The 57,671-nt window shown below is 75.1% G+C and carries 34 protein-coding genes (2 of these 34 cut by a window edge); 18 read left to right on the forward strand and 16 right to left on the reverse strand.

The window, feature by feature from the left end; genetic code table 11:
- From KPL57_RS46275 to KPL57_RS46305, 7 genes are all read left to right on the forward strand, one after another.
- Positions 1-554 carry the 3' portion of a non-ribosomal peptide synthetase gene (locus KPL57_RS46275; protein WP_226356810.1) on the forward strand. It extends 2,902 nt beyond the left edge of the window, so 554 of the gene's 3,456 nt are visible here — the last part of the coding sequence; the start codon falls outside the window, past its left edge; it ends in the stop codon at positions 552-554.
- Between the two features lie 87 nt (positions 555-641).
- Entirely contained in the window at positions 642-14,870 is a 14,229-nt protein-coding gene (locus KPL57_RS46280) for a non-ribosomal peptide synthetase (RefSeq protein ID WP_226356811.1), read from the forward strand.
- On the forward strand, positions 14,870-16,228 hold the full coding sequence (locus tag KPL57_RS46285) for an MFS transporter (RefSeq protein WP_226356812.1): 1,359 nt from the start codon (positions 14,870-14,872) through the stop codon (positions 16,226-16,228). The genes KPL57_RS46280 and KPL57_RS46285 overlap by 1 nt, the downstream gene beginning before the upstream one ends.
- Positions 16,225-16,908 (forward strand): formyltransferase family protein, encoded by a 684-nt coding sequence (locus KPL57_RS46290; protein WP_226356813.1) that lies wholly within the window; start codon positions 16,225-16,227, stop codon positions 16,906-16,908. Before KPL57_RS46285 ends, KPL57_RS46290 begins: the two co-directional genes overlap by 4 nt.
- Positions 16,909-16,995: 87 nt before the next feature.
- Positions 16,996-18,354: a salicylate synthase gene (locus tag KPL57_RS46295; protein WP_226356814.1), complete on the forward strand. Its 1,359-nt coding sequence runs from the start codon at positions 16,996-16,998 to the stop codon at positions 18,352-18,354.
- Positions 18,351-19,991 (forward strand): AMP-binding protein, encoded by a 1,641-nt coding sequence (locus KPL57_RS46300; protein ID WP_308253109.1) that lies wholly within the window; start codon positions 18,351-18,353, stop codon positions 19,989-19,991. Before KPL57_RS46295 ends, KPL57_RS46300 begins: the two co-directional genes overlap by 4 nt.
- Positions 19,988-20,800, forward strand: a complete 813-nt coding sequence (locus KPL57_RS46305) for an alpha/beta fold hydrolase (protein WP_226356815.1) — start codon at positions 19,988-19,990, stop codon at positions 20,798-20,800. The genes KPL57_RS46300 and KPL57_RS46305 overlap by 4 nt, the downstream gene beginning before the upstream one ends.
- Here the strand turns inward: KPL57_RS46305 and KPL57_RS46310 are convergent.
- The gene (locus KPL57_RS46310) at positions 20,787-21,809 is read right to left on the reverse strand and encodes an ABC transporter substrate-binding protein (protein ID WP_226356816.1); all 1,023 of its coding nucleotides are present in this window, start codon (positions 21,807-21,809) and stop codon (positions 20,787-20,789) included. The two genes, KPL57_RS46305 and KPL57_RS46310, sit on opposite strands and share 14 nt — an antisense overlap.
- Before the next feature lie 223 nt (positions 21,810-22,032).
- Between KPL57_RS46310 and KPL57_RS46315 the strand changes: the two genes are divergently transcribed.
- Entirely contained in the window at positions 22,033-23,547 is a 1,515-nt protein-coding gene (locus tag KPL57_RS46315; RefSeq protein WP_226356817.1) for a class I adenylate-forming enzyme family protein, read from the forward strand.
- Positions 23,548-23,571: 24 nt separating this feature from the next.
- On the opposite strand, the gene KPL57_RS46320 is transcribed toward KPL57_RS46315, so the two are convergent.
- Genes KPL57_RS46320 through KPL57_RS46340 form a run of 5 tightly spaced genes read right to left on the reverse strand, consistent with a single transcriptional unit; the run spans position 23,572 to position 30,530 of the window.
- Complete coding sequence (locus KPL57_RS46320) at positions 23,572-25,332, reverse strand: acyclic terpene utilization AtuA family protein (RefSeq protein WP_226356818.1); 1,761 nt, start codon at positions 25,330-25,332, stop codon at positions 23,572-23,574.
- Positions 25,329-26,165, reverse strand: a complete 837-nt coding sequence (locus tag KPL57_RS46325) for a TIGR03084 family metal-binding protein (RefSeq protein ID WP_226357479.1) — start codon at positions 26,163-26,165, stop codon at positions 25,329-25,331. Before KPL57_RS46325 ends, KPL57_RS46320 begins: the two co-directional genes overlap by 4 nt.
- A 2-nt stretch (positions 26,166-26,167) precedes the next feature.
- Entirely contained in the window at positions 26,168-26,929 is a 762-nt protein-coding gene (locus KPL57_RS46330) for an enoyl-CoA hydratase/isomerase family protein (protein ID WP_226356819.1), read from the reverse strand.
- A gap of 1 nt (position 26,930) precedes the next feature.
- Positions 26,931-28,919 (reverse strand): biotin carboxylase N-terminal domain-containing protein, encoded by a 1,989-nt coding sequence (locus KPL57_RS46335; protein WP_226356820.1) that lies wholly within the window; start codon positions 28,917-28,919, stop codon positions 26,931-26,933.
- A gap of 9 nt (positions 28,920-28,928) precedes the next feature.
- Positions 28,929-30,530 carry a carboxyl transferase domain-containing protein gene (locus KPL57_RS46340; RefSeq protein ID WP_226356821.1) on the reverse strand — a complete coding sequence of 534 codons (1,602 nt, stop codon included), beginning with the start codon at positions 30,528-30,530 and terminating at the stop codon, positions 28,929-28,931.
- Positions 30,531-30,834: 304 nt separating this feature from the next.
- On the opposite strand from KPL57_RS46340, the gene KPL57_RS46345 reads away from it, so the two are divergent.
- Entirely contained in the window at positions 30,835-32,553 is a 1,719-nt protein-coding gene (locus tag KPL57_RS46345) for an AMP-binding protein (protein WP_226356822.1), read from the forward strand.
- A 78-nt stretch (positions 32,554-32,631) separates the two neighbouring features.
- Here KPL57_RS46345 and KPL57_RS46350 read toward each other — a convergent pair whose 3' ends face one another.
- Together KPL57_RS46350 and KPL57_RS46355 are read right to left on the reverse strand one after the other, a co-directional pair.
- On the reverse strand, positions 32,632-33,555 hold the full coding sequence (locus KPL57_RS46350; protein WP_226356823.1) for a DUF5996 family protein: 924 nt from the start codon (positions 33,553-33,555) through the stop codon (positions 32,632-32,634).
- Between the two features lie 32 nt (positions 33,556-33,587).
- Positions 33,588-34,334 carry a flavodoxin family protein gene (locus KPL57_RS46355; RefSeq protein ID WP_226356824.1) on the reverse strand — a complete coding sequence of 249 codons (747 nt, stop codon included), beginning with the start codon at positions 34,332-34,334 and terminating at the stop codon, positions 33,588-33,590.
- Between the two features lie 81 nt (positions 34,335-34,415).
- Here KPL57_RS46355 and KPL57_RS46360 point away from each other — a divergent pair, with 81 nt between their 5' ends.
- Complete coding sequence (locus tag KPL57_RS46360; protein ID WP_226356825.1) at positions 34,416-37,211, forward strand: LuxR family transcriptional regulator; 2,796 nt, start codon at positions 34,416-34,418, stop codon at positions 37,209-37,211.
- Between the two features lie 117 nt (positions 37,212-37,328).
- Here KPL57_RS46360 and KPL57_RS46365 read toward each other — a convergent pair whose 3' ends face one another.
- Positions 37,329-37,949 (reverse strand): TetR/AcrR family transcriptional regulator, encoded by a 621-nt coding sequence (locus KPL57_RS46365; RefSeq protein ID WP_226356826.1) that lies wholly within the window; start codon positions 37,947-37,949, stop codon positions 37,329-37,331.
- A 154-nt stretch (positions 37,950-38,103) separates the two neighbouring features.
- Here KPL57_RS46365 and KPL57_RS46370 point away from each other — a divergent pair, with 154 nt between their 5' ends.
- Genes KPL57_RS46370 through KPL57_RS70785 form a run of 5 tightly spaced genes read left to right on the forward strand, consistent with a single transcriptional unit; the run spans position 38,104 to position 44,443 of the window.
- Positions 38,104-39,414 (forward strand): MFS transporter, encoded by a 1,311-nt coding sequence (locus KPL57_RS46370; RefSeq protein ID WP_226356827.1) that lies wholly within the window; start codon positions 38,104-38,106, stop codon positions 39,412-39,414.
- Between the two features lie 53 nt (positions 39,415-39,467).
- Positions 39,468-40,400 (forward strand): sugar phosphate isomerase/epimerase, encoded by a 933-nt coding sequence (locus KPL57_RS46375; protein WP_226356828.1) that lies wholly within the window; start codon positions 39,468-39,470, stop codon positions 40,398-40,400.
- Positions 40,401-40,426: 26 nt separating this feature from the next.
- A complete protein-coding gene (locus KPL57_RS46380; protein ID WP_226356829.1) occupies positions 40,427-41,998 on the forward strand; it encodes a GMC oxidoreductase in 1,572 nt (523 codons plus the stop codon).
- Between the two features lie 34 nt (positions 41,999-42,032).
- Positions 42,033-43,325 carry a Gfo/Idh/MocA family protein gene (locus tag KPL57_RS46385; protein WP_226356830.1) on the forward strand — a complete coding sequence of 431 codons (1,293 nt, stop codon included), beginning with the start codon at positions 42,033-42,035 and terminating at the stop codon, positions 43,323-43,325.
- A complete protein-coding gene (locus KPL57_RS70785) occupies positions 43,322-44,443 on the forward strand; it encodes a GDSL-type esterase/lipase family protein (protein WP_226356831.1) in 1,122 nt (373 codons plus the stop codon). The genes KPL57_RS46385 and KPL57_RS70785 overlap by 4 nt, the downstream gene beginning before the upstream one ends.
- Before the next feature lie 84 nt (positions 44,444-44,527).
- Here KPL57_RS70785 and araA read toward each other — a convergent pair whose 3' ends face one another.
- The 3 genes from araA to araB are packed head-to-tail and all read right to left on the reverse strand — an operon-like array spanning position 44,528 to position 48,457.
- On the reverse strand, positions 44,528-46,039 hold the full coding sequence (gene araA / locus KPL57_RS46395) for an L-arabinose isomerase (protein ID WP_226356832.1): 1,512 nt from the start codon (positions 46,037-46,039) through the stop codon (positions 44,528-44,530).
- Positions 46,040-46,070: 31 nt separating this feature from the next.
- On the reverse strand, positions 46,071-46,757 hold the full coding sequence (locus tag KPL57_RS46400; protein WP_226356833.1) for an L-ribulose-5-phosphate 4-epimerase: 687 nt from the start codon (positions 46,755-46,757) through the stop codon (positions 46,071-46,073).
- Positions 46,754-48,457, reverse strand: a complete 1,704-nt coding sequence (gene araB, locus KPL57_RS46405; protein ID WP_226356834.1) for a ribulokinase — start codon at positions 48,455-48,457, stop codon at positions 46,754-46,756. Before araB ends, KPL57_RS46400 begins: the two co-directional genes overlap by 4 nt.
- Positions 48,458-49,016: 559 nt before the next feature.
- Here araB and chvE point away from each other — a divergent pair.
- The 3 genes from chvE to mmsB all read left to right on the forward strand — a co-directional run bounded on the left by chvE (position 49,017) and on the right by mmsB (position 53,001).
- Positions 49,017-50,147: a multiple monosaccharide ABC transporter substrate-binding protein gene (gene chvE, locus KPL57_RS46410; protein WP_255655606.1), complete on the forward strand. Its 1,131-nt coding sequence runs from the start codon at positions 49,017-49,019 to the stop codon at positions 50,145-50,147.
- Between the two features lie 89 nt (positions 50,148-50,236).
- Positions 50,237-51,754, forward strand: a complete 1,518-nt coding sequence (locus tag KPL57_RS46415; RefSeq protein ID WP_226357480.1) for a sugar ABC transporter ATP-binding protein — start codon at positions 50,237-50,239, stop codon at positions 51,752-51,754.
- Positions 51,751-53,001 carry a multiple monosaccharide ABC transporter permease gene (gene mmsB, locus KPL57_RS46420; protein WP_226356836.1) on the forward strand — a complete coding sequence of 417 codons (1,251 nt, stop codon included), beginning with the start codon at positions 51,751-51,753 and terminating at the stop codon, positions 52,999-53,001. Before KPL57_RS46415 ends, mmsB begins: the two co-directional genes overlap by 4 nt.
- 80 nt (positions 53,002-53,081) lie before the next feature.
- On the opposite strand, the gene KPL57_RS46425 is transcribed toward mmsB, so the two are convergent.
- The 4 genes in view from KPL57_RS46425 to KPL57_RS46440 are tightly spaced (each overlapping or abutting the next) and all read right to left on the reverse strand, a layout consistent with a single transcriptional unit that may run on beyond the window.
- Positions 53,082-54,089 (reverse strand): aldose epimerase family protein, encoded by a 1,008-nt coding sequence (locus tag KPL57_RS46425; protein WP_226356837.1) that lies wholly within the window; start codon positions 54,087-54,089, stop codon positions 53,082-53,084.
- The gene (yjfF, locus tag KPL57_RS46430; protein ID WP_226356838.1) at positions 54,086-55,111 is read right to left on the reverse strand and encodes a galactofuranose ABC transporter, permease protein YjfF; all 1,026 of its coding nucleotides are present in this window, start codon (positions 55,109-55,111) and stop codon (positions 54,086-54,088) included. Before yjfF ends, KPL57_RS46425 begins: the two co-directional genes overlap by 4 nt.
- Positions 55,108-56,289 (reverse strand): ABC transporter permease, encoded by a 1,182-nt coding sequence (locus KPL57_RS46435; RefSeq protein WP_374203876.1) that lies wholly within the window; start codon positions 56,287-56,289, stop codon positions 55,108-55,110. Before KPL57_RS46435 ends, yjfF begins: the two co-directional genes overlap by 4 nt.
- Positions 56,270-57,671, reverse strand: the 3' portion of a protein-coding gene (locus tag KPL57_RS46440; protein WP_226356839.1) for a sugar ABC transporter ATP-binding protein. Its footprint extends 173 nt past the window's final position; 1,402 of the gene's 1,575 nt are visible here — the last part of the coding sequence; its start codon lies beyond the right edge, outside the window; the stop codon is at positions 56,270-56,272. The genes KPL57_RS46435 and KPL57_RS46440 overlap by 20 nt, the downstream gene beginning before the upstream one ends.

Raw genomic sequence — 57,671 nt, forward strand, 5'->3', positions numbered from 1 at the left:
CCCGCGCGGTCGCCGTCGTCGTCGGCGACGCGGTGCTCGCGGTCGCCGTGCACGGCACCGCCGACCCCGACGCCGTCGCGGCCGCGCTCCCGGACGCGCTGCCGCCGCACATGGTCCCGCGGGCCGTCGTCGCGCTGGACCGGGTGCCGCTGACCACGAACGGGAAGATCGACCGCCGGGCCGTGCGGGCCGCCGTCGCCGAGCGGGTGGCGGCCGGCGCGGACCGGGTCGAGCCCGGCTCCGCGCTGGAGCGGGTGGTGGCCCGGGTGTGGGCCGAGGTGCTCGACCACGACGGTCCGGTCGGCGTCGAGACGCCGCTGTTCGCCCTCGGCGGGGACTCGGTGCTGGTCACGGTGATCGTCTCGCAGCTGCGGGAGCTGCTCGACACCGACGCCGTCTCCGCGCGCACGGTGTTCGCCCACCCGACGGTGCGGGAGCTGTGCCGGGCCCTGCGCGCGCAGGAGCCCGAGCGTGTCGACGCCGTCGCCGAGGTCGTCGACGAGATCGAGTCGCTCGCCGAGGACGACGTCGACCGGGCGCTGGCCGACCGGTGAGCCACCGCCCGCGCGGCTGAGCCCCGCCGCCCCGTACCCGCACGACCGCACCCATCCGTCCCGCCCGGGACACCGGAGGCCACCACCATGACCAGTCTCGACGAGCGCAAGCGCGCCCTGATCGCCCGGCGCCTGGCCGAGGCCGGCCTGCGCCGCAGCGACCCCGCCGCCGCGCCGCGCCGGGCCGGTCGGACCGAGTTCCCGCTGTCGTTCGCGCAGCGGCGGATGTGGCTGCACCACCAGATCGTGCCGGGCAGCACCGCGTTCAACCTGTGCATCGAGCTGACCGTCGACGGCGACCTCGACGAGCGGGCCCTGCGGGCGGCCTTCGACGCGCTGGTGGCCCGGCACGAGGTGCTGCGCACGACCTACCACGCCGGCGACGACGGCGACCCGTTCCAGCGGGTGCACGACACTCTCGGCCTCGTCTGGGAGGTCCTCGACGCGCCCGGGACCGACGCCGCCGCGCGTCGCGCGTGGGTCCGCGAGCTGGCCCGCGAGCGGGCGTCGCGGCCCTACGACCTCGCCGTGGACTCCGCGCTGCGGGTGGCGGTGGTCCGGGAGGGCCCGGCGCGCACGACGGTGCTGCTGCAGGTCCACCACATCGCCTGGGACGGCCTCACCTTCGCCGTGATCTCCCGCGACCTGGAGCGCGCCTACCGGCAGGCGCAGGCCGGGGACGTGACCACGACCCCGCCGCCGCGTCAGGTCGCGGACTTCGCCGACGCCGAGCAGCGGGCGTGGGCCGGCGGCGACGGGGGCGCCGGGGCCGACGCGGCGTTCTGGCGGGAGCGGCTCGCCGAGCCGGTGCCCGCGCTGTTCGACCGGTTGCCCGCCGAGGACCCGGCGGCGGGCGTCGAGGCGGGGGGACGGGTGGACCGGCGCTTCTCCCCGGCCGCCGCCCTGGCCGTGCGGGAGCTGTCCGCGCAGCTGGGCACGACGCCGTACACGGTGGTGCTCGCCTGCTACAGCGCCGTGCTGAGCCGGTTCGCCGGGACCGGCGACGTCGCCGTCGGCACCGCCGTGGTCAACCGCGAGGACAGCGGGGTCACCGAGCTCGTCGGCAACTTCGGCAACCTGGTGGTGCTGCGCTCGGCCGTGCGACCCGACGACACCGTCCGGTCGCTCACCGGCCGGGTCGCGGCCGTGGCGGCCGACGGGTTCGGGCACCAGGGCTTCCCCTACGACCGGCTCGTCGAGCTGCTGAACCCGTCGGCGTCCGGACAGGCCCGCTCGCTGTTCGAGGCCCAGCTGCTGTTCCTCACCCAGAAGCTGCACGGCCCGCAGCTGCCCGGCGCCACCACGAGCTGGCTGCGCACCGACAACGGCACCGCCCAGCACCCGCTGGCGCTGGAGGTGTTCCTCACCGACGACGGCTTCGACGTCGAGGCCACCTACGCCGCGGCGCACCTCACCGCGGACGCGGTGTCGACCCTGCTGGCCGACCTGGAGGCGCTGCTCGAGGACGCCGGGGACGACCCTGACCGCCGGCTCGCCGACATCTTCACCACCCGCCCGGTGCACCGGTCGGTCACCGGCACCGACGGCGGGCCCCGCTGGACCCCGGCGGACGCGCTCGGCCCGGACGCCGCCGCCCGCGCCGCCGAGGTGGCCCTGGTCGGCGCGCCCGCCCCCGGCCGTGCGCCGGTGGAGGTCACCGTCGCCGAGCTCGACGACGCCGCCGACCGCGTCGCCGCCACGCTGCGGGCGCGCGGCATCGGCCCGGAGGACCGGGTCGCCGTGCTGCTGCCCCGCACCACCGGCCTGGCCGCCGCGGTGCTCGGTGTGCTGCGCGCCGGCGCCGTCCTCGTGCCGGTGGACCCCGGCTACCCGGCCGCACGGATCCGGCACGTGCTCACCGACTCCGCGCCCGCCCTGGTGATCACCGACAGTGCCGTCACCGCAGCCGCCACCGCAGCCGTCGCCGCGACCGGTGCGGCCACGGCGACCGTCGCGGACCTGTCGGCGGGCCCGGCCCCGGACCGGCCGTTCGACCGGCCGCGTCCCGAGCAGGCCGCCTACCTCGTCTACACCTCCGGCTCGACCGGTGTGCCGAAGGGCGTGCTCGGCACGCACCGCGGCCTGGCCCGGCGGCTGGACTGGGCGGACCGCGCCTGGCCGGTGGAGCCCGGCGACGTCCGGGTCGCCAAGAGCTCGATCGCCTTCATCGACGGGGTCACCGAGCTGCTCGCCGCACTGTCCGGTGGGGCCCGGGTGCTCGTCGCCGACGACGCCACCGCGACCGAGCCGGAGGCGCTGGCCCGGCTGCTGCGCACCGAGCCGGTCGCGCAGGTCACCGCCGTCCCGTCGCTGGTGTCGGTGCTCGCCGAGACCCCCGGCCCGGTCGCGGTGCGCCGCTGGGTCTGCTCCGGCGAGCCCCTGACCGCCACGGCCGTTGCGGCCGCGCGGGCGTGGGCGCCCGGCTCGGCCGTCGTGAACTCCTACGGCTCCTCCGAGGTCGCCGGTGACGTGCTCGCCGGCGAGGTCGACGGCGACGAGCGCGTCACCGCCGGACGCGTGGTGCCCGGCAGCACCGTCGTGCTGCTCGACCGGTTCCTGGCCCCGGTGCCCGACGGCGTCGTCGGCGAGCTCTACGTCGGCGGTGAGCAGGTGGCCCGCGGCTACGCCGGACGGCCCGCCGAGACCGCCGCCCGGTTCGTCGCCGACCCCGCGGTGCCCGGTGCCCGGCTCTACCGCACCGGTGACCTCGCCCGCCGCCTGCCCGACGGCCGGTTCGAGCTGCTCGGCCGCGCCGACGACCAGGTCACCGTGCGCGGCGTGCGCGTCGAACCCGGCGAGGTGGAGGCCGTCCTCGTCGCGCAGCCGGGCGTGCGCTCGGCCGTGGTCGTCGCCCGCACGGTCGGCGACGGACCGTCCCTGGTCGCCTACGTCGTCCCCGCCGACGACGCCGACGAGCCCGTGGGCGAGGACCTGCGCGCTGCCGTGGCGCAGCGGCTGCCGTCGCAGTTCGTGCCGGCCGCGGTCGTCGTGCTCCCGGAGCTGCCGCGCACCCCCGGCGGCAAGATCGACAAGCGGGCGCTGCCGGTGCCCGGCCGCGTCCACGCCGGCTCGCGGCCGCCCGGCGACGACCGCGAACGCGCGCTGTGCGCGCTGTTCTCCGAGCTCCTCGACCGCACCGGCATCGGCGTCGACGACGACTTCTTCGCCCTCGGCGGGCACTCGCTGTCCGCGCTGCGGCTGGCCAACCGGGTGCAGGCCCGGCTCGGCGCCCCGGTCACGGTGCCCGACGTCTTCGCCCACCCGACCGTCGCCGGTCTCGCCGCGCTGGTCGCCGACCTCGACCCCGCCGGGACCGAGGACCGGGACCCGGCGACGGCCGACGGCCCGGTCCGCCGCCCGGACACCGCACCCGCGGTCCTCGCGCCCGCCCAGCATCCGATGTGGACGCTGTACCGGATGCAGGGCCCCGGCGCGGCCTACAACGTCCCCCGCGAGTGGACCGTCGACGGCCCGTTCGACGCCGGGGCGTTCCGCGCGGCGCTGCACGACGTCGTCGCCCGGCACGAGGCGCTGCGCACCACCTACGGCGAGACCGCCGACGGCACGGTGACCGTGCACGTCCACCCGGCCGGTGAGCTGCCGGTGCACGTCGGGACGGGTGCCCGCGACGAGGCGGGCGCCGACGCGACGCTCGCCGCGCTCGTCGGGCACCGCTTCGACCTGGAGCGCGAGGCCCCGGTCCGCGCCGAGGTCGTCCGCACCGCCGCCGACCGCCACCGCATCGGGCTCGTGTGCCACCACATCGCCGTCGACGAGTGGTCCCTGCGGGTCCTGCTCGCCGACCTCGGCACCGCCTACGCCGCCCGCCGCGCCGGGAACACCCCCGCCCTGCCCGCACCGCCGCTGCGCCACGGCGACGTCGCCGCCTGGCAGGCCGGGCTCGTCGGGACCCCGCAGGAGCCGACCGACCGCGCCCGGCGCCAGCTGGAGTTCTGGGCCGACCGGCTGACCGGCGCGCCGCCGGTCACCACGCTCCCCACCGACCGGCCCCGGCCCGAGGCGCCCGGCGGACGCGGCGCCGAGGTCCGCACGGAGTTCGGCCCCGAGCTGGCCGCGGCGCTCGGCGCCGCCGCCCAGCGGCACGGGACCAGCATGTTCATGCTGCTGCACGGCGCGCTGGCCGTGCTCCTCGAGGCGCACGCCGACGCCGACCGCGACCCCGGCGACGACGCCGGTGACGCCGTCGTCGTCGGCACCCCGGTCTCGGCGCGGCGGCACGCGGGCGCCGAGGACGTCGTCGGGTTCGCGCTGACCACCCTCGCGCTGCGGCTGGACCTGCACGGCGACCCGACCCTGGCCGAGGTCCTGGACCGGGCACGCACCGCGGACCTGGCCGCGATGGAGCACACCGACGTCGGTTTCGACAGAGTCGTCGACCGGGTCGCCCCCGAGCGGGGCGCGGCCTCGCCGCTGTTCCAGGTGGAGCTGCTCTACCTGCGCACCGACCCCGACCGCAGCGAGCTCGACCTCGACGGCGCCGTCACCACGGCCCGGCGCACCGGCACCGGCTCGGCGAAGTTCGACGCGACCTTCGCCTTCCACGAGTCCGTCACCGACGCGGGCGACCCGCGGCTCGGCGTGATCGTCGAGTACGCCACCGAGCTGTACGACGCCACGACGATCGAGGCGGTCCTCGCACGGCTGGAGCGTCTGCTGGAGCTGGTCGCCTCGGCCCCCGGGACCCGGCTCTCGCAGCTGCGGCTCGACCCGCCCGCCCCGGCACCCGACCCGGCACCGACCGGTGCCGACGGTCTTCCGCCCACCCTCGCCGCGCTGTTCACCGCGACCGTCGCGGCCCGGCCCGACGCCCCCGCACTCGTCGCGGGGGCGGAGCGGCTGACCTGGGCCGGCCTCGCCGACCGCGCCGGGCGGCTCGCCGCCGTGCTCGTCGCCGACGGGGTCCGCCCGGGGGACCGGGTCGCCGTCGGCGTCCCGCGCGGCGCCGACATGGTCGTCGCGATGCTCGCCGTCGCCCTGGCCGGGGCCACCGCGGTGCCGCTGGACGTCGAGTCCCCGGCGAGCCGCCTCGCGCTGATCGTCGGTGACGCCCGGCCGCACTGCCTGCTGGCCGTCGCCACGACCCCGGAGGGCGTGACCGGACTCGGCCCGCGCGTCGTCGCCGTCGACGCGGTCACCCCGGACCTCGCCCCGCTGCCCGGGCCCGTCACCGTCCCCGCCGCGCAGCCGGCGTACGTCGTCTACACCTCCGGGTCCACCGGGCGCCCCAAGGGCGTCGAGGTCCCGCACCGCGCGGTGCTGTCGCTGCTGGCGGCGACCGTGGCACCCGGCGGCACCATGGACGTCACCGCCGACGACGTGTTCTCCCTGGTCCACTCGATCGCCTTCGACGTCTCGGTGTTCGAGCTGTGGGGCGCGGTCGCCACCGGCGCGACGGTCGTCGTCGTCGACGGCGACACCGCCCGCGACCCGGAACGCCTCTGGGCGCTGATCGCGGCCGAGCGGGTCAGCGTGCTCAGCCAGACGCCCTCGGCGTTCGGGCCCCTGGCCCTCGCCGAGCCCGCCGGCTCCGCCGTCGCCGACAGCCTGCGCTACGTCGTGTTCGCCGGGGAGGCCCTCGAACCGCGGCTGCTGCGGGACTGGTGCGCCCGGCACACCCCCGGCGCCCCGGTGCTGGCCAACCTCTACGGCATCACCGAGACCACCGTGCACACCACGTACCGCGAGATCGGCACCGCGGACCTCGACCGGCCGGTCAGCCCGGTCGGTGGCCCCCTCGCAGGGCTGCAGGTGCGGCTGCTCGACCGGCGGCTGCGGCCGGTCCCGGCGGGTGTCGTCGGCGAGATCCACGTCGCCGGGGCCCAGCTGGCCCAGGGCTACGCCGACCGCCCCGACCTCACCGCCGTCCGGTTCGTCGCCGACCCCGACGGCCCGCCCGGCACCCGGCTCTACCGCTCCGGTGACCTCGCCCGGTTCGACCGGGCCGGTGAGCTGGAGTTCGCCGGCCGCGCCGACGAGCAGGTGAAGATCCGCGGCTACCGGGTCGAGCTCGGTGAGGTCGACACCGGCCTGCTCGCGCTGCCCGGGATCGCGCAGGCGGTCACCCGGGTGCACACCGGCACCGACGCCGCCGACCGGCGGCTCGTCGGCTACGTCGTGCCCGCCCCCGGCGCCGCGGCCGACCCCGCCGCGCTGCGCACCGCCCTGGGCGAGCTCCTGCCCGGCTACATGGTCCCCGCCGCGATCGTCGTCCTGGACCGGCTGCCGCTGACCGTCAACGGCAAGCTCGACCGCCGCGCACTGCCCGCGCCCGACTTCGGCGGCGGTCCCGCCGCCGCGGACCGCGAGCCCGCCGACGACGCCGAGCGGACCCTGTGCGCAGCGTTCGCGCACGTGCTCGGAGCCGGCCGGGTCGGCCCGGACGACGACTTCTTCGCCCTCGGCGGCGACAGCATCCTCGCCACCCGCGTCGTGCGGACCGCGCGCGAGGCCGGGCTCGACGTCCGCACCGCGCACGTGTTCGCCCACCGGACCCCGGCCGGGATGGCCCGCGCCGCGGGCACGGCGCCGCGGGCGGCCCACGCCGACACCCGCCCGCTGCGCGACCTGCTCGGGCTCGGCCCGGCCGACGTCACGGCGCTCGGCGAGCGGGTCGGCGGCACCGCGACCGACGCCTGGCCGCTGTCACCGCTGCAGGAGGGGCTGTACTTCCAGTCCGTCTACGACACCGCCGACACCGCCGGGGCCACGGCGGGCAGCGACGTCTACATCCTGCAGACCGTGTTCACCCTGGACCGGGTCCTGGACCGGGAGCGGCTGGAGGGTGCGCTGGCCCGCCTCGTCGCGGCCACGCCGCTGCTGCGGGTCGGGTTCACCACCGACGACCGGGGCCGCCCGGTCCAGGTCGTCCGCGACCACCTGCCGGCGCTGCCGGTCGGGGAGCGGTCCGCCGGATCCGTGGACGAGGCCCGTGCGCTCGCCGCGGCCGAGCGGGCGCGCTCGATCCCGCTCGACGCGCCGCCGCTGTTCCGCCTGCTCCTCGTGCACCTGCCCGACGGCCGGGACCGGCTGGTGCTGACCAACCACTTCCAGCTGTTCGACGGCGCCTCGGCCATGCGCGTGGCGGACCGCCTGCTCACCCTGCACGACGGCGGCGAGCCCCCGGCGGCGCCCGGCTACGACGCCTACCTGCGCTGGACCGCCGACCAGGACGAGAAGACCTCGCGCGAGGTGTGGGCGCGCGCCTACGCCGACCTCACGGCCCCCACCCTGGTCGCGGGCGAGGAGCAGCGGTCGTTCACCGAGCCGTCGTCGCGGATCGGGACCCGGCTCGGGGTCCCGCTGTCCGACCGGGTCCGGGCCGTCGCCGCCGGGCACGGGGTCACCGTCAACACCGTCCTGATCGCCGCGCTCGGCGTCGTGCTCGGGCACGCCACCGGCGGCGACGACGTCGTGCTCGGCACCCCGATGGCCGTCGCACCGGACGAGATCGCCGGGATGGAGCACGCCGTCGGGCTGTTCCTCAACACGGTCCCGGTCCGGGTCCGGCTCGCCCCCACCGACACCGGCGCCGACGTGCTGCGCCGGCTCGGCGACGAGCGCGCCGGGCTCGTCGCGCACGAGTACCTCGGGCTGGGGCAGATCCAGCAGGCCACCGGCCGGCCGCGGCTGTTCGACACCCTGTTCACGCTGCGCAACGCCTGGGACTCCTTCGCCGAGGCCGCGCAGCGGCACGGGATGGCCGACGTCGAGACCCTCGACGACTCGCACTTCCCGCTGTCGTTCGCGGTGAACCCGTTCGACGACATGGAGCTGACCGTCGACCACCGGCCGGAGGCGGTCGACACCGGCACGGCCCGGCAGCTGATGGACCGCTTCGTCGCCGTGCTCGACGCCCTCACCGCCGCTCCCGGCGCGCCGCTGGCCACGATCGACCCGGGCGTCGCGCCGCACGCCGACGACACCGCCGTCCCGGTCCCGGACGCCACGATCGCCGAGCTGCTCGCCGAGCGCGCGGCGCGGTGCCCGGAGCGCACCGCGCTGGTGGCGGGGGAGTCCCGGCTGAGCTTCGCCGAGCTCGACGCGCAGGTCACCCGCACCGCGCGGGTCCTGCGGTCCCGCGGCGCCGGACCCGAGACCGTCGTGGCGCTGGGGCTGCCACGCTCGACGGCCAACGTCGTGGCGCTGTTCGCGGTGCTGCGGGCCGGGGCGGCGTACGTGCCGCTGGAGCTGGACCACCCCGACGAGCGGCTCGCCGAGATCCTCGCCGCCTCGGGGGCGTCGCTGCTGGTCACCGACTCGACCGTCGCGCCGCGCTTCGACCGGGCCGTCCCGCAGGTGCGCCTGGACGAGCCGGGTCTGTTCGACGGTGTCGCGGACACCCCGCTGACCGACGAGGAGCTGGGCTCGTTCGCGCCCGGCACCCCGGGCCGCCTCGACCACCCCGCGTACGTGATCTTCACGTCGGGGTCGACGGGGAAGCCGAAGGGTGTGGTGACCCCGTTCCGCGGGCTCACGAACATGCAGGTCAACCACCGTCGGGAGATCTTCGCGCCGACGATCGACGCGGCGGGTGGGCGGGTGCTGCGGATCGCGCACACGGTGTCGTTCGCGTTCGACATGTCCTGGGAGGAGCTGCTCTGGCTGGTGGAGGGGCACGAGGTGCACGTGTGCGACGAGCAGCTGCGCCGTGACGCGGAGCGTCTGGTGGCCTACTGCGCCGAGCACGCCGTCGACGTCGTGAACGTGACCCCGACCTACGCCCACCACCTGTTCGCCGCCGGCCTGCTCGACGGCCCGCACGTCCCGCCGCTCGTGCTGCTCGGCGGCGAGTCCGTCCCGGAGTCGGTGTGGACCCGGCTACGCGACACCGACGGCACCTGGGGCTACAACCTGTACGGCCCCACCGAGTACACGATCAACACCCTCGGCGCGGGCACCAGCGACAGCCCGACCTCCACCGTCGGCACCGCGATCACCAACACCACGGCCCACGTCCTCGACGGCTGGCTGCGCCCGGTGCCCGACGGCGTGATCGGCGAGCTCTACATCGCCGGGACCGGCCTGGCCCGCGGCTACCTCGACCGGCCCGGCCTCACCGCGGAGCGGTTCGTCGCCGACCCGTGGACCCCGGGCCGCCGCATGTACCGCACCGGCGACCTGGTGCGCCGCCGTCCCGACGGGAACCTGGACTTCCTGGGCCGCAGCGACGACCAGCTCAAGATCCGCGGCTACCGGGTGGAACCGGCCGAGATCGAGACCGCCCTGAGCGCCGCCGACGGGGTCTCCCAGGCCGCCGTCGTCGCCCGCCCGCACCCCGAGGTCCCCGGCCAGCGGCGCCTCGCGGCCTACCTCGTCGGCACCGCGACACCTGAGGCGGCCCGCGAGGCCGTCGCGCGGACCCTGCCCGACTACATGGTCCCGACCCTCTGGGCCGTGGTCGAGAAGCTCCCGCTGACCGTCAACGGGAAGCTCGACATCGCCGCGCTGCCCGAGCCGGCGGCGATCGCCCCCACCGGCGGCCGCGCACCGCGCACACCCCTGGAGGAGACCCTCTGCTCGATCGTCGCCGAGGTGGTGGGCGTCGACGGGGTCGGCCCCGACGACGACTTCTTCGACCTCGGCGGGGACAGCATCTCCGCGCTCGCCCTGGCGAACCGGGCCCGCAAGGCGGGGATCCGGATCCGGCCCCGGCACGTGTTCGAGGCCCGCACCGTCACCCGGCTCGCCCCCTACGGCAGCCGCACCGCCGCCGCGCGCCCGGCCCTGCAGCCCGTGCACCACGACGGACCCGAGCGGGAGATCTCGGCCGGGCAGCGGCAGATGCTCGCGCTGTCGCGGGTCGGCGGCCCCGGCGCGGTCTACAACGTGCCGGGGGTCCTGCGCCTGCACGGCCCGCTCGACACCGGCGCGCTGAGCGCCGCCTGGCTCGACGTCCTCGGACGCCACGAGGTGCTGCGCACGACCTACCCCGACGGCGCGACCACGGCCCGGGTGCTCGAGCTCGACGCCGTCGGCTCGGCGGTCACCACCGAGCGGATCGACGACGAGACCCTCGACGCGCGGATCGAGGCCGCGGTGCGCACCCCGTTCGACCTCGCCCGCGAGATCCCGGCCCGCGTCACCCTGTTCGAGCTGGGCCCCGACGAGCACGTCCTGGTCGCGGTGCTGCACCACATCGCCGTCGACGAGTGGTCCTGGCGCCCCCTCATCGACGACCTCCAGACCGCCTACCGGGCGCGGCTGCGGTCCGGCCCGGACGCGCCGTCGTCGCTGCCCGCGCCGGCCGTCCGCTACGCCGACTTCGCCGCCTGGCAGCGCGCCTGCCTCGCCGACGGGTCGGACACCTCCGCCGCGGCGCAGCTGGACTTCTGGCGGACCACGCTGACCGGCGCCCCGGTCGAGACCACGCTGCCGGTCGACCGGCCGCGGCCCGCCGCCCCCACCGGAGCCGGCGACGCCGTGCCGGTCGAGGTCGGCCCGGAGCTGACCGCCGAGCTCCACCGGCTCGCCCGCTCGCACGACGTCACCGTGTTCATGCTGCTGCACGCCGCGCTCGCGGTGCTGCTGTCCCGGCACACCGGGTCACCCGACGTCGTCGTCGGCACCCCGATCTCGACCCGCTTCGACCCGGCGCTCGACGACGCGGTGGGCTACTTCCTCAACACCCTCGCGCTGCGCACCGACGTGGCCCCGGACCACACCGTGGCCGACCTGCTGCGCGCGGTCCGCGGCGCCGACCTCGACGCCTACGACCGGGCCGACGTGCCCTTCTCCGACGTCGTGGCGGCCCTGGCCCCGGACCGGGCGCCCGGGCGCAGCCCCCTGTTCCAGGTCATGGTGGTGTGCCTGGGCGGCGACGCGAACGCCCTGACCCCCCGCCTCGACGGCGTGCACGCGAGCGCCGACGTGGTCCGCACGGGCACGGCGAAGTTCGACGCGTCGTTCAACTTCACCGACACCCCCGACCTGCTGTCCGGCGTCGTCGAGTACTCCACGGACCTGTTCGACCGGTCCACGATGGAGCGCGTCGCCGACCGGATGGTCGCGGTGCTGCGGGCCTTCGCCGAGGACCCGGCCCGTCCGGTCGGGTCGATCGACGTCCTCGCCCCGGCCGACCGGGCCGACGCGGTCGCGCGCGCGGCGTCCGCGGTCGTCGACGTCCCGGACGTCACGATCGCGGAGCTGCTCGCCGAACGGGCGGTGACCTGCCCGGACCGCACCGCACTGGTCTCCGGCGACGAGCGCGTCACCTTCGCCGGGTTCGACGCCCGCGTCACCCGGCTGGCCCGCGTCCTGCGCTCCCGTGGGGCCGGCCCGGAGACGGTCGTGGCGCTGGGGCTGCCGCGGTCGGTGGCCAACGTCGTGGCGCTGTTCGCGGTGCTGCGGGCCGGGGCGGCGTACGTGCCGCTGGAGCTGGACCACCCCGACGAGCGGCTGGCCGAGGTCCTCGCCGCCTCGGGGGCGTCGCTGCTGGTGACGGCCGCGGGTGTGGCCGCGCGGTTCGACGGTGCGGTGGAGCAGGTGCGCCTGGACGAGCCCGGTCTGTTCGACGGTGTCCCGGACACCCCGCTGACCGACGAGGAGCTGGGGTCGTTCGCGCCCGGCACCCCGGGCCGGCTGGACCACCCCGCGTACGTGATCTTCACGTCGGGGTCGACGGGGAAGCCGAAGGGTGTGGTGACCCCGTTCCGCGGGCTCACGAACATGCAGGTCAACCACCGTCGGGAGATCTTCGCGCCGACGATCGACGCGGCGGGTGGGCGGGTGCTGCGGATCGCGCACACGGTGTCGTTCGCGTTCGACATGTCCTGGGAGGAGCTGCTCTGGCTGGTGGAGGGGCACGAGGTGCACGTGTGCGACGAGCAGCTGCGCCGTGACGCGGAGCGTCTGGTGGCCTACTGCGCCGAGCACGCCGTCGACGTCGTGAACGTGACCCCGACCTACGCCCACCACCTGTTCGCGGCCGGGTTCCTCGACGGGGCACACGTCCCGCCGCTGGTCCTGCTCGGTGGGGAGGCGGTCCCGGAGTCGGTGTGGTCGCGGCTGCGCGACACCGACGGGACGTGGGGCTACAACCTGTACGGCCCCACCGAGTACACGATCAACACCCTCGGGGCGGGCACCACCGACAGCGCCACGTCGACCGTGGGCACGGCGATCACGAACACCGTCGCGCACGTCCTCGACGGGCGGCTGCGGCCGGTGCCCGACGGCGTCGTCGGGGAGCTGTACATCGCCGGGACCGGCCTGGCCCGGGGCTACCTGGACCGGCCGGGTGCGACCGCGGAGCGGTTCGTCGCCGACCCGTGGACGCCGGGGGAGCGGATGTACCGCACGGGTGACCTGGTGCGTCGCCGTCGCGACGGGAACCTGGACTTCCTGGGGCGCAGCGACGACCAGCTCAAGATCCGCGGCTACCGGGTGGAACCGGCGGAGGTCGAGACCGTGCTGGGCGCGGTGGACGGGGTCTCCCAGGCCGCCGTCGTCACCCGCACGACCGGGACGACGAAGCGGCTCGCGGCCTACCTGGTGGGCGAGCCCGACGTGGAGACGGTCCGCGACGCGGTGGCCCGCGTGCTGCCCGACTACATGGTGCCCACCCTGTGGGCGGTCGTCGACGCGCTGCCGCTGACCGTCAACGGCAAGCTCGACACCGGCGCACTGCCCGAGCCCGCCCCGGTCGCCCGGCGTGCCTCCCGCGCCCCGCGCACCCCGCTCGAGGAACGGCTGTGCGCGATCGTCGCCGACGTCCTCGGGCTCGACACGGTCGGCATCGACGACGACTTCTTCGGCCTCGGAGGGGACAGCCTCGGCGCCATCGACATCGCCACCACCGCCCGGCGCGAGGGCATCGAGCTGCGCGTGCGGGACCTGCTCGTCGCCGGGACGGTCGCCGCGGTCGCGGCGGCGCTCGACGACAGCGGTGACGGCGACGGCGGCGATGGCACCATCGGCACGGCAGGCACGGCAGGCACGGCCGGTGCCGGGCCGTCGGCCACCCCGGCCGCCGGGGAGCCCGGCACCGCGCCGCTCACCCCGGTCCAGTCCTGGCTCGGGTCCCTGGGCGGCCCGGTCGCCGGCCGGGCGCAGGCGGTGCTCGTCACCACCCCCGCCGGGTTCGGCGCCGACGACCTCACCGCGCTGGCCGACGCTCTGCTCACCCGGCACCCGGTCCTGCGCTCGGCCCTGGAGACCGACGCCGGCGGGCGCTGGACGGGCCTGCGGATCCTCCCGCGCCGCGACGCCGACCCGGCCGCGCTGGTCCGGCGGGTCCCCGTCGACCCGGCCGCCGGGGACGACGCGCTCACCCGCGCCGTCACCGCCGCGACCCGCACCGCCCGCGCCGAGCTCGACGCCGGACCCGGCGGGATGCTGCGCCTGCTCTGGTTCGACCGCGGCACCGCACCGGGCAGGCTCGCGGTCGTCGCGCACCACCTCGCGGTGGACGGGACGTCGTGGCGGGTGCTCGCCGAGGACATCGCCACCCACGGCACCGGGGCCGAACCGGCACCCGAGGCCACCGGCGTCGCCGCGTTCGCCGCACGGCTGCACGCGCACGGCGCGGGCCCCGAGGTCCGCGCCGAGGCCGGGTTCTGGCAGGAGGTCCTCGACGCGGCCGCCCCGCTGCCCGTGCGGCGCCCGCGCGACGGGGACACCCGTGCGACGGTCCGCGAGACCACCGCGTCCTGCCCCGGCGACGTCGTCACGGCGCTCGCGCGGCACCACGGCACCGGGACCGAGGCGGTGCTGCTCGCCGCGCTCGGCGAGGCCCTCACCGTCACCGGACCCGACGGGCCCGTGCTGGTCGACCTGGAGCACCACGGCCGCGCCGAGGAGCTCGGACCCGACGTCGACCTCGCCCGCACGGTCGGCTGCCTCACCGTGCTCGCCCCGGTCCCCGTGCACGGCACCCCCGGCCCGGAGGTGCCCGACGCGGCCGCGGCGCTCACCCGGGCCCGCGACGCCGTCGCCGCGCCCCCCGGGCGGGGCCTGGGCTGGGGCCTGCTGCGGTACCCGGCCGACGGCCCGCCACGGGTCACCGGGCCGGGAGCGGAGGTCGCGCTGAACTGGCTCGGTCGCACCACCCGGCCCGCCGGGACCGCGGGCGGCGGCTGGGAGCTCGCCCCCGAGCAGGACGCGGTGCGGGTCGGACCCGCGCCCGGCGTGCGCACCGGGCACTCGCTCGTCGTCGACGTGCTGGTGCGCGACAGCGCCGGGGGCCCCGTGCTGGAGACGACGTTCGGCCACCCCACCGGTGTCCTCGACGCCGCCACGGTCGACCGGGTCGCGGCCCGCTGGGCCGAGGTCCTCACGACCTGGGCGGGGCGTCGCTGATGGCGTCCCTGCTGGTCGACGTCAGCCCGCTGCGCGAGGACCGGACGTTCCGCAACCTGTTCGTCGCCCGGACCGTCCTGCTGTTCGGGGTGGGGATCGTCGCGGTCACCGTGCCGCTGGAGGTGTACGCCCGCACCGGGTCCACCCCGATCGTCGGGATGGTGACCGCGATCGAGTCGGCGGCGTTCGTCGTCGGCTACCTCGGCGGCGGGGTCCTCGCCGACCGGGTCGACCGCTGGCTGCTGGTACGGGTTACCTGGCTGGTCAGCGGGACGACGTTCGCCGGGCTCGCGGTGAACGCCGCCTGGATCGGCTCGACCCCGCTGACCGCCGCGCTCGTCGCCGCGAACGGGCTGTCCGGCGCCACCTGCATCACCGCCATGCTCGCCGTGACCCCGTCCATCGTGGACCGGGCGAAGCTGCACGCGGTCGGCGCGCTGAACACCGTGTCGCTGCGCCTCGGCGCGGTGGTCGCCCCGGCCGTCGGGGGCATCGTGTTCGCGGTCGCCTCGGCCGCGTGGAACTACACCGCGGGCGCCCTCGCCGCCGCGGCGACCTGGGTGCTGCTGATGGTCGCGCCACCGCCCGGCCGGGGACGGACCGTCGCGGCCGGCCCGCCGCCCACCGGGCCCGGGACGGAGGTGCCGCCCGGCACCCCCACCGGCACGGGCACCGACAACGCCGACGCCGGCGGCGACCGGGCCGTCGCCGACGGGCCGCCGGAGCCGGCCGAGAGCCCGCTGGCCGCGCTGCGGTCGGGCGCCCGGTTCGCCGTCCGGGAGCCGGTGGTGTCCGGCGTGATGGTGGCCGGACTGGTCGGGATGATCGGGGGCGGCTCGTTCGTGCTGGTCCCGGCGTTCGTCGAGGCCCGCTTCGGGGGCTCGCCCACCGTCGTCGGCCTCATGTACTCGGCACTCGCCGCCGGGGTCGTGCTCGGCTCGCTGGGCAGCGGCTGGGTCCGGCGCAGCCCGCGGCCCGGTCGTCTCCTGCTGGTGCTGATGGTCGCCTGCTACGCCTGCTACGCGCTGGCGGGAGCGGCCCCGACCGTCGCGCTGGTGCTCGCCGCGCTGGTCGCCGCCGGCGCCACGAACGCGATCGAGGAGGTGCTGCGGTACACGCTGCTGCAGCTCCGCACCCCCGACGCCCTGCTGGGCCGGGTGAACAGCCTGTTCGCCGCCCAGGCCATGACCGGCGCCGCGATCGGCGCCGTCGTCGCCGGGTCCGTCGGCGGCGTCGTCGGCGACGGCGACGCCCTCTGGGTCTACAACACCGTCACCGGCCTGGTCGCCGCGGCGACCGGGCTGCTGCTCGGACCGCTGCGCCGGGTCACCCGCGCATCCATCGAGGAGGAACGATGATCTTCGTCGGCGACGGCGCCCTGCTGTGGCGCGCCGTCCGGCACGCCCGGGCCGACGGCCACCCCGTCGACCTCGTCTGCCACGGTCCCCGCACCACCCCACCGCCCGGGTCCGCCCCCGAGTCGGCCCGCACGGTCCACAGCGGGCACGACCTGGAGGAGCTCGCCGGCGAGCTGGCCGCACGCTGCACCGACGGTCTGCTGTGGTCGATCGACAACCCGTTCCTGTTCCGGGAGAAGGTGCTGGCCTCGGGGCTGCGGCTGCTCAACGTGCACGGGGGGCCGCTGCCGTCCTACCGGGGGCTGCCGCCGGTGACGGCGGCCTACGCCGTCCTGCACGGCGAGACCACCTTCGCCGCGACCCTGCACGAGATCGACGCCGGCATCGACACCGGTCCGGTGCTGGCCGAGGCACGGTTCCCGGTCGACCCCGACGCCGTCCTGGAGGACGTGCTGTCCGACCTCGTCGAGGCCGCGCACCGGGCGTTCACCGACAACCTCGCCGCGGTCGTCGACGGCACCGCCGGACCGGCCCGCACACCCGAGGGCGACCCCGGCTACTACGGGCTCGCCGAGGGACTCGAGCTCGCCGGGATGCGCGACCACCCCCGCTACGACCAGGCCACCGACCTGGGGATGTTCGCCGACTACTACCCCGACGCCGCGGCGGCCTGGGGCTGACCCGGCGACGACGCCACCCACCACGTCCCGGCACCCCCACGACCCCACCCCCGGTGGCGCGAGCGCCGGTCCGAAGGAGATCCGACCATGTCCACGACCACCGAGGCGGCCGGCCCGCCGCGCACCCACCCGGCCCCCACCGAGCGGACCCGGACCGCCGCCGACCGGATCGCCGGCGCCACAGCGATCGCCCGCGCGGTACCCGACGGGGACCCCTACGTGCTCTACGAGCGCGGCGACGACGTCTTCCTGGCCGCGGGCACCGCCGCCGAGCTCGTGCTGGGCCCGGACGGCCTGACGGTCACCTCGCCCGCGGGCACCCGGCACGAACCGCTCGGCACGGACCCGCTCGGCCAGGTCGGCTCCGCCCTCGCCGCGGTCGGCGGCACCGGGTGGCAGGCCTTCGGCTGGGCGTCGTTCGAGCTGGCCCACCTCCTGCACGGCGGGGAGCTGCCCGCGGGCACGGGCACCCTGCTGCACCTGCTGCTTCCCCGCCACCGCGCGCACCTGCACCCCGGCGGCGCGGACGTCGACACCGCCGACGACGCCGTCGCACGGTCCTGGCGCGACGCGATCCTCGGTGCCGGGCCCGCCGGGCCGCGCACCGGTCCGCCGGTGACCGTCGACGAGTCCGCCCGCGCCGAGGCCTACCGCGGCTCGGTCGCCGCGGCCGTCGCCGAGATCGCCGCGGACCGCTTCCGCAAGGTCATCCTGTCCCGCACCGTCCCGGTCACCGAGCCGGTCGACCTGCCCGCCACCTACCGGCACGGCCGGGCGCACAACACCCCGGCCCGCTCGTTCCTGCTGCGGCTCGGCGGGCTGGAGGCGGCCGGGTTCAGCCCGGAGACCGTCGTCGAGGTCGCCGCCGACGGCACCTTCTCGACCCAGCCGCTGGCCGGGACCCGGGCCCGCTCCGGCGAGCCGGGCCGCGACGCCGAGCTGTCCGACGAGCTGCGGCGCGACCCCAAGGAGATCTACGAGCACGCCGTCTCGGTGCAGGTCGCCCAGGACGAGGTGTCCGAGGTGAGCGACCCGGACGCCGTCGTCGTGGAGGAGTTCATGCGGGTGGTCGAGCGCGGCAGCGTCCAGCACCTCGCGTCCCGGGTCCGCGGCAGGCTGCGGCCGGGCGCCACCGCCTGGGACGCGCTGGGACGGCTGTTCCCCGCGGTCACCGCCTCCGGGCTGCCGAAGGCCCCGGCGTGCGCGGCGATCAGCCGCCACGAGGGCGCGCGCGGGCTCTACAGCGGCGCGGTGCTGACCGTCGACCACACCGGGGCGCTCGACGCAGCGCTGGTGCTGCGCGCCATCTACCGCGCGCAGGGCCGGACCTGGCTGCGGGCCGGGGCCGGCATCGTCGGTGCGTCCACACCGGAACGGGAGCTGGAGGAGACCCGGGAGAAGCTGCGCAGCGTCAGCCGGTTCCTGGTCGGGGAGGAGACGACGTGACCGTGCTGATCGACGGGGCGCTCGGCTGGCCCGCCGAGGCCGTGGAACGCTACCGGCGCGAGGGCTACTGGGGCGAGGACACCCTCGGTGACCTGCTGGGGGAGTGGGCCGGCCGGTACGGCGACGCCGTCGCCGTCGTCGCGGGGCCGAGCCGGCAGACCTACGCCGAGCTGGACCGGGCCGCCGACGCCCGCGCCCGCTCGCTGCGGGCGCTCGGCATCGCCGAGGGCGACCGCGTCGTGGTGCACCTGCCCAACGTCGCCGAGTTCACGGTGACGCTGTTCGGGCTGCTGCGGGCCGGTGCGGTGCCGGTGCTGACCCTGCCCGCGCACCGGCAGGCCGAGATCGAGCACCTCGCGGCGCTGTCCGGGGCCGTCGCCTACGTCGGTCCCGACGTGGTCGAGGGCTTCGACCACCGCGGGCTCGCGCTCGCGGTGGCGAAGGCGGTGCCCTCGCTGCGGCACCTGCTCGTCGACGGCGACGCCGTCGCGGGGACGACCGCGCTCGCGGACCTGCCGGCCGGCACCGCCGACCCGCTGCCGCGGCCCGACCCCGGCCAGGTCGCGGTCCTGCTCGTCTCCGGCGGCACCACCGGCAAACCGAAGCTCATCCCGCGCACCCACCGCGACTACGCCTACAACGCCCGGGCCAGCGCCGAGGTCTGCGCGCTGACCGCGGACGACGTCTACCTCGCCTGCCTGCCGCTGGCGCACAACTTCCCGCTGGCCTGCCCGGGCCTGCTGGGCGCGCTCGGGGTGGGGGCCACGGTCGTGCTCGCGCCGGTCCCGAGCCCCGAGGTCACCCTCGGGCTGGTCGCGGCAGAGGGCGTCACGGTCACCGCGATGGTGCCGCCGCTGCTGCGGCTCTGGGCCGACCTCGCCGGCGACGGCCGCGGGTCCTGGGACCTGTCGACGCTGCGCCTGGTCCAGGTCGGCGGGGCCAAGTGCGACGCGACGCTCGCCCGCCGCGTCCGCCCCGAGCTCGGCGCCACGGTCCAGCAGGTCTTCGGGATGGCCGAGGGACTGCTGAACTACACCCGGCTCGACGACCCCGACGACCTCGTCGCGGTCAGCCAGGGGCGACCGCTCAGCCCGGCCGACGAGGTCCGGGTCGTCGACCGCGACGGCGCCGACGTCGCGGAGGGGACGGCGGGGGAGCTGTGGACCCGCGGGCCGTACACGCTGCGCGGCTACTACCGGGCCCGGGAGCACGACGCCACGTCGTTCACCCCGGACGGCTACTACTGCACCGGTGACCTGGTGCGCCGCCTCCCGACCGGGCACCTCGTCGTCGAGGGCCGGATCAAGGACGTCGTGAACCGCGGCGGCGAGAACGTGGCCGCCACCGAGCTGGAGGAGCACCTGCTGGCCCACCCGGACATCGCCGGCGCGGCCGTCGTCGGGATCCCGGACGACGACCTGGGCGAGGCGGTGTGCGCCGTGATCGTCCCGGCGCCCGGCGCGACGCCGCCGAAGCGACGTCACCTGCGTAGCTTCCTCACCGAGCGCGGGCTGGCCCGGTTCATGTCACCGGACCGGGTCGTCGTCCGCGACGACCTGCCGCTCACCGCCGTCGGCAAGATCGACAAGCGGGCGCTGGGTGTGCTGCTCGCCGCCGAGGGGAAGGTTCCCCGATGACCGTGACACACCTCAACGGCATCCGGCTGTCCTGGACCGACCACGGCGGCGACGGCCCGCCCGTCGTCCTCGTGATGGGCACCGGCAGCCCGGGCCGGGTCTGGCAGACCCACCAGGTGCCCGCGCTGCGCGACGCGGGCCACCGGGTCCTCACCCTCGACAACCGGGGCATCCCGCCGAGCGACGAGTGCGCGCACGGGTTCACCGTCGACGACATGGCCGCCGACGTGCTCGCCCTCGTCGCGCACCTCGACGCGGGCCCGGCCGCGCTCGTCGGCACCTCGCTCGGCTCACGCGTCGTGATTGAGGCGGGACTGGCCAGGCCGGACCTGGTCTCCCGGGTCGTCGCGATGGCCGCGCACGCCCGGCTCGGCCCCGTGCAGCGGGCGGTCACCGACGGCGAGATCGCGCTGGCCGACGCCGGGGTCGAGCTGCCCGAGGACTACCACGCCGCGGTGTCCGCGCTGCAGTACCTGTCACCCGCGACCCTGCGCGCCGACCGGGAGGCCCAGGACTGGCTCGACATCCTGGCGTTCGCCGGGGCCGGTGTGTCCAAGGGGCACCGGGCCCAGCTGCAGGTGTCGATGGCGCTGCGCGACCGCACCGAGGCCTACCGCGCGCTCGCCGTGCCACTGCTGGTGCTCGCCTTCGCCGACGACGCCGCCATCCCGCCGCACCTGAGCCGCGAGGTCGCCGACGCCGTGCCCGGCGCCCGCTACGTCGAGATCGCCGACGCCGGGCACTACGGCTACCTCGAACGGCCGGACGAGGTGAACCGGGCGACGGTCGAGTTCCTCAGCGACCGGTAGCGGGCGCGGCCGCCACCCGGGCCAGCGCGGGGCGGAGCCGGTCGAGCAGCCAGCCGGTGGACACCACGTTCGGTGCCTGCAGGGCGATCGCCTCGTCGAGGCCGATCGGGACGTACGTCGTGCGCGACAGCGCCCGCGCGACCACCGGGTCGCCCTCGAAGCGCCGCCGGTCGGCCGCGGTCGGGAAGCTCATGACGACCAGATCGGCCTCGGCCAGGCGACCCGCCTCCTCGTAGGACAGCGCGACCGTGCCGGGGGCGACCCCGTCACCGGCGGGCGGGTCGGCGGCGAAGGTCGGCGGCAGGCCCAGCCCGAGCGCGCGGGTCAGCGCCGTCGACTGGTTCGCCGGGTCGACGATCACCGGGATGACGTCCCCCCGTGCCTGCCCGACCAGCACCGACCGGCCGGCGAGACCGGGCAGCTCCGCCCGCAGCGCGGCGACGGCGCGGTCGGCCCGTGCGACGAGCTCCTCGGCCCGGTCCGGGACGCCGAGGGCCGCCCCGATCCGCCGGGCGTCGTCCTGCATCGTGGCGCCGAACAGCGTGTCGCGGTGGACGACGGTCGGGGCGATCGCGCTCAGGCGCTCGTAGGCGTCGCGGTCGGTCACGAGGTAGGACGACACGGCCAGGACGACGTCCGGGCGGTACGCCGCGATCCGCTCCAGCGGCAGCGGCTCCAGCTCGTCGATCGTCAGCACCCCGTCCGGGAACGGCGCGAGGTAGGGCGCCTGCGGCTGCGACTCCCCGGCGTTGCGCAGCCCGCCGACGACATTTGCGCCGAGCTCCCGCGCGACCGCGACGTCGGCCGCCCCCAGCGCGACGACGCGCCGCGGGCGGGCCGGGAGCGTCGTCGTCCCGAAGGCGTGCTCCAGCGTCAGCGGGAACCCGGCTCCCGGTTCCGCCGGACCGGGGCCGGGTGGTGTGCCGGTGCACCCGGCGACGAGCAGCAGGGCCGCGACGACGAGCGCGACGGTCGACGAACGGGCCGAGGAGACCGGTGGGGGACGCACACCCCGGCAGTCGTCCGCGGGCGGCTCCGGGTTCCGGGGAGCGGTGTTCCCCACACCCGAGGCGGTCCGGCAGCCCTGCGCGGGGACGCGCCGTGGGCGGGTGGCTCCCGTGACGACCACCGGGGAGTCCATCAGGGCGCGTGACGTGCCGCGTCGTTCCCGGTAGGTTCCGCTAGTGAACAGCTGATCACCTCACGACGGCGTGGGTGCGCGGAGCGCGGTCGTGGCCGAGGAGGACCCGCCGATGAACATCGCCACGCTCCTGCGCCGCAGTGCGGCCGACCACCCGGCGGACGTCGCGCTCCGGCTGGACGACGACGAGATCGACTACGCCGGGTACGCCGAGCGTGGCGCCCGCTTCGCCGCGCACCTGAGGCACACCGGGGTCGAGCCGGGGGAGCGGGTCGGGTTCTTCCTGCCGAACTGTCCCGAGTACCTGGTCGGGCTGCTCGGTACGTGGCAGGCCGGCGCGGTCGGCGTGCCGCTCAACCGGATGTTCCCCGACGCGGCGCTCCGCCACGTCGTGCGCGACTCCGGGCTGCGGGTACTCGTGCTGCCCCCCGAGGACCGGGACCGGGTCGCCGCGCTGCTCGGCGACGAGTGCCCGGACCTGCTGACGACCGACGGGTTCACCGCGGCCCTGGCGGCCCACGAGCCCGCGGCCGACGTGCTGCCCCGGCTCGACGGCGAGGACGCCTGCATCATGTACACCTCGGGCTCGACCGGGGTGCCGAAGGGCGTGCGGCAGACCCACCGCAACCTCGTCGCCGAGGCGGAGGGCGCCATCGGCCGCTACCGGCTCACCGCCGCCGACCACGTGCTGAACTGCATGCCGCTGTTCCACGTCGGCGGCCTGCAGCTGGCGAGCCTGCCGCTGCTGCTGCTCGGCGGGCAGATCACGTTCATGCCGCGCTGGGACGTCGTGCGGTGGCTGGAGCTGGCCCAGGAGCTGCGTCCGACCTTCGGCGGCCTGATCTCCACGATGATGATCGACGTCGGCAACCGGACGGTGGGGTCGCCGGTGGTGCTCGACTCCTTCCGGATCTGCATGTTCGGCGGTTCCCGCACCCCCACGGCCGCGATCGAGCGGCTCGAGGCGGGGACCGGGATCGCGGGCGTGGAGATCTACGGCCAGACCGAGCAGAACGGCCTGGTGGTCACCTACGGCCCGGACGACGTGCGGCGTCCGGACTCGATGGGCACCCCGCTGGAGCAGATCGTGCGCACGCGGCTCGTGCCCGTCGGCGGCGGCCCGGACCTGCGCCCGGGGGACGAGGGCGTCGGCGAGCTCTGGGTCCGGGGGGACGCGGTCACCCCCGGGTACTGGAACAGCGACGTCCCCGAGAAGTGGTCGGCGGACGGCTGGTTCCGCACCGGTGACCTGATGTCGCAGGACGCGGACGGCTACCTCTACTACGTCGACCGGATCGACGACATGATCGTCTCGGGTGGGGAGAACGTGTTCCCGCAGATGGTGGAGGAGCACCTCGCCGACCATCCCGACCTGGCCGAGGTCGCGGTGATCGGCACCGCCCATGAGCGCTGGGTCGAGCAGGTGACCGCGGTGGTCGTCCCCAACAGGCCCGGTGTCACCGCGGAGCAGATCGCCGCCTGGTGCGCCGCCGACCCGAACCTGCGGGGGATGCACGGACCCAAGCGGATCGAGATCGTCGACGCGCTGCCCCGCACGGGCAGCGGCAAGCTGAACCGGCCCGAGCTGCGCGCGATGTTCCCCTGACCCGGCGCGGGGCCGCCGCCCCGCTCAGCCGGGCAGCAGGGCTTCGGGGATGTCGACGAGGCGGCTGCGCAGGTACTCGCCCAGCCCCTTGGCCTGCGGGTCGGGGCGGGTGGCGGACGCCACGCCCGCCCCCAGGATCCCGACCACGACGAAGTTCAGCGCACGCAGGTTCGGCAGGTCGAAGCGGCGGATCTCCAGCCCGGCGGCCTCCGGCAGGAGCGCGCGGACGCGCTCGACGGTGAGGTGGCCGCGCAGCCACGCGTACTCGTCGTCGGTACGGGTCCAGAGCCCGATGTTCGCGTTCCCGCCCTTGTCGCCGGAGCGGGCCGCCGCGATCTCGCCCAGCGGCAGCCGCCGGGTGGGCCCCGGCACGGGTGCCGGCACGACCGGCTCGGCCGGGGCGGGGATCCCGGCGGTGACCGGGCTGTGCGGCACCGGCGTCGTGGTGCCGTCGGGCAGCGTGACCAGGTGCTCCACCTCGGAGGCGGGCACCAGGGTGGGCCAGTAGACGCCGAAGGCGCTCTCGGCCGACGGCGGGGTGGTGGTGTGGAAGCCGGGGTAGCCGCCGAGGGCGAGCTCCATGGTCGTGTTGGAGAAGGCACGGCCGACCTTGCGCCGGTCCGGGTCCTTGACGGTGACCCGCAGGTGGGCGGTCGCCTGCGGGTTCGTGGGCGCGTCGGGGTGGTCGAAGCGCAGCAGCTGGATGTCGAGCTCCTCGAACCGGTCCGCGCCGCCGAGCAGCTCGGTGAGCTGCTCCGACGCCCAGGCCGCCTTCTCCTCGATCTTCGTGCCGGTGAGCACCAGCGTCATGGTGTTGCGGTAGCCGCCCTCGTAGTTCAGCGCGACCTTGAGCCGGTCGGTCGGCGCGCTGCCGCGGGTGCCGGAGATGCGCACCCGGTGCTCGCCGTCCTGGGTCAGCTGCAGCGAGTCGAAGTGCGCCACGGCGTCCGGTCCGGGGTAGGCGGGCTCGGCGATCTCGTAGAGCAGCTGTGCGGTCACCGTCCCCGGCGAGACGAGCCCGCCGGTGTCCGCGTGCTTGGTGATCACGCTGGAGCCGTCGGCGGCGACCTCGGCGATCGGGAAGCCGGGGTAGCGGCGGTCGGTGATCTCCTCGAAGAAGGAGTAGTTCCCGCCGGTGGCCTGCGGGCCGCACTCGATGACGTGCCCGGCGGCCATGGCGCCGGCGATCGCGTCGAAGTCGGTGCGCTCCCAGCCGTGCCACCACGCGGCGGGGCCGACGACCACGGACGCGTCGGTGACCCGCCCGGTCACCACGACGTCCGCCCCGGCGCGCAGCGCCTCGGTGATGCCCCACGCGCCGAGGTAGGCGTTGGCCGACACCGGGGTCACCCCGGCGTCGGCCAGGGTGGCGCCGGTGTCGAGGTGGGCCAGGGCGTGCCCGGCGCCCTGGAGCTCGTCGAGCCGGTGGACGAGGTCGTCCCCGTGGACGTGGGCGATCCTCGGGGCCAGGCCGAGCCGCCCGGCCAGCGCGGCGAGGTCGGTGGCCAGGCCCGCGGGGTTGAGCCCGCCCGCGTTGGACACGATCGCGATGCCGCGGTCCAGGCAGGTGCCGAGCACGTGCTCGACCTGGGTGAGGAACGTCTTCGCGTAGCCGCCGGTCGGGTCCTTCTGCCGCGCCTTGTAGAGGATCAGCATGGTCAGCTCGGCGAGGTAGTCCCCGGTCAGGACGTCGATCGGCCCGCCCTCGACCATCTCCCGCGCGGCGGTGATGCGGTCGCCGTAGAAGCCGGAGCAGTTGCCGATGCGCACCGGTGCGCGGGTCATGCGGGCCCTCCTGCGGGGGTACGGGTCGGGGCGGGGAACGCCGCGGCGACGGCGCCCGGGGCGCGGCCGGGGCCGGGCGGGTTGGCGAAGGTCTGGGCGATCGAGACCCATTCGGCGGCGACCGGCCCGGTCGTGGCCACGTCGGTGTCGTCGGGGTGCCTGCGCTGGGTCGCGACCAGGCAGAAGCCGAGCGCGGAGCCGGTGACCCGGTCCGCGGCGTCCTTCGGGCCCCAGGTCCACAGCGCACCGGAGGGAGCGACCAGCTCCACCCGCACCGGCACCTCCGGGACCTCGCGGCCGTTGTTGCGGAAGGTGAAGCCGAAGGTCTGCACCCCCAGATGGGCGACGTGGCGCAGCCGGTCCGTCGGCTCCCGCAGCACCCCGAGCGCGTCGGCGACGTCCTGGCCGTGCGCCCAGGTCTCCATCAGCCGGGCGGTGACCGAGGACAGGGCGCTCATGTCCGGCCCGTACCAGGGCAGCCGGGTCTTCGGCCCGATGCCGCGGAAGGTGCCGACGAGGGCGTCGCGGGCCCCGGCGAACCAGGCCCGGACCTCCTCGGCCCGCAGACCCGCGTGGTCCGCGGCGATCCGGTCGGGGAAGCCGGGCCCGAGCTCCTGCAGCCCGTCGGCCCGCGTGCGGAAGGTCGCCGGGTCCGTCGCGGCGAGGGTGGCCGCCTCGTCGAAGTAGGCGAGGTGGGTGAGCTGGTCGCGGACGGTCCAGCCCTCGGCCGGGGTGGGGCCGCCGATGGCGGCGTCGTCGAGGTCGGCGACCATCGCGCGGACGACCGCGCTCTCAGCCTCCAGGTCGTCGAGGACCGCGTCCATGGACACCATGGTCATACCCCCTGCCAGACGGGGGCACGCTTCTCCCGGAACGAGAGCGGGCCCTCCTGGGCGTCCTGCGAGAGGTAGACCGGCTCCCAGATCTCCTCGGCGCGCTCGTAGGCCTCGGCGCGGGTGTGGCTCGCCGACAGGTACGCGGTCCGCTTGGCCGCGAGCACCGACAGCGGGGCGTTGGCGGCGATCCGCTCGGCGAGCCGCTGGGTGTGCCCGCGCAGCTCGGCGGCGGGCACCACGTCGTTGACCAGCCCGTGGCCCTGCGCCTCGGCCGCGCCGATCGGGTCTCCGGTGAGCAGGATCTTCATCGCGACCCGCGGCGGGACCAGCCAGGACAGCGGCGCCGCCCACGGGGAACCGCGGCCGATCCGGACCTCGGACACCGCGAAGCGGGCGTGCTCGGCGGCCACCACCAGGTCGCACTGCTGGGCCAGGAGGAACCCGCCGCCGTAGGCGATGCCGTTGACCGCGGCGATCGTCGGCTTGGGGACGTCGATGTTGCGGCCGAGCTGGGGCAGGAAGTCCGGGGGCGGGACCCGGAGCGCGACGTCGTTCATCTCCTTGAGGTCGCCGCCCGCGCAGAACGCCTTCTCCCCGGAGCCGGTCAGCACCAGGACCTTCGCCGTGTCGTCGGCGTTGAACCGGTGGACGCCGTCGAACAGGCCCTCGCGGACGGCCCTGCTGAGGGCGTTGCGGGCCTCGGGGCGGTCGATCGTCAGCCAGGCGACGCCCTCGGTCACCTCGTAGGTCACGTCGCTCATGTCAGGCCTGCGCCTCCTCGATGACGGCGAGGACCTCGCCGGACTCCACGGTGTCGCCGACCTGTACGCCCAGCTCGGCGACGGTGCCGGCGACGGGGGCGCGCACGAGGTGCTCCATCTTCATGGCCTCGAACACCACGACGACCGCACCCTGCTCGACCTGCTGCCCGACCCCGGCCGCGACCCGGACGACGGTGCCGGGCATGGGGGCGAGCAGCGAGCCGGGGGCGGCGTCGGTGCCGGGCTCGGGCAGCCGGGCGCGCTCGGTCAGCGTGGTGGCGCCGAGCGCGCTGTCGACGTGGACGGTGTCGCCGACGCGGTGCACACGCACGGCACGCCGCACACCGCCGACCCGCAGGTCGACCCGGTCCGCGGTGGCGGCGAGCACGGCCGCGCCCGGGAGCGCGGTCCCGTTCACGCCGGCCTCGAGCGTGCCGCGGCCGAGCCGGTAGGTCACGTCGAGGTCGGTGTCGCCGGCCCGGTACTCCGCGTGCTGGGCGGCGCTGCGGACGTTCCGCCAGCCCGACGGCACCGGCTGCTGGACCGCGGCGCCCGCCCGGCGGCCGGCCTGGTCGGCCAGGGCGGCGGCGAGGGCGTGCACGGCGAGGGTGGACTCCGCCGGGGTGCCGACGAGTGCGGTGGGCTCGTGGCGGGTGAGGTAGCCGGTGTCGGTCCGCCCGGCCAGGAACTCCGGCTCGCGCAGGACGGCGACGAGCAGGTCCCGGTTGGTGACCGGGCCGTGGATCTCGGCCTCGGCGAGGGCCCGCGCGAGCTTCCGGGCGGCCTCGGTGCGGGTGCGGCCGTGGGCGATCACCTTCGCCAGCATCGGGTCGTAGTGCGTCCCGACCACCGAGCCGTCCCGCACACCGGTGTCGACGCGCACGCCGGGCAGGGCGGGCACGTAGAACCGGTGGAGGGTCCCCGAGCCGGGCAGGTAGTCCCGGCTCGGGTCCTCGGCGTAGAGCCGGGCCTCGATCGCGTGGCCGGTGATCGTGGCCCCGGTGACCTCCGCGGGCAGCGGCTCGCCCTCGGCGACCGCGATCTGCAGCGCCACCAGGTCGAGGCCGGTGATCTCCTCGGTGACCGGGTGCTCGACCTGCAGACGGGTGTTGACCTCGAGGAAGAAGAACTCGCCGTCCTGCGCCATGACGAACTCGACGGTCCCGGCGCCGGTGTAGCCGATCGCCGCACCCGCGGCGACGGCCGCGTCGCCGAGACGGGTGCGCAGCGCGTCGTCGACGGCGGGGGAAGGCGCCTCCTCCACGATCTTCTGGTAGCGGCGCTGGATCGAGCACTCCCGCTCGAACAGGTGCACCACGGTGCCGTGGGTGTCGCCGAAGATCTGCACCTCGACGTGGCGCGGGTCCTCGACGAACCGTTCGAGGAACACGGTGCCGTTGCCGAAGGCCGACGCGGCCTCGCGCCGGGCCCCGGTCACGGCGTCGACCACCTCGGACGCGGAGCGGACGATGCGCATGCCGCGCCCGCCACCGCCGAAGGCGGCCTTCACCAGCAGCGGGTAGCCGATGCCGTCGGCGAGGGCGGAGACGGCGGCGGCGTCGACCTGTTCGGCGTCGTCGATCGTGGCGCCGGGCAGGACGGGCACGCCCGCCTTCTCCATCAGCTCCTTCGCCGCGATCTTCGAGCCCATCGCCTCGATGGCCTCGACCGGCGGGCCCACGAAGGTGATCCCGGCGGCCGCGCACGCGCGGGCGAAGTCCGCGTTCTCGGACAGGAAGCCGTAGCCGGGGTGGATCGCGTCGGCGCCGGTGAGCAGCGCGGCCTCGATGATCAGGTCGGCGCGCAGGTAGGTCTCCGACGGGGCGGCGCCGGGGAGCCGCACCGCCTCGTCGGCGGCCTCGACGAACAGGGCGTCGGCGTCCGGGTCGGAGTGGACGGCGACGGTGGCGATGTCCAGCGCGCGGGCCGAGCGGACGACCCGCTCGGCGATCTCCCCGCGGTTGGCCACGAGCAGCTTGTGGACGGTCATCTCCTCACCTCACATCCGGAAGACGCCGTAGCCACGCTGGCCGGCGACGATGTTCGAGTGCGCGGTCGACAGGGCGATGCCGAGCACGGTGCGGGTGTCACGGGGGTCGATCAGGCCGTCGTCGTAGAGCCGGGCCGTGACGAAGAAGGCGTGCGACTCCTGCTCGATCTGGGCCTCGATGGCGGCGCGGTTGCGCTCGTCGGCCTCGGCGTCGAACTCCCGGCCCGACGACGCGGCGGACTGCCTGGCGACGATCGACATCACGCCGGCGAGCTGGGCGGCGCCCATGACGGCGAGCCGGGAGCCCGGCCAGGCGAACATCAGCCGCGGGTCGTAGGCGCGTCCGGACATGCCGTAGTTCCCGGCGCCGAAGGAGGCAGCCAGGTTCAGCGTGATGTGCGGGACCTTGCTGTTCGCCACCGAGTTGATCATCTTGGAGCCGTCCTTGATGATCCCGCCCTGCTCGTAGCTCTTCCCCACCATGTAGCCGGTGGTGTTCTGCAGGAAGATCAGCGGCGTGTCCGTCTGGTTGGCCAGCTGGATGAACTCCGAGGCCTTCTTGGCCTCCTCGCTGAACAGCACGCCACGGGCGTTGGCGAGGATGCCCACGGGGTAGCCGTGGATCGACGCCCAGCCGGTGACGAGGCTGGTGCCCCACAGCGGCTTGTACTCGCCGAACCGGGAGCCGTCGACGACGCGGGCGATGACCTCGCGCGGGTCGAAGGGCACCTTGATGTCCGACGGCGCGATGCCCAGCAGCTCGTCGGGGTCGTGGACCGGCTCGTCGGCGGGCAGCGTGGGGCCGGGGCCGAGCTTGTGCCAGTTGAGCTCGGAGACGATCCGGCGCCCGATCCGGATGGCGTCGCGCTCGTCGACGGCGAAGTGGTCGCAGAGACCGGAGACCTTGGCGTGCATCGCCGCGCCGCCGAGCTCCTCGTCGTCGGACTCCTCGCCGGTGGCCATCTTCACCAGCGGCGGTCCGCCGAGGAACACCTTGGCCTGCTGGTCGACCATCACGGCGTGGTCGCACATGCCGGGCACGTAGGCGCCGCCCGCAGTGGAGTTGCCGAACACGAGCGCGATCGTCGGGATCGCCATCGACGACAGCTCGGTCAGGTCGTGGAAGATCTTGCCCGCGTGCACGAACAGCTCGGACTGGGTGGGCAGGTCCGCCCCGCCGGACTCGACGAGGTTGATCGTGGGGAGCCGGTTGATGCGCGCGATCTCCAGGGCGCGCAGCGTCTTCCGCAGCGAGTACGGGTTCATCGCGCCACCGCGGACGGTGGGGTCGTGGGCGATGATCATGCACTCGACGCCGGAGACGACGCCGATCCCGGTCACGATGGAGGCGCCCACGGTGAACTGGGTGCCCCAGGCCGCGAGCGAGGACAGCTCGAGGAACGCGGCGTCGCGGTCGAGGAGCAGCTCGATGCGCTCCCGCACGAGCAGTCGCCCGCGGTCGCGGTGGCGCTGCTGGTAGCGCTCGCCGCCCCCGGCGATCGCGGTCCGGACCTGCTCGTCGAGCTCGGCCAGGACCTTCTCCGCGTGCGCGCGGTTGGCGAGGTAGACCTCGTCGGAGGTGTTGAGCGCGGAGCGCAGGACGGTCGTCACGGGTGTCCCCCCTGGTCCGAGCGGGCCGGGCCCGGGCCGTGTTCCCGGAGGTCCCTGTGCCCGGAGCTCTCCCGAACGTCCACATCGACTCCTCTGCGCATCCGGCCGGCCGGGCGTCGTCGCCCGCACGAGTGCATCGTCGTTCACTAACCATGCCCGTGGCAAGTCCTGTCGCCGCCACCGGCCGGGCTCGGCGCGTACGCGTCCGGACCCGTGTGGGCGGCCCGGTCGCGGCGTCGCGCCCGAGCCCTCAAGTTGTGAACGACGAGTGACTAAGGGCTTGTGGTCGGCAGGTGATGCCGCGATGCTGTCCGCCTCAGGTGAGCTCGGCAAGGAGGCTGGTGTGGACCTGCAGGGACAGCTCGGGAAGATCGATGTCACGCGCCTGCGCGGACGACGTGCGGTGAACCGGTGGGAGCGGACCTCGGTCGGGGACGTGTTCGAGCGTCTGACCTGGAGCTACCCCGACAAGACCGCGATCACCGGCCGGCCCGGTGCCTACGGCGAGGAGCGGTTCGCCTCCGTCACCTACCGCGAGGCCGACGGGATCACCGGCCAGGTCGCCCACGCCCTCGCGGCCCGGGGGCTGGAGCCGGGCGCGCGGGTGCTGCTGTTCTGCGAGAACTCCGTCGAGGCCTACCTGGCCAAGGTCGGTGTCGCGAAGGCGGGCATGGTGGCCGTACCGGTGAACCCGGCCCTCGCCCCGGACGTGCTCGAGCACCTGATCGGCCAGGCCGAGCCGGGCCTGGCGATCGTCGACGCGGAGCTGTGGCCGCGGGCCGAGCAGGCGTTCACCGCCACCGGGCTGCGCGTCGGCGCGACGATCACCATCGGCGGCGGGCCCGTCGCGGGGAGCCCGAGCTTCGGGGACCTCCTCGACGGTCTGCCGACGACCGAGCCCGACGTCGAGATCCACTCCGACGACATCTGGGAGATCCTCTACACCTCGGGCACCACGGCGATGCCCAAGGGCGTGATGATCTCGCACGGGTCGACCCACCTCGCCGCGCTGAACTTCACGGTCTCGCTGACCCGCGGCCTGCGGGTGGAGACCGACCTCAGGGTCGCCACCGCGCTGCCGATGATCTACCACGTCGGCGACCAGATCTTCACCTTCTCGGCGTTCCTGGCCGGCGGCTCCCTGGTGCTGAGCCGGCGCCCGCTGCCCGACCAGCTCGTGGCCACGATCGCCGAGGAGCGGCCGACCGCGCTGTGGGCGGGCTCCCCGCAGTTCGTCGCCGCGCTCGACGCCGTGGCGGAGCGGACCGGCGCGGACCTGTCCAGCCTGACCGTGCTGGTGTACGGCTGGGGCGCCCTCGAACCGGCCGTGTACGCGCGGCTGCAGGACCGGGCCCCCGGCCTGGTGGTGCTGGGCATCTTCGGGCAGACCGAGGCGATCGCCTGTCACCGGTTCTGGCCCGCCACGTGGAGCGAGGTCTACGCGCGGACGGCTCCGTCGGTGAACTACGTCGGCGTCCCGAGCCCGCTCCTCGCCTCCGACGTCGTCGACGAGACCGGGGTGTCGGTCCGGGACACCCCGCACGTCCCGGGCGAGGCGGTGTACCGCAGCCCCATCGTCACGGCGGGCTACTACCTGAACGAGGAGGCCACGAGGGAGGCGTTCCGCGGCGGCTGGTTCCACTCCGGGGACAGCGCGTCCGTCGACGAGGACGGTCTGCGGATCATGGTGGACCGCTTCAAGGACATCGTGAAGTCCGGTGGGGAGAACGTCTCCAGCCTGCGGGTGGAGTCGGTCCTGCACGGGCACCCGGCCGTGGAGAAGGCGGCGGTGATCGGGCTCCCGCACGCCCACTGGGGCGAGGCCGTCACGGCGGTCGTCGTGCTGCGGGAGGGCGCGGCGGCCGACGCGGAGTCGATCATCGCGCACTGCCGGGCGAAGCTGGGCGGGTACGAGACGCCGAAGGCGGTCGTGTTCGTGGACGGCCTGCCCGAGACCGTGGGCGGGAAGGTCCTGAAGTACCGGCTCCGCGCGCAGCACGGAGCCCTGTTCGAGCAGGTCTGAGCGCGGGCGGGGCGCCCACCGGCGCGGCCGACCCGCGGCCGCGCCGGGCGGGCCGCGGGACGGCCGGCACCGCGCCGGTCACGCCCAGCGGAGCGGGTCGTCCTCCAGCGCGGAGCGGTCCCAGCGCCCGAGGTCCGCGGCGGCCTCGTAGGTCGTGCGGAGGAACTCGGCGACCGCGCGGTCCGGGTCCGGTGCGGCGCGGGCGACCTCGTAGGGCAGCAGGAACTGCTGGAAGTCCGCGCTGTAGAAGGCACCGTCGGGGCCGACCGGGGCCTCGGCGAAGCCGTCGGGCGCGGGGTAGGCGTAGGAGTAGAAGGCGCCCTCCTCACCGCCACCGGGCCAGAACCCGCAGCTGGACAGCTCCCGCGAGTAGCCCTCGACCATGACCCAGTCGCCGCAGTTGGGCACCCCGCCCGGGTGCGGCGGCGCCGTCCGCCCGGAGAAACGGGTGCAGGCCAGGTCCATGCCGCCCCAGAAGAAGTGCACCGGGCTGACCTTGCCGACGAAGTGCGACCGGAACTCACCGATCACCCGGTTCGCCTGCAGCAGCTGCCGCCAGAACAGGGTGGCCGCCTCGGCGTCGTAGGAGGCGTGGGTGTGGTCCTCGGCGAACGGGATCGCCGGGTCGACCTCGTTGGGGTGCGGCCGGATCGGCGCGGCGACGCCGAGCCTGCCGAGCACGTCCAGGACCCTGCCGTAGAACTCGGCGACCGGCATCGGCGCCAGCCCGAAGCCGAGCGCGCCGCCGTCGCTGCTGCGGACCTCGAGCCGGTGGCCCAGCAGGTCCAGCTCGATCTCGAAGGCCCCGGCGCCGTACGGGACCGCCGACGTCGTCAGCCCGCGCGGGCCCACGTACAGCGTCACCTGCCACCAGTGGTTGAGCAGCGGGGCGTGGGCCATGCGGATCTTGCCCACGATCTGGGTCCACATGTGCAGGGTCTCGCGGGTGGCGGTCCAGTCCGCCACGCGCAGGCTCGGCCAGCTCGTCGTCGTGCTGCTCATCGGGTCTCCTCGTGGGTCGGCCGTCGCCCGCGTCAGCGGTACTCGGGGTTGGTGTGCCCGGGGTGGGTGCCGGCGTCCCAGGCCGTGCGCTGGTTGCCGTGGGCCGGGAACCCGCCCGCGCCGCGCATCATCGCGGCGAGGTGCATCAGGTTGTAGGTCATGAACGCGATGTTGCGGTTGGTGAAGTCGTTCTCCGGGCCGCCGGAGCCCTCGTCCAGGTAGGACGGGCCGGGGCCGACCTCGCCGAGCCAGCCGGCGTCGGCCTGGGGCGGGACGGTGAACCCGATGTGCTGGAGGCTGTAGAGGATGTTCATCGCGCAGTGCTTGAGGCCGTCCTCGTTGCCGGTGAGCAGGCACCCGGCGACGCGGCCGTAGTAGGCGTACTGGCCGCTGGGGTTCAGCACGCCGGAGTGGCCGTACAGGCGCTCGATCACCCGCTTCGTCACGGAGCTGTTGTCGCCCAGCCAGATCGGCCCGCCGATGACGAGGATGTCGGCGGCGAGGACGCGGTCGAGCAGTGCGGGCCACGCGTCGGTGTCCCAGCCGTGCTCGGTCATGTCGGGGCGGACGCCGGTGGCGATGTCGTGGTCGACGGCGCGGAACCGGTCGACGTCGACCCCGTTCGCCTCCATGATCGCGATGCTGCGGTCGATGACGCCCTGGGTGTGGCTGCGGCCGGGGGAGCGGTTGAGGGTGCAGTTGACGTAGGTCGCGCGGAGCCCGGTGAAGTCGGGGCTCCCGGACGTCGCGGACGCATCGGTGGGTGCGGGGCGGGTCACCCGGCGAGTGTCGGGCCCGGCCCGTCCCGGCGGATCGGTCACCGGATCGGTCGCCGGGACGATCCGGACGACGTGGTTACGGTGGTGCGACGGATCGGCCGTGCCACGGTGGCCGGCGGGACGGGGCTGCGGGGGGTCATGGAGCTGTTCGGGCGGCGTGCCGAGACCGCGGCACTGGAGCGGCTGCTGGCACGCGCGGCCGACGGCGCGGGTGCCGCGCTCGTGCTGTGGGGCGAGCCGGGGATCGGCAAGACCGCACTGGTCGACCACGTCGTCGACGCCGCGTCCGGGGTCACCGTGCTGCGGACCCGGGGCACCCGGATGGAGACGGGACTCGCCTTCGGCGCGCTGCACGCGCTGCTGTGGCCGGTGCTGGACCGGCTCGACGAGCTCCCCGACCCGCAGGCCGCCGCGCTGCGCGGCGCGTTCGGGATCAGCCGGGACCCGGCCAACCGCTTCCTCATCGGCGCGGCCGTGGTGTCGCTGCTCTCCGGCCTGGCCCGGGAGCGGCCGGTGCTCGTCGTCGTCGACGACGCGCAGTGGGTCGACGAGGCGACCGCGCACTGTCTGGGTTTTCTCGCGCGCCGGGTGCGGACCGAGCCGGTCGTGGTGATCCTGACCGACCACGCGGACCCGTCCCCGGGCCCCTGGGAGGGGGTGCCGGCGCTGGAGGTCGTGGGCCTCACCGACGACGACGCCCGCCGGCTGGTCGCCGCCGCCGTCCCCGACGCCGACGAGGCCCTCGTCGAGGGCACGGTCGCGATGGCGGGGGGCAACCCGCTCGCGCTGCAGGAGCTGCCCACCGTCGGGCGCGACCCCGCCGACGGGGCGTCCGGGGAGCCGATGCCGGTGGGGCCCCGGTTGCGGCAGGCGTTCTGCGCCCGTGCCGAGGCGCTGAAACCGGCCACCCGGGCGTTGCTGCTGCTGGCGGCCGCCGAGGGGCGGGGCGACCGGCACGTCCTCGACCGGGCCGGTGCCGGGTGGGGTGTCGACGCCTCCACCTGGGACGAGGCGCTGCGCTCCGGCCTGCTGCAGGCCTCGGGCGCCCGCCTCCGGTTCCGCCACCCGCTGGTCCCGGCCGCCCTCTACGACGGCGCCCCCTTCCCGGACCGCCGGGCCGCGCACCGCGCGCTGGCCGCGGCGCTGCCGGCCGAGGACACCGAGCACCGCGCCTGGCACCTGGCGGCCGCCGCGGACGGCGCCGACGAGGACGTCGCGGCGCTGCTGGAGCAGGCGGCCGCCCGGTGCCTGGAGCGCAGCGCCGGCCCACTGGCGGCACGCACGCTGCGGCGGGCCGCCGACCTGTCACCGGACCCCGCGGACGCCGCGCGCCGGCTGGCGGTCGCCGCCCGCGCCGCCTGGGACGCCGGCGACGCCGAGGGGGCCCGGCGGCTGCTCGACGACGCCGAGCGCCTGGGCGGGGTGGAGCCCGTCGTGCGGTGCAGCGGCGGGCTGCGCGGGATCCTCGAGTTCACCGTCGGCCTCTCCGAGCGCGCCCACCACTACCTGGTGGGGGACATGGCCGTCGTCGACGGGACGCGCACGGCGATGGAGCTGGGCACGGTGGCGGCCCGCGCGGCGTGGTCGGCGGGCCGCCCGGACCTGCAGCAGGCGGCGCTGGCGCGGCTGCTCGCCCTCGACCCCGGCGGCGAGCTGGCACCGGTCATGCCGACGCTGCGGGCCTGGTGGGCCTGCTACGACGGGACCGGCCGGGCGGCCGGGCCGCTCCCGGCCCCGGATGCCGCCGCCGTCGGCCTGCTCGGGACCGTGCCGTGGGAGCTGCTGCCGCCCGTGCCGCTGGCCCAGGCCTGGGGGGTCGAGGGGCCCCTGCACGACGTGCTGCGGGTGCAGGCCGCGCAGCTGCGGCGGCGGCACGAGCTCGCCGCGCTCGCGATGGTGCTCGCACAGAGCGCGGTCCTCGACGCCGCGGCGGGCCGGTGGGAGGCGGCCGAGGCCGGGGCCACCGAGGGCCTGCGGCTGGCCGAGGAGGTCGGAGCGGACCACGTGGCGAGCCAGTGCCGGCTCTGTCTGGCCAACCTGGCCGCGGCCCGCGGCGACGCCCCCGGACTGGACGCGCACACCACCCGGGCGCTGGCCGTCTCGGTCCGGCAGGAGGTGCGCGCGCTCACCGCGTCGGCGTACTGGGTGCGCGGCCGGGCGGCGCTGTTCGACGGCAGGCCCCGCGAGGCCCTGCACCACCTGATGCCGCTCGACGAGCCCGGCCACGAGGCCGCCCACCCCACGTTCGCGCTGCTCGCCGCCCCGGACACCGCCGAGGCCGCGACGCAGGAGGGCCGCACGGAGACGGCCGCGGCCCGGCTGGCGGCCGTCGAGACGTGGGCCCGGCGGACCGGCGCCCCCTGGGCCCGTACCGCCGCCCACCGTCTCCGCGCCCTCGCCGCCGGCGGGCCGGACACGGAGGCCGCGTACCGGGCCGCGCTCGACGGCGCGGGCACCGCCCCGGACCCGTTCGAGCAGGCCCGCACCCGGCTGCTGTACGGCGAGTGGCTGCGGCGGGTCCGCCGGCGCGCCGACGCCCGGCACGAGCTCACCGGGGCGGCCGAGACCTTCGCCCGCCTCGGCGCGGCGCCGCTGCGGGCACGGGCGGTGCGGGAGCTGGGCCTGGCCGCGCAGTCCGGGGCGCGGCACGAGCCGGCCGGGGCCGGGCTCACCGCCCAGGAGCTGCGGGTCGCCCAGCTGGCCGCCGAGGGGCTCACCAACCGGGAGATCGCGGCCCGGCTGCTGATCAGCCACCGCACGGTCGGGCACCACCTGGGCAGCGTCTACCCCAAGCTCGGCGTCACCTCCCGTGCCGAGCTCGCGCGGATCGACATGGCGGGCGACCTGCGGTTCCGCACCCCCGGGCGCGGGGAGTGACGCGGCCCGCCGGCCGGTGACCGGTTGCGCGCTGCGGCCGCCCTGCCGGTCGACGGCGTCGCCGGTCGGCTCGCGGAGTTCGAGCTCGTCGCCGGCTGAGACGCGACGCCGGAGGGCTCAGATCGCCGGCGAGCGGGACGTCGACCGGACCGCCGGTGCGCCCGGGGACGTGCTCACCGCGTTCGCGCGTCCGGTCGCGGGGAGGATGATCTCGGACCCGGGAAGCCCGGCGAGCACCTCCTCGAGCGAGGCCGAGGCGGACGGGGCGTAGTCCCGCGCCCGGCGCAGATCGTCGCTGATGACGAGGATCTCCAGGGCGAACGACGCCGTGAGCCGCACCGAGAGATCGCTCGCGGGCCGCCCCATCCGCTCCGCCAGTGCGGCCTCCAGCTGTGTCCGCGTGCTCAGGTGGAAGTCCCAGAGCCGCGCCCGGGGGACCGGCGCGACGTCCACCAGTTGCCGGATCTCCGGTATGCGCAGGTCCGGGGTGTCGAAGTCCGCCGCGGCCTCGCGCAGCACCGCGGTCAACGCCTCGCCGACCGGCTCGTCGGCCGGTCGGGCCCGCAGACGCTCCCCGATGTCCATGCCGCGCACGACCCGGTCGAGCAGGAGGAGGTCCTTGGTCGGGAAGTACCGGTAGAGCGTCGTCGTGCCGACCTCGGCCCGCTCGGCGATCTGTTCCATCGTCGTGTCGTCGTAGCCCTGCTCGAGGAACAGCTCCACGGCGACGTCGATCATCCGCTGCCGTGTACGTGCCGACTTGATCTCCCGCAGGCCCATGGCGCGACCCTACCCGGCGCCGACTCCCATGCGGGCTTGACAACGTTTGGGGGGTGACTTCAATGTGGTAGTCACTACCGATCAGGAGTCGGTACCACACAAGGGAGTGTCGATGTCGGTTCCCGTTCCCGGCGCCCCGGTGGTGAGCGGCCCTCCTGCGGCCGAGACCCCCACCGGCCGGCTCATCTCCGCGATGTTCCTCTCGAACGCGAGTGCCTTCGTCGGGCTGCTGACCCCGCTGCAGCTACTGCTGACGCTGCACCTGACGCGCATCGAGGGCCCGGGCGCCGCGGCGGCGTTCGGGGTCGTCACCGGCTTCGGCGCGGTGTTCGCGCTGGTCGCCAACCCGCTCGGCGGGCGGATCAGCGACCGGACGGCGGCGCGGTTCGGCCGGCGCCGCACCTGGATCCTGACCGGCTCGCTGGCCGGTGCACTCGTCGTCGGGGCCATCGGGTTCACCACCGAGGTGTGGCAGGTCGCGGTGCTGTGGTGCGCCGCGCAGACCCTGTTCAACTTCCAGCTCGCCGCGACCAGCGCCCTGATGGCCGACCAGGTTCCGCAGGCCCGGCGGGGCACGGCCTCGGGGATGCTCGGACTCGCGGCGGCACTGGGTCCGCTCGCCGGTATCGGCGCGGTGAGCGCCGTGCGGGACCCGCTGCTGCAGTGGGCCGTCGCGGCCGTCGCCGTCGTGCTGCTCGGTCTGCTGGCGCTGGCGCTCATCCGGGAACGGCCGCTGCCCGGGCGCACCGGCGCCGCGCAACTCGGTGCGGTCGAGCTGATGACCTCGCTGTGGCTGAACCCGCGTCGGCACCCCGCGTTCGGGTGGGCGTGGCTCGTCCGGTTCCTGCTCGCCTGCGGGGTGGCGAGCGCGACCTACAACGCCTTTTTCCTGATGGACCGGTTCGGCCTCGGCACGGACGAGGTCGGGGGGCCGGTGCTGGTCCTGGCCGTGATCAACGTCGCGATGCCGGCCGTGTCGAGCGCGGTCGCCGGACCGGTGTCGGACCGTCTCGGCCGGCAGAAGCCGTTCGCCGTCGCCGCGGGCGTCCTGGCCGCCGTGGCGCTGGTCCTGATGGCCCTCGCCACCACCCTGTGGGTGGTCTACGTCGCGGTCACCCTGCTCGGGATCGCGACCGGCCTGATGGTCTCCGTGGACACGGCGATGTGCGTGCGGGTCCTGCCGAGCCGGGAGAACGCCGGGAAGGACCTGGGCGTGGTCAACATGGCGAACACGCTCCCGCAGTCGATCGTGCCGTTCGTCGCCCCGGCCCTGCTCGCGCTGGGCGGGTTCACCGCCGTCTACCTGGTGCTGGCGGTCGTCGCGGTGCTCGGCGGCGTGGCCGTGCTGCGGATCCCCGAGATCGGCCGGGAGGGCGATCCCCGCTGGGCCCCCATCACCCGCGACGAGCGGGCGCCGGCATGACGCCCTCCGGCCACGAGGCCCCGCACGGCGGGGCACCCCACGAGAGGAGACCGATGAACATCCTGTCCGTGTCGTCCTACAGCCTGCGCGAGCAGCTCGGACCGACCGATCTCGCCGTCGTCGCCCCCGACGGGCGCGAGATCCGGTTCACCACCGACTTCCCGGCGCTGGTCGACATCGCCGAGTTCCCCCAGCTGGCGGCCGACCGGTTCGGTGTCGCGGGGGTCGAGACGGTGGCGTTCCAGTTCACCGGCCCGGACGACCCCCGGCTCGACCGGTTCGCCGCCGAGTCGGCGGCCGCCGGTGCACGGCTGCTCAACGTGGCCGTCGATGTCGGCGACCTGCTCACCGAGGACCCCGTCCGGCGCGCCGCCGACGTCGCGGCCCTGACGACCTGGATCGACCGGTGCGCCGAGCTCGGGTCGGCCTTCGTCCGTGTGAACCCGGGCTCGCCGCTCAGCCCGCACCACGGGACGACACCGCCGGAGCACCTCATCGAGGCGCTGACCGGCCTCGGTGCCCACGCCCGCGCCCGGGGCGTGCGCCTGCTCGTGGAGAACCACGGCGGGCCCTCCAGCGACGCCGGGTGGATGAACCGCCTGCTCGACGCCGTCGGCCGGGAGAACCTCGGCCTGCTGCTCGACCTGGGGAACTTCGACGTGATCATGGCGCCGATGATGGCCGCGCTCACCGGAGATCCGGACGGCCCGCCGGTGCCGCTGCGCGGCAGCCCCGAGCTCGAGCCCGTCTACCGGGGGATCGACGCGCTCGCCGGGCGCGCCGAGCTCGTCCACGTCAAGGCGCACGACGTCGACGACGACGGGACCGTCGGGCTCGTCGACCTCCCGCGGGCGTTCGGGATCCTCGCCCGGCACGGCTACGCGGGACCGCTGACGGTCGAGTACGAGGGCACCGGCGGCGACCCGTGGGCCCGGACGCGGCGGGTGCTCGACCTGACCGCCGCGGCGTTCACCACCACGAGCTGACTCCACCGACTCCGGAAAGGACCGAGATGACCTCCATCGACGCAGACGGCTCCCGGGTCGACGTGCTCGTGATCGGGAGCGGCCCCGCAGGCTCCACCTACGCCCGGACCATCGGGGACGCCGTCCCGAGCGCCCGGATCCTGATGGTCGAGGTCGGCCCGGCCGTGCCCGGTGCCCGCGGCGACCACACCCAGAACATGTCGGAGTCCGACCGCGCCGCGGCCCAGCTGCTCACCCAGGGTCCGGACGCCGGCGTCGAGCGGGCGGCGGCGCTGTCCGACGTCGCCGCCGGCATCGACCCGAGCCTGGAGTTCCGGCACACCATCCTGCCGGGCCTGTTCTTCGCCGACCCGCGGCCGGCACCGGCCGCCGGGGAGGTCGGGCTGCCCGCGGCCAGCATGGCCAGCGGCGTCGGGGGGATGGGGATCCACTGGGGCACCTCGAGCCCCCGTCCGCAGCAGTCCGAGCGCATCCCGTTCGTCCCCGCGGCCGAGATGGACGCCGCGCTCGACCACGCCGAGCAGCTCCTGGGCACCACGACCCCGCCCGTCCCCGGGCACGGGCTGCCCGAGGCGGTCCGGGCGGTGCTGGCCGACGAGTTCGACGGGCCGGGGCTCACCCCGACCGGGTTCATGCCGACCTCCACCCACTGGGAGGGCGACACGCTCCGGTTCACCGGGACCGGGAGCATCCTGGGCGACCTCGAGGCGACGGTGCCCGGCTTCGAGCTGCGGACCGAGACCCTCGCCCGCCGGGTGATCGTCGAGGACGGCACCGCCGTCGGCGCGGTGCTCGAGGACCGGCGTTCCGGGCGGACCTACGAGGTCCGGGCCGGCCACGTCGTCGTGTGCGCCGACGGCCTGCGCACGCCACAGGTCCTGCACGCCTCCGGTATCCGTCCGGCGGCCCTCGGGCGCCACCTCAACGAGCACTTCCAGGTGAGCTCGTTCGTGGTCCTGGACGACGGGTTCGACCCGTCGCTGTTCCCACCCGAGCCGCGCAACGTCCGCTCGGTGCTCACCCCGTTCTCCGACGCCCGCCCGATGCAGGGCGGGGCGATGCTGCTCGCGAACTCCGCGTACCGGATCAGCCTGGGCGACGGAGACCCGCTCGACGGTGCCGGGTCGGACCGGCTCGCGGTACTGGCCTGGTACGGGGCGAAGGACATCCGCCCCGACGACGCCGTCGAGTTCAGCGACACCGAGACCGACTTCTACGGCATGCCCCGGATGCGGGTCCGCTACTCCCACACCGCCCGGGACCGGGCGACGATCGAGGAGATGACGACCAACTCGGTCCGCGCCGCGAACCGGCTGGGCACGCTGGTGGAGCCCCCGGCACTGGCCGCGGGCGGGTCCTCGCTGCACTACCAGGGCACCGTCCGGATGGGCGAGGTCGACGACGGCACCTCGGTGTGCGACCCGTGGCTGCGGGTCTGGGGGGTCGGCAACCTCCACGTCGGCGGGAACGGCGTCATCCCCACCGCGACCGCGTCCAACCCGACCCTGACGACGGTCGCGCTGGCGTGGCGGGCCGCCACCGCGATCGCGGAGACCCTGACCGCGGCCCGCATCGACACCTCCGCGGCCACGGCGTAGACCGGGCCCGCGAACCACGAACGAGGAGCACGTCATGGCCACCCGTACGACACTGGGCGTCGGCATCGTCGGCGCCGGATTCATCGGCCGGTTCCACGTCCGGTCGTGGCAGGGCGTCCGCGACGGTGACGTCGTCGCCACCGCCTCCCGCACCCGGGCCTCGGCCGAGGCGCTCGCGCGCGAGGCCGAGGGGCTCGGCGTCGGGACCGGTGTCACCGCCTACGACGACGTCGCCGCGCTCGTCCGGGACCCGCGGGTCGACGCGGTCTGGGTGCTGGTCCCCAACCACGCCCGCCTGGAGGTCGTCCGCGCGATCTGCGCGGAGGTGACCTCCGGCCGGGCGCAGCTGCGCGGCATCGCGATCGAGAAGCCGGTCGGACGCACGGTCGCCGAGGCCGCCGAGGTGCTGGGGCTGGTCACCGGTGCCGGCCTGCTGCACGGCTACCTGGAGAACCAGGTGTTCGCGCCGGCGATCACCCGCTCGCACGCCCTCATCTGGAGCCGGGCGGTACCGGGGGCGGGGACGCCGTACCTCGCCCGGGCGGCCGAGGAGCACTCCGGGCCGCACAACACCTGGTTCTGGAACGGCGAGCAGGAGGGCGGCGGGGTGCTCAGCGACATGCTGTGCCACTCGGTCGAGGCCGGCCGCTACCTGCTCACCCCGCCCGGGACGGACCCGGCCACCTGGCTCACCCCGGTCTCGGTGTCGGCGTCGATCGCGTCGCTGAAGTGGGGCCGGTCCCGGTACGCCACCGAGCTGCTGGAGCGGTACCCGGGCGTCAACGACTACCGGCGCACGCCGTCGGAGGACTACGCGCACGCCGTCTACGAGTTCCGCAACGGCGACGGCGAGCCCGTGGTCGTCGAGGCCACCACGTCCTGGAGCTATGTCGGCGCGGGGCTGCGGCTGTCGTTCGAGATGCTCGGACCCGAGTACTCGATGTCCGCGGACACCCTCGACACCGAATCGAAGGTCTTCCTGTCCCGCAGGCTGATGCAGGACGAGGGCGAGGACCTGGTGGAGAAGCAGAACGCCGAGCAGGGGCTGATGCCGATCGTCCCCGACGAGTCCGCGAGCTACGGCTACACCGCGGAGAACGCGGCGTTCGCGACGGCGTTCCTGCGCGGCGAGCAGCCCGCGGAGTCCCTCGCCAACGGCCTGGAGGTGGTGCGCCTGCTGATGGCCGCCTACGCCTCGGCCGAACAGGGCCGCACCGTCTCCCTGGAGGAGGGGTTCGAGGACTTCGTCCCCGCCGTCGCCCGCGGTGCGTGGAACCCGCGGGCCGCGGGCCCGCCGGCCGGGCCGTCCGGGGACGCGCGGTCGTGAGCCCGGCCTGGACCGCGAGCTGGACCCAGGCCGTCACCGATGTGGGCGTGGCCGACCTCGAGCTCCGCGACGTGACGGTGCGGATCACCGTGGAGGCCGGCGTCGGCGGCGAGCGGCTGCGGGCGGGCCTCAGCAACCGCTTCGGGACGACGCCCCTGCACGTCGGCCGGGCCGCGGTGCGGGTGGACGGGCGCGCCGCCCCGATGCGGTTCGGCGGGCGGTCCGCCGTGGACGTCCCGGCCGGGGAGGACCTCGTCTGCGACCCGGTGGACCTCGCGGTCGCCGCCGGCGCCGCGGTCGAGGTGGACCTGTACCTGCCGGGGCCCTGGCGGTACGCCACCGCGAACGTGTCCACCGCGACGTGGCACCCGTCCGCACCCGGCGACCACACCGGGTCCGACCACTTCCCGGGCCGGGCCACGCCCGAGCTGACGCTGCCCGACGGCGCCGAGATGGAGCTGCCCGCACCGGTGCTGCGCGACGTCGAGGTGCTCCGCGACGTCCCCACCCCGGTGGTGGTCTGCCTCGGGGACTCCATCACCGCGGCGGGCTGGCCGGAACGCACGGCCCGGCGGCTGCGGGACCGGCAGGTCGCGGTCGTCAACCGGGGCATCGCGGGCAACCGGCTCCGGCTCGACGGGGCCGGGCCCTTCGGACCGGTCTTCGGGGCCTCGGGCCGGTCGCGGTTCGACCGCGACGTGCTCGCGACCGCCGGGCGGACCCACGTCGTCGTCGCGCTCGGGGTCAACGATCTCGGTCATCCGGGGACGATGGCGCCCGAGGACCAGCTGCCGAGCTCCGAGCAGCTGATCCGGGCGCTGGACGAGATCGGGGCCCGGGCCCGGGACGCGGGCCTGTCGGTGCTGACCGCCACCGTGACCCCGTTCGACGGGGCCGAGGGCTTCGACCGCGAGCGCGAGCTGCGCCGCGCCGAGGTCAACGAGTGGATCCGCGGCCTGGGCAGCGGCGTCGTCGACTTCGACGCCGCCCTGCGATCCGGGCCGGGCGCGATCGCGCTCGACCCGCGCTTCGACAGCGGGGACCACCTGCACCCGGGCGACGCGGGCCTCGACCGCATGGCGGACGTGGCGGCCGAGGTGCTCGGTCGATCGGTCTGAGCCCGGGGGAGGGTCCTCGGCCCCGTGGACCACGGTGCCGGCCACCCGTCGGGGGCGGCCGGCACCGGGGCCGGGGAGCGGAGCTCAGAAGCCCCGCGCGAGCCGGTGGTAGGCGTTGTTCCAGCGCAGCTCGTGCAGGAAGGTCCGCGGGCTCGTGCTGTCGCCTATGTGCATCAGCTCGGTCCCGACGATCTCGGCCAGGTCGTCGAGGGCCTCGACGCCGACGGCGGTCGAGAGCACCGTGTGGTGCGGGCCGCCCGCCATCAGCCAGCACTCGGCCGAGGTGGCCAGCGACGGCTCCGGGACCCAGGTCGCCGTCGCCACCGGCAGCCTCGGCATGGGCTCGTCCGGGTCGACGACCTCGACGTCGTTGCTGACCAGGCGGAACCGCTCGCCGAGGTCGCAGATGCCGAGCACCACGCCCGGGCCCGGGTCGGCGGTGAACCGCAGCCGGACGGGGTCCTCGCGCCCGCCGATGCCCAGCGGGTGGATCTCCAGCGACGGCCGGGACCCGGTGATGCTCGGGCAGACCTCCAGCATGTGCGCCCCGAGGATGCGTTCACGGCCGGGCCGCAGGTGGTAGGTGTAGTCCTCCATGAACGACGTGCCGCCGGGCAGCCCGGTGGCGACGACCTTCACCGCGCGCAGCATCGCCGCGGTCTTCCAGTCGCCCTCGGCGCCGAAGCCGTAGCCGTCGGCCATCATGCGCTGCACCGCGAGACCGGGGAGCTGGCGCAGTCCGCCGAGGTCCTCGAAGTTCGTGGTGAACGCCTGCGCGCCCGCCGCCTCCAGGAACGAGCGCAGCCCGATCTCGACCCGCGCGCCGTAGCGGAGCGCCTCGTGCCGGTCGCCGTCGGGGAGCAGCTCGGGGGCGACGGCGTAGACCTCGGCGTACTCGGCGACGAGCTTGTCGACGTCGGTGTCGGGGACCTGGTCGACGACGGCGACGAGGTCGTTCACGCCGTAGGTCTGCACCGACATCCCGAACACCCGGGTGGCCTCGACCCGGTCGCCGTCGGTCACGGCGACGTCGCGCATGGAGTCGCCGAACCGGACCAGCCGGAGCGCGCGCAGCTCGGCGGCACCGGCGGCCGCGCGGGTCCAGGTCCCGATGCGGTCCCGCAGCACCGGGTCGGAGACGTGCCCGGCGACGGTCTTGCGGGCCAGGCCGAGCCGGGTCTGGACGTAGCCGAACTCGCGGTCGCCGTGCGCGGCCTGGTTGAGGTTCATGAAGTCCATGTCGATCTCCGACCAGGGGAGGTCGACACCGGCCTGGGTGTGCAGGTGCAGCAGCGGGCGGGTCAGCGCCTCGAGCCCGGGGATCCACATCTTCGCCGGGGAGAAGGTGTGCATCCAGGTGATGACGCCGAGGCAGCGGTCGTCGGCGTTGGCCTCCAGGCAGATCCGCCGGATGGCGTCGGCGTCGGTGAGGACGGGCTTCCACACCACCCGCACCGGGATCTCGTCGGCGGTGTCGAGCCGGTCGGCGACGACCTTCGACTGGTCGGCGACCTGGGCGAGGGTCTCCTCGCCGTAGAGGCCCTGGCTCCCGGTCAGGAACCAGACCTCGTAGCTGTCGAGCAGCGAGCCACTCATCGGACATTCCTCCTTCGGGGGCCTGCGGCGCTCAGCGCTGCCCGTAGACGTTCTGGTAGCGGTCCCAGAGACTGTCGATCTCGTCCTGGGGGATGGGCACGGTGTCGCCGAGCTGGCGGGCGAGGTGCACGGTGCGGGCGACGTCCTCGCACATCACCGCGGCCTTCACCGCGGCGCGGGCGTCGGCGCCGATGGTGAACACGCCGTGGTTCTGCATGATCACGGCGGGGGAGCGGCTGCCGGTCAGGGTCTCGACGACGCCGCGGCCGATCGACTCGTCGCCGATCAGCGAGAACGGGCCGACCGGGATGTCCCCGCCGAACTCGTCGCTCATCGCGGTGAGCACGCACGGGATCGGCTCGGCGCGCGCCGCCCACGCGCTGGCGTAGGTGGAGTGGGTGTGCACCACGCCGCCGACCCCGGGCATGGCCCGGTAGACGTGGGCGTGCGCCACGGTGTCCGACGACGGCGTCAGGTCACCCTCGACCGGGGTGCCGTGCAGGTCGCACAGCACCATGGTCTGCGGGGTCAGGTCGTCGTAGGAGATCCCGCTGGGCTTGATGACCATCAGGTCGTGGCCGGGGACGCGGGCCGAGACGTTGCCCGCCGTCCAGACGACCAGCCCGTAGCGGACCAGCTCGGCGTGCAGCGCACACACCTGCTCGCGCAGCCGCGCCACGGTGGCGGCGACGCCGGGGGAGGCCAGGGTGTCGGTCATGCGTCGAGGTCTCCTTCTCGCTGGGCGCGCGCCTCGCGGCGGATCGCGCGCAGGCGGTGCATCACGTCGTCGCCGCCCCGGCCGAAGTGGTCGTGCAGGCGCGTGTACTCGGCGAACAGGGCGTCGTAGGACTTCGCCGACTCCTCGTCGGGCAGGTGTGCGCCCTCCCGGACGCGGCCCATCGCGGCGGCCGCGGTGGGCATGTCGGGGTGGACCCCCGCGGCGACGGCCGCGTGGATCGCCGAGCCCAGGGCCGGGCCCTGCCCGGTCTCGACGACGGTGAGCGGCAGCCGGGTCACGTCGGCGTAGATCTGCATGAGCAGGGCGTTCCGGGTGAGCCCGCCGGAGACGATCAGCTCGGTCACCGGGACGCCGGAGGCCGCGAAGGTCTCCACGATCATCCGGGTGCCGAACGCGGTGGCCTCCAGCAGCGCCCGGTAGGTGTCCTCGGGCCGGGTCGCGAGGGTCTGCCCGACGACGACGCCGGACAGCTCGTGGTCCACCAGCACCGACCGGTTGCCCGAGTGCCAGTCCAGCGCGACGAGCCCGTGCTCGCCGACCGCCTGCCCGGCGGCCAGCTCGGTCAGGTACTCGTGCACGCCGAGGCCCCGCGCCCGGGCGGCCTCGTGGTACGCGGGCGGCACGCCGTGCTCGACGAACCAGCCGAAGATGTCGCCGACGCCGCTCTGCCCGGCCTCGTAGCCCCAGAGCCCGGAGACGATGCCGCCGTCGACGACGCCGCACATCCCGGGCACCTCACGCAGCACGTCGGAGCTCATGACGTGGCAGGTGCTGGTCCCCATGATCGCGACCATCTGCCCGGGCCGGACGGCGTTCGCCGCGGCGGCGGTGACGTGGGCGTCGACGTTGCCGACGGCGACCGCGATGCCCTCGGGCAGCCCGGTCCAGCCTGCCGCCTCGGCGGTCAGCGTCCCGGCGACGGCGCCCAGCTCGCCGATCTCGTGGGCGACCTTGGTCTCGGCGAACCCGGCGAAGGCCGGGTTCAGCGCACCGAGGAAGTCGCGGCCGGGATAGGCGCCGTCCTGCAGGATCCCCTTGTACCCGGCCGAGCAGGCGTTGCGGACGTAGCGGCCGCACAGCTGCCAGACGATCCAGTCCGCGGCCTCGACCCAGCGTTCGGTCCGGGCGTAGACCGCGGGGGCCTCCTCCAGGACCTGCAGGCCCTTCGCGAACTCCCACTCCGAGGAGATGAACCCGCCGTAGCGGGGGAGCCAGCTCTCGCCGCGCTCGGCGGCGAGGGCGTTGATGCGGTGGGCCTGCGGCTGGGCGGCGTGGTGGCGCCAGAGCTTGGTGTAGGCGTGCGGCTCGTCGGCGAGATCGGGCACCTCGTTCAGTGGGGTGCCGTCGTCGAGGGTCGGGACCATGGTGCAGGCGGTGAAGTCGGTGGCGATGCCGACCACCCGTGCCGGGTCCACCCCGGCGGCGGCGACCGCCTCGGGGACGGCGTGGCGCAGGACGTCGACGTAGTCCGACGGCACCTGCAGCGCCCAGTCCGGCGGCAGGCGCAGGTCCGGCCGGCCCGGCAGGGCGTCGGTGACGACGGCGTGGGTGTAGGCGTGGACGGCGGTGCCGAGCTCGGCCCCGTCGGCGGCACGGACGACGACCGCCCGTCCGGACAGCGTCCCGAAGTCGACGCCCACCACGAGGGCGTCGGCGGGGTCGACCGGTGGTCGGATCATGAGCACTTCCTCGGGTCACGAAACGGCCGGCCGAGCGATCGGGCGGCGAGCAGATGTTATCGCTAACAGCGTATGAACTCAACGGTCCGATCCCGGTCCCTGCTCGCAGCGGGGTCGATCGTGCGGCACGTTCACCTGCTGTGCGTCGCCGCCGGCCGGGTCGTCGGGGTCGGTCGCCGGGCCGGGGGCGCCGGGTCGGGCGGGGCCGGCGCCGGTGGCCGGCGGCGCCGGCGTCGGGGGTGTCGGCGGTCGCGGCGGCCCGTTCCGGCACCTGCCGCTTCGGCTCGAGCCGGGGGCCGGTCGCGTCCCGGCGGTTCCTCGGCTCGTGTTAACCCTCACGTGAGGCGGAACGTTCGCGTCGTCGTGGGCGCCGCCCGCACCGGGCGGTGACCGGTACGGGACTGATCGACTCTGTTCAGGGCGGTACATAACGGACGGATAACGACACTTCCGTCGCTCTTCGTCGCTGGTTAGCGTTCACATTCAGAGTCTCTCCCGACCTGACCGGTGAGACCCGCCCGCTGCCGTCTCGACGAGGAGATCGCCTGTGTTCACGAGGATGCGCACCGTCGCCGTCGGTGCCCTGCTGGTGCTGGGACTGGCCGCCTGCGGCGGCCAGGGAGCCGGGGGAGGTGGCGGCGCGGGGGCGGGTGCGGCACCCGGTGACCTGACGGTCGGCGTGTCGATGCCGACCCAGACCTCCGAGCGCTGGATCGCCGACGGCAACGCCGTCCGCGACCAGCTCACCGCGGCCGGCTACCAGGTCGACCTGCAGTACGCGGGCGACGACATCCCGACCCAGTCCCAGCAGATCGACCAGATGGTCACCAGCGGTGCCGACCTGCTGCTCGTCGCGGCCATCGACGGGACCGCCCTGTCCGGGCAGCTGCAGGCGGCCAAGGACGCCGGCATCCCGGTCATCGCCTACGACCGGCTGATCCGGGAGAGCCCGAACGTCGACTTCTACGTCACCTTCGACAACTTCCAGGTCGGCGTCGCCCAGGCGAAGGCCCTGCTGCGCGGCATGGGCCTGCAGGACGCCGACGGGGCGCCCGGCCCGAAGAAGGGCCCGGTCGTCGTCGAGCTGTTCGCGGGCTCGCTCGACGACAACAACGCCTTCTACTTCTTCGACGGCGCCATGTCGGTGCTCAAGCCGCTGATCGACAACGGCACGGTCCGGGTGAAGAGCGGCCAGACCACCATCGAGCAGGCGGCCACGCTGCGCTGGGCGCAGGAGACCGCACAGAAGCGCATGGAGGACCTGCTCACCTCCTCCTACAACGACGGCAGCCGCCCCGACGGCGTCCTCTCGCCCTACGACGGCATCTCCCGCGGTGTCATCACCGCCCTGCAGAACGCGGGCTTCGGCACCGCGGCCAAGCCGATGCCGACCGTCACCGGCCAGGACGCCGAGATCGCCTCGGTGAAGCTGATCGACGACGGGGTGCAGAGCTCCACGGTCTTCAAGGACACCCGCAAGCTCGCCGAGCAGGCCGTCACCGCGTCGAAGGCGTTCCTCGACGGCGGCACCCCGCAGGCCAACGACACCACCACCTACGACAACGGGGTGAAGGTCGTGCCGTCCTTCCTGCTGCCGGTCCGGACCGTGTTCAAGGCCGACATCCGGCAGGTCCTCGTCGACTCGGGCTACTACACCGCCGAGGACGTCGCCCGCGGCCGCCAGGGCTGAATCAGCCGAGCCGGCCCATCCCTTCCGCGACGGAGGACGACGTGACCGACCACGACCCCGGCGGCGACCCGCCGGAGAACATCCTCGAGATGCGCGACATCACCAAGACCTTCCCGGGGGTGACCGCGCTGTCGGAGGTCTCGCTCGCGGTGCGCCGCGGCGAGATCCACGCGATCTGCGGTGAGAACGGCGCCGGGAAGTCGACGCTGATGAAGGTGCTCTCCGGGGTGCACCCCGCAGGCACCTACGACGGCGAGATCGTCCTCGACGGCCGGCCGGCCCGGTTCGCCGGGATCCGCGACTCCGAGGCCGACGGCGTCGTGATCATCCACCAGGAGCTCGCGCTGGTGCCGCACCTGTCGATCGCCGAGAACGTGTTCCTCGGCAACGAGCGGCGCGGCCGGCTGGGACTGGTCGACTGGCGGCGCACGCACGCCGAGGCCGCCCGCCTGCTCGCCGAGGTGGGCCTCACCGAGAACCCGGCGACGCCGGTCGGGCGGCTCGGCGTCGGTAAGCAGCAGCTCGTCGAGATCGTCAAGGCGATGACCAAGGACGTGCGCCTGCTCGTCCTCGACGAACCCACCGCCGCGCTGAACGACACCGACTCCGCCCACCTGCTCGAGCTGATCCGGCGCTTCCGTGACAACGGCATCACCTCGATCATCATCTCGCACAAGCTCGACGAGATCGTTGCGATCGCCGACCGCACCACCGTCGTCCGCGACGGCCGGACCGTCGAGACCTTCACCGTCGCCGACGAGCCCGCCCCGCGGAACCGCATCATCCGCGGGATGGTCGGCCGCGACCTCACCTCCTTCTACCCGGACCGCGTGAGCAGTCCGGGGGAGGAGCTGCTGCGGATCAGCGACTGGACGGTCTGGCACCCGACCCAGGACCGCAAGGTCGTCGACGCCGCGTCGCTGTCGGTGCGGGCCGGGGAGGTCGTCGGCATCGCCGGGCTGATGGGGGCGGGCCGCACCGAGCTCGCGATGAGCGTGTTCGGGCGGTCCTGGGGCCGCGACGTCAGCGGCACCCTGCGGGTCGGGGGCCGCGAGGTCCGCGCCCGCTCGGTGTCCGACGCGATCGAGGCCGGGCTGGCCTACGTCACCGAGGACCGCAAGCACCTCGGCCTGAACCTGGTCGACGACATCCGGCGCAACGTCTCCGGCGCGGGCCTGCGCCGGCTCGCCCGCCGCGGCTGGGTCGACGGCGACGCCGAGCTGCGCGTCGCCGAGTCCTACCGGCGCGACCTCGGCATCCGGGCGGCGAGCACCAGCGTCGGGGTCGGGACCCTGTCCGGCGGCAACCAGCAGAAGGTCGTGCTGGCCAAGTGGCTGTTCACCGAGCCGGACGTGCTGATCCTGGACGAGCCGACCCGAGGGATCGACGTCGGCGCCCGCTACGAGATCTACGTGATCATCAACCGGCTCGTGGAGGCCGGCAAGGCGGTCCTGGTGATCTCCTCCGAGCTGCCCGAGCTCCTGGGGATCTGCGACCGCGTCTACACCCTGTCGGCCGGACGGATCACCGGTGAGGTGCCGGTCGCCGAGGCCACCCAGGAGGGCCTGATGGCCCTCATGACCCAGGAGGCGGAGAGCTCCGCATGACCAGCACCCTCCCGAAGAAGGACCCCTCCTCCGACGAGCGTCCCGGCGCCGGGGCGGCGGCCCTGCACTCCGGCACGAGCGACCTGCGACGACTGTTGGCCGGCAACGTCCGCCAGAGCGGCATCGTGATCGCGTTCGTGGCGATCGTCGCGCTGTTCGCGGTCCTCACCGGCGGCGTCTCGCTCAGCCCCGGCAACATCACCAACATCGTCCTGCAGTACTCCTACATCCTGGTCCTCGCGATCGGGATGGTGATCGTCGTCGTCGGCGGGCACATCGACCTCTCGGTGGGGTCGGTGGTCGCGCTGACCGGCGCGGTCGCCGCGGTCCTGGTGATCGGCGGCGGGCTGCCCTGGTGGGTCGGCGTCGTCGCGGCCGTCGGCGTCGGCGTGCTGGTCGGTGTCTGGCACGGCTTCTGGGTCGCCTACGTCGGCATCCCCGCCTTCATCGTCACCCTCGCCGGGATGCTGCTGTTCCGCGGGCTGACCCTGCAGGTGCTGGGCAACATCTCGCTCTCGCCGTTCCCCGCGGGCTACCAGCAGATCGCGGGCGGCTTCGTCAACGGGCTCATCGGCGGCCGGGGCTACGACGCCTTCACCGTCCTGATCGCCGCGCTCGGCGTCGCCGGGTACGCGGTGCTCGCCTACCGGAGCCGGGTCGCGAAGGTGCTCGACCTGCAGCAGGTCGAGTCCTTCCCGCTGTTCGCCTGCCGGATCGCACTCGTCGGGCTGGTCGTCATGGCGTTCGCCTGGCAGCTGGCCTCCTCCCGCGGGCTGCCCGTGGTGCTGGTCGTGCTCTCGGTGCTGGTGCTCGCCTACGGGCTGCTCACCCGGCACACGGTGTTCGGCCGGCACGTCTACGCCCTCGGCGGCAACGCGGCCGCGGCCCGGCTGTCCGGGGTGCGGGTCAGGGCCGTCACGTTCTGGATCTTCGTGAACATGGGCTTCCTGGCCGGCGTCGCCGGGGTCATCTACTCGGCGCGGTCCAACGGCGCCCAGCCCGCGGCGGGCACCATGTTCGAGCTCGACGCGATCGCCGCCGCGTTCATCGGCGGTGCCGCGGTGACCGGCGGGGTCGGGACCGTGGTCGGCGCGCTGGTCGGTGGCCTGATCATGGCCGTGATGAGCAACGGCATGCAGCTCATGGGCGTCGACCAGTCCGTGCAGTCGGTCGTGAAGGGACTCGTGCTGCTGTTCGCCGTCGCGTTCGACGTGTGGAACAAGCGCCGCGCCCGCGGCGACGGCTGACCGCGTCCGGGTGCGACGACGGACGGGCCGGTCCGCGAGGTGCGGACCGGCCCGCCGGGGTCGGTGGGGACGGGGTGGGCTCAGGCCGTGTCGACGCCGCAGCGCAGCAGGATCCGGCTGCGGTAGGTGTCGCCGGGCCGCAGCACCGTCGACGGGTAGTCGGGACGGTTGGGTGCGTCCGGGAAGTCCTGCGGCTCCAGGCAGAAGGCGTCGCCGCGGCGGGCGGGCCGCCCGTCGGGGAAGGTGATCGAGCCGTCGAGCATCGTCCCCGAGTAGAACTGCACGCCCGGCCGGTCGGTGAACACGGTCAGGGTGCGGCCGGTGAACGGCTCGGCCACCCGGGCCGCGCCGCGCAGGCCGTCGACGACCGGGCCGCCGTCGTCGAGGACGAAGGTGTGGTCGAAGCCGCCGGCCACCGCCAGCTGCGGGTGGTCCCGGCCGAGCCGCTCGCCGACCCGGACCGGGACGCGCAGGTCGAACGGGGTGCCCGCGACCGGGGCCGGGGGACCGGGGAGCGGGACGAGACGGTCGTCGACGGGCAGGTAGCGGTCGGCCCAGACGGTGATCTCGCAGCCGGCCACCCCGGCCCCGCCGAGGGTGAAGTAGGCGTGGTTGGTCAGGTTCACCACGGTCGGGGCGTCGGTCCGGGCGGTGAGCTCGATGGCCACGTCGGACCCGGTGACGGTGTAGACGACGGCGACGTCCAGGGTGCCGGGGTAGCCGCCGTCGCCGTCGGGGCTGCGGTGGGTCAGCGTGACGCGCCGTCCGCCGGGCACCTGCTCGACGGGCCCGGCGGCGAAGTCGGCGTGGTCGAACCCGGCCGACCCGCCGTGCAGCGACGCCCCGGGCTCGTTGCGCGTCAGGACGTGCTCGGTGCCGTCGAGGACGAACCGCCCGCCGGCGATGCGGTTGGCGAAGCGCCCGACCGTCGCGCCGCGGAACGCCGGGTCGGTGCGCGGGTCCGCGCAGCCGAGCAGCACCTCGTCGACGACGCCGTCCCGGTCGGGCGCGCGCAGCCCGGCGAGCCGGGCGCCGTGCGGGTCGACCGTCACCGCGACCGGCCCGCCGGGCCCGCCCAGGTCGATCACGACGCGCCCGGCCCGCGCCGGGCGAACGCCCGCTGCAGCAGCACGAACACCAGCAGCAGGGCCCCGATCACGATCCTGGTCCACCACGAGCTGAGGGTGCCCTCGAAGGAGATGAAGGTCTGGATCAGGCCGAGCACCAGCACCCCGAGCAGCGACCCGACGACCAGGCCGACACCGCCGGACAGCAGCGTCCCGCCGATGACGGTCGCGGCGATGGCGTCGAGCTCGGTGCCGACGGCGGCCAGGCTGTACCCGGACAGCGAGTAGAAGGTGAACAGCAGCCCGGCCAGCGCCGAGCAGAACCCGCTGATCGCATAGACCGCGACTCGGGTGCGCCCGACCGCCAGTCCCATCAGCATCGCCGAGTGCCGGTTGCCGCCGACGGCGTAGACGGTCCGGCCGAACCGGGTCCGGTGCAGCACCCACGCGGCGACGGCGACGACGACCAGCGCCACGACCACCGACGGGCTGACGAAGGACCTGCCGCCCAGCGGGATCGCGGCCTGCGCGATCGCGGTGAACGTCGGGTCGGTCACCGGGACCGACTCGACGCTGATCACGTAGCAGAGCCCGCGGGCGAGGAACATCCCGGCGAGCGTCACGACGAACGGTTGGATCTCCAGGTGGTGGATGACCAGCCCCATCGCCGTCCCCAGCGCGACGCCGACGACCAGCACCGCGAGCATCACCGCCGGCGCGGGCCAGCCGTCCGCGAGCAGCGTCGCGGCCAGCACCCCGGACAGCGCGACCACCGACCCGACCGACAGGTCGATGCCGCCGGTGAGGATCACGAAGGTCATGCCGACCGCGAGGACGATCAGGTAGGCGTTGTCGACGAACAGGTTGAGGAAGACCTGCGGGGACAGGAAGTTGTCGTAGCGGACCGACCCCGCGCCGAACAGGAGCACGAACAGCACGAACGTCGCGAGGACCGGCAGCACCTGCGTCGAGGGCCGGGGCAGGCGGGACAGCAGCGATCCGGTGGGGTCCGGCCGGGTGGGCCGGGGCGTCGTGGTCGTCATCGGGACACCGCCTGGGAGGTGGTCGGGGTGCCGGCGGGCTTCCGTCGCCTGCGGGCGAGGGCGGACCGGACCTTCGGGGACTGGAGCAGGCAGACCGCGATGATCACGACGGCCTTGAACACCAGCGTCACCTCGGGCGCGATGCCGACGGTGTAGACGGTGGTGGTGAGCGTCTGCAGGATCAGCGCGCCGACCAGCGTGCCGCCGATGGAGTACCGGCCGCCGGACAGCAGCGTCCCGCCGATCACGACGGCGAGGATCGCGTCGAGCTCGATCCAGAGCCCGGCGTTGTTGGCGTCGGCCGCGGTGACGTTCGAGCTGATCAGCAGCCCGGCGACGCCGGCGCAGAGCGCGACGAACAGGTAGACCGACCAGACGATGCCGCGGGCCCGCACCCCGGCCAGCCGGCTCGCGGTGGGGTTGATGCCGACCGACTCCAGCAGCATCCCCAGCGCGGTGCGCCGGGTGAGCAGGGCGACGGCGAGGTAGACCAGTGCGGTGAGCACGACCGCGACCGGCAGGCCGAACCAGAACCCGCTGCCGAGCACGGCGTAGGTCGGGTTGGACACGGTGACGATCTGCCCGTCGGTGATCAGCATGGCGATGCCGCGCCCGGCGGTCATGAGGACCAGCGTCGCGATGATCGGCTGGATCCCGAGCACCGAGACGATCGCCCCGTTCCAGACGCCGAGCACCAGCGCCAGCACCAGGGCGACGCCGATCCCGGACAGGGCCGCGCCGGGGGAGGTGGGGTCCGGCGAGGACGCGATCCAGGTGCAGGCCACCGCCCCGGAGATCGCGACCGTGGCGCCGACCGACAGGTCGATCCCGCGGGTCGCGACGACGAGGGTCATCCCGAGCGCGATCAGCGCGGTCGGGGCGCCGTTCTTGGCGATGTCGACCAGGCTGCCGTAGAGGGCGCCGTCCTGGACGGTGATCGTGAAGAACCCGGGCGACCACACCAGGTTGGCCAACAGCAGCGCCGCCAGGGTCAGGACCGGCCAGAACAGCGACGACCCGACGACGCGCGACCAGGGGCGCGGCCCGGTGCCCCGACCCGGTGACGGGGGAGCGGCCGGGGCGTCCGGCGCCGCCGTCGCGGGGGCGGCCGCCGTAGGTCCGTCCGGGTCGCCGGTGGCGGTCCGGGTGGGGGCGGGGTCAGGCAGCAGGGGTGCCACGGTGGGTGCCTCCCTCGGCGACGATCTCCATGACGGCGGCGGTGGAGGCCTCGGCGCGGCTCAGCTCCGCGACCTTGTGCCGGTCGCGCAGCACCGCGATCCGGTCGGAGAGCCGCACGACCTCCTCCAGCTCGGCGGAGACGAAGACGACGGCCATGCCGTCGCCGGCGAGCTCCGCGACCAGCTTCTGGATCTGGGTCTTGGCGCCGATGTCGATCCCGCGGGTCGGTTCGTCGAGGATCAGCAGCTTCGGGTCGGTGATCAGCCAGCGGGCGAGCAGCACCTTCTGCTGGTTGCCGCCGGAGAGGTTGCCGACGAGTGCGTCCGGGTCCGCCGGGCGGACGTCCAGCGCCGAGATCCACTTCGCGACGAGCGTGTCGGCGGTGCGGCGCGGGATCCGGCGGGCCCAGCCGCGCCGGGCCTGCAGGGCGAGCACGATGTTCTCGCGCACCGACAGGTCGGCGATGATGCCCTCGCCCTTGCGGTCCTCGGAGCAGAACGCGATGTGCTCGGCGACGGCCGCGGTCGGGCCGCCGAGGGTGACCTCGCGGCCGTCGACCCGGATCGACCCGGTCTCGGTGCGGTCGGCGCCGAACAGCAGCCGCACCAGCTCGGTGCGGCCCGACCCCAGCAGCCCGGCGACGCCGACGACCTCCCCCGGGTGCACCGCGAGGTCGGCGGGGGCGACACCGCCGGCCCGGCCGATGCCCCGGGCGTCGAGGAACGGGGTCCCGGTGCGCGTGGCGCCCTCGCCCGCGGGCTGGCGGTCGAGGTCCTCCAGCTCCTCCAGGGCGTGGCCGACCATCTTCGACACCATCTCCAGGCGCGGCAGGTCGGCGATCGCGTACTCGCCGACGAGACGGCCGTTGCGCAGGATCGTGGTGCGGTCGGCGAGCTCGTAGACCTGGTCGAGGAAGTGCGAGACGAACAGGATCGCCACCCCGGCGTCGCGCAGCTCGCGGATGACGCGGAACAGCTCCCGGACCTCACCGGCGTCGAGGCTGGAGGTGGGCTCGTCGAGGATCAGCACCGACAGGTCGGTGGCGACGGCCCGGGCGATCGCGACGAGCTGCTGCACGGCGAGCGGGTGGTCACCGACGAGCGAGGCCGGGTCGAGGTCCAGCCCGAGCCGCCCGAGGACCGCGACGGCGGTGCGCCGCACCGCGGCCCGGTCGATCCGCCGCCCGCCCCACCACGGGGCCCGCGGCTCGCGGCCCAGCATGATGTTCTCGGCGACGGAGAGGTTCGGGCAGAGGTTGACCTCCTGGTAGACCGTGGCGATCCCGGCCTCCTGGGCGTGCCCGGGCCCGGTGAACTCCCGGCGTTCGCCGCGGACGGTGAGGGTGCCCGCGTCGATGCCGTGGACCCCGGTCAGGGCCTTG

Source organism: Pseudonocardia sp. ICBG601 (assembly GCF_020496245.1).

What these genes read in the sequence shown, in the direction of transcription:
- chvE (WP_255655606.1), top strand. Translation starts at nt 49,017, where the DNA reads ATGCGCACCGTCGCCGTCGGTGCCCTGCTGGTGCTGGGACTGGCCGCC.
- KPL57_RS46330 (WP_226356819.1), bottom strand. Translation starts at nt 26,929, where the DNA reads ATGAGCGACGTGACCTACGAGGTGACCGAGGGCGTCGCCTGGCTGACG.
- KPL57_RS46400 (WP_226356833.1), bottom strand. Translation starts at nt 46,757, where the DNA reads ATGACCGACACCCTGGCCTCCCCCGGCGTCGCCGCCACCGTGGCGCGG.
- KPL57_RS46280 (WP_226356811.1), top strand. Translation starts at nt 642, where the DNA reads ATGACCAGTCTCGACGAGCGCAAGCGCGCCCTGATCGCCCGGCGCCTG.
- KPL57_RS46370 (WP_226356827.1), top strand. Translation starts at nt 38,104, where the DNA reads ATGTCGGTTCCCGTTCCCGGCGCCCCGGTGGTGAGCGGCCCTCCTGCG.
- KPL57_RS46295 (WP_226356814.1), top strand. Translation starts at nt 16,996, where the DNA reads ATGTCCACGACCACCGAGGCGGCCGGCCCGCCGCGCACCCACCCGGCC.
- KPL57_RS46305 (WP_226356815.1), top strand. Translation starts at nt 19,988, where the DNA reads ATGACCGTGACACACCTCAACGGCATCCGGCTGTCCTGGACCGACCAC.
- KPL57_RS46365 (WP_226356826.1), bottom strand. Translation starts at nt 37,949, where the DNA reads ATGATCGACGTCGCCGTGGAGCTGTTCCTCGAGCAGGGCTACGACGAC.
- araB (WP_226356834.1), bottom strand. Translation starts at nt 48,457, where the DNA reads ATGATCCGACCACCGGTCGACCCCGCCGACGCCCTCGTGGTGGGCGTC.
- KPL57_RS46335 (WP_226356820.1), bottom strand. Translation starts at nt 28,919, where the DNA reads ATGACCGTCCACAAGCTGCTCGTGGCCAACCGCGGGGAGATCGCCGAG.
- KPL57_RS46380 (WP_226356829.1), top strand. Translation starts at nt 40,427, where the DNA reads ATGACCTCCATCGACGCAGACGGCTCCCGGGTCGACGTGCTCGTGATC.
- KPL57_RS46385 (WP_226356830.1), top strand. Translation starts at nt 42,033, where the DNA reads ATGGCCACCCGTACGACACTGGGCGTCGGCATCGTCGGCGCCGGATTC.
- KPL57_RS46350 (WP_226356823.1), bottom strand. Translation starts at nt 33,555, where the DNA reads ATGAGCAGCACGACGACGAGCTGGCCGAGCCTGCGCGTGGCGGACTGG.
- KPL57_RS46320 (WP_226356818.1), bottom strand. Translation starts at nt 25,332, where the DNA reads ATGACCCGCGCACCGGTGCGCATCGGCAACTGCTCCGGCTTCTACGGC.
- KPL57_RS46325 (WP_226357479.1), bottom strand. Translation starts at nt 26,165, where the DNA reads ATGGTGTCCATGGACGCGGTCCTCGACGACCTGGAGGCTGAGAGCGCG.
- KPL57_RS46345 (WP_226356822.1), top strand. Translation starts at nt 30,835, where the DNA reads ATGCTGTCCGCCTCAGGTGAGCTCGGCAAGGAGGCTGGTGTGGACCTG.
- yjfF (WP_226356838.1), bottom strand. Translation starts at nt 55,111, where the DNA reads ATGACGACCACGACGCCCCGGCCCACCCGGCCGGACCCCACCGGATCG.
- KPL57_RS46375 (WP_226356828.1), top strand. Translation starts at nt 39,468, where the DNA reads ATGAACATCCTGTCCGTGTCGTCCTACAGCCTGCGCGAGCAGCTCGGA.
- KPL57_RS46285 (WP_226356812.1), top strand. Translation starts at nt 14,870, where the DNA reads ATGGCGTCCCTGCTGGTCGACGTCAGCCCGCTGCGCGAGGACCGGACG.
- mmsB (WP_226356836.1), top strand. Translation starts at nt 51,751, where the DNA reads ATGACCAGCACCCTCCCGAAGAAGGACCCCTCCTCCGACGAGCGTCCC.
- KPL57_RS46290 (WP_226356813.1), top strand. Translation starts at nt 16,225, where the DNA reads ATGATCTTCGTCGGCGACGGCGCCCTGCTGTGGCGCGCCGTCCGGCAC.
- araA (WP_226356832.1), bottom strand. Translation starts at nt 46,039, where the DNA reads ATGAGTGGCTCGCTGCTCGACAGCTACGAGGTCTGGTTCCTGACCGGG.
- KPL57_RS46415 (WP_226357480.1), top strand. Translation starts at nt 50,237, where the DNA reads ATGCGCGACATCACCAAGACCTTCCCGGGGGTGACCGCGCTGTCGGAG.